Origin of the sequence: Halomonas borealis (genome assembly GCF_004798905.1) — a bacterium.
In the GTDB taxonomy this organism is placed as follows: domain Bacteria; phylum Pseudomonadota; class Gammaproteobacteria; order Pseudomonadales; family Halomonadaceae; genus Halomonas; species Halomonas borealis.
In genome coordinates this window covers 115344-171745 of record NZ_SDMO01000005.1, presented here as the reverse complement: position 1 = coordinate 171745, position 56402 = coordinate 115344, and the positions used below count along the sequence as shown (strand labels likewise).

At 66.7% G+C, this 56402-nt stretch carries 50 protein-coding genes (2 of these 50 cut by a window edge); 25 read left to right on the top strand and 25 right to left on the bottom strand.

The genetic code is table 11. From position 1 onward, the window contains the following. A protein-coding gene (locus ETC07_RS07305) for a PhoX family protein (RefSeq protein WP_136247842.1) crosses the window boundary here: on the top strand, positions 1–1722 show its 3' portion. The gene continues 408 nt to the left of window position 1, outside the view; only the last 1722 of its 2130 coding nucleotides appear in the window; its start codon lies off the left edge, out of view; its stop codon occupies positions 1720–1722. Between the two features lie 82 nt (positions 1723–1804). On the opposite strand, the gene ETC07_RS07300 is transcribed toward ETC07_RS07305, so the two are convergent. From ETC07_RS07300 to ETC07_RS07290, 3 genes are all read right to left on the bottom strand, one after another. Continuing rightward, positions 1805–2287, bottom strand: a complete 483-nt coding sequence (locus tag ETC07_RS07300; RefSeq protein WP_136247841.1) for a peroxiredoxin — start codon at positions 2285–2287, stop codon at positions 1805–1807. A gap of 32 nt (positions 2288–2319) precedes the next feature. Then, positions 2320–3009: an SDR family oxidoreductase gene (locus ETC07_RS07295; protein WP_136247840.1), complete on the bottom strand. Its 690-nt coding sequence runs from the start codon at positions 3007–3009 to the stop codon at positions 2320–2322. A gap of 89 nt (positions 3010–3098) precedes the next feature. Further along, entirely contained in the window at positions 3099–3797 is a 699-nt protein-coding gene (locus ETC07_RS07290) for a murein L,D-transpeptidase catalytic domain family protein (protein ID WP_136247839.1), read from the bottom strand. 184 nt (positions 3798–3981) lie between these two features. On the opposite strand from ETC07_RS07290, the gene ETC07_RS07285 reads away from it, so the two are divergent. Further along, on the top strand, positions 3982–5622 hold the full coding sequence (locus ETC07_RS07285; protein WP_136247838.1) for a L,D-transpeptidase family protein: 1641 nt from the start codon (positions 3982–3984) through the stop codon (positions 5620–5622). A gap of 83 nt (positions 5623–5705) precedes the next feature. On the opposite strand, the gene ETC07_RS07280 is transcribed toward ETC07_RS07285, so the two are convergent. After that, on the bottom strand, positions 5706–7382 hold the full coding sequence (locus ETC07_RS07280) for a peptidoglycan DD-metalloendopeptidase family protein (RefSeq protein WP_240724584.1): 1677 nt from the start codon (positions 7380–7382) through the stop codon (positions 5706–5708). A 359-nt stretch (positions 7383–7741) separates the two neighbouring features. Here ETC07_RS07280 and ETC07_RS07275 point away from each other — a divergent pair, with 359 nt between their 5' ends. Together ETC07_RS07275 and ETC07_RS07270 are read left to right on the top strand one after the other, a co-directional pair. Further along, positions 7742–8641, top strand: coding sequence for a LysR family transcriptional regulator (locus ETC07_RS07275; protein WP_136247837.1), 900 nt, complete (start codon positions 7742–7744; stop codon positions 8639–8641). A gap of 128 nt (positions 8642–8769) precedes the next feature. Continuing rightward, positions 8770–9774: a glutathione S-transferase family protein gene (locus ETC07_RS07270; protein WP_136247836.1), complete on the top strand. Its 1005-nt coding sequence runs from the start codon at positions 8770–8772 to the stop codon at positions 9772–9774. A 103-nt stretch (positions 9775–9877) separates the two neighbouring features. Here the strand turns inward: ETC07_RS07270 and ETC07_RS07265 are convergent, their stop codons facing one another. Further along, positions 9878–10327 carry a YaiI/YqxD family protein gene (locus ETC07_RS07265; RefSeq protein ID WP_136247835.1) on the bottom strand — a complete coding sequence of 150 codons (450 nt, stop codon included), beginning with the start codon at positions 10325–10327 and terminating at the stop codon, positions 9878–9880. Between the two features lie 446 nt (positions 10328–10773). Between ETC07_RS07265 and ETC07_RS07260 the strand changes: the two genes are divergently transcribed. From ETC07_RS07260 to ETC07_RS07250, 3 genes are all read left to right on the top strand, one after another. After that, complete coding sequence (locus ETC07_RS07260; protein ID WP_136247834.1) at positions 10774–12492, top strand: DEAD/DEAH box helicase; 1719 nt, start codon at positions 10774–10776, stop codon at positions 12490–12492. A gap of 163 nt (positions 12493–12655) precedes the next feature. Continuing rightward, positions 12656–13633, top strand: coding sequence for a DMT family transporter (locus tag ETC07_RS07255; protein WP_168709183.1), 978 nt, complete (start codon positions 12656–12658; stop codon positions 13631–13633). A gap of 136 nt (positions 13634–13769) precedes the next feature. Further along, the gene (locus ETC07_RS07250; protein ID WP_136247833.1) at positions 13770–14741 is read left to right on the top strand and encodes a Gfo/Idh/MocA family protein; all 972 of its coding nucleotides are present in this window, start codon (positions 13770–13772) and stop codon (positions 14739–14741) included. 393 nt (positions 14742–15134) lie between these two features. Here ETC07_RS07250 and ETC07_RS07240 read toward each other — a convergent pair whose 3' ends face one another. Next, entirely contained in the window at positions 15135–15869 is a 735-nt protein-coding gene (locus tag ETC07_RS07240) for a glutamine amidotransferase (RefSeq protein WP_136247832.1), read from the bottom strand. A 1-nt stretch (position 15870) separates the two neighbouring features. Next, positions 15871–17028: an acetylornithine deacetylase gene (gene argE / locus ETC07_RS07235; RefSeq protein ID WP_136247831.1), complete on the bottom strand. Its 1158-nt coding sequence runs from the start codon at positions 17026–17028 to the stop codon at positions 15871–15873. A 291-nt stretch (positions 17029–17319) separates the two neighbouring features. Here argE and gdhA point away from each other — a divergent pair, with 291 nt between their 5' ends. After that, complete coding sequence (gdhA, locus tag ETC07_RS07230; RefSeq protein WP_136247877.1) at positions 17320–18672, top strand: NADP-specific glutamate dehydrogenase; 1353 nt, start codon at positions 17320–17322, stop codon at positions 18670–18672. 153 nt (positions 18673–18825) lie between these two features. Then, positions 18826–19239 carry a nucleoside diphosphate kinase regulator gene (gene rnk / locus ETC07_RS07225; protein WP_136247830.1) on the top strand — a complete coding sequence of 138 codons (414 nt, stop codon included), beginning with the start codon at positions 18826–18828 and terminating at the stop codon, positions 19237–19239. A 24-nt stretch (positions 19240–19263) separates the two neighbouring features. Here rnk and ETC07_RS07220 read toward each other — a convergent pair whose 3' ends face one another. The 4 genes from ETC07_RS07220 to ETC07_RS07205 form a co-directional block, all read right to left on the bottom strand. Further along, positions 19264–19830, bottom strand: coding sequence for a putative antibiotic biosynthesis monooxygenase (locus tag ETC07_RS07220; RefSeq protein WP_136247829.1), 567 nt, complete (start codon positions 19828–19830; stop codon positions 19264–19266). A gap of 192 nt (positions 19831–20022) precedes the next feature. Continuing rightward, on the bottom strand, positions 20023–20883 hold the full coding sequence (locus ETC07_RS07215; RefSeq protein WP_136247828.1) for an SDR family oxidoreductase: 861 nt from the start codon (positions 20881–20883) through the stop codon (positions 20023–20025). A gap of 44 nt (positions 20884–20927) precedes the next feature. Further along, positions 20928–24236 carry an AAA family ATPase gene (locus tag ETC07_RS07210; RefSeq protein WP_136247827.1) on the bottom strand — a complete coding sequence of 1103 codons (3309 nt, stop codon included), beginning with the start codon at positions 24234–24236 and terminating at the stop codon, positions 20928–20930. Next, positions 24233–25504: an exonuclease SbcCD subunit D gene (locus ETC07_RS07205; protein ID WP_136247826.1), complete on the bottom strand. Its 1272-nt coding sequence runs from the start codon at positions 25502–25504 to the stop codon at positions 24233–24235. The genes ETC07_RS07210 and ETC07_RS07205 overlap by 4 nt, the downstream gene beginning before the upstream one ends. 256 nt (positions 25505–25760) lie before the next feature. On the opposite strand from ETC07_RS07205, the gene nfi reads away from it, so the two are divergent. Then, entirely contained in the window at positions 25761–26459 is a 699-nt protein-coding gene (nfi, locus tag ETC07_RS07200; RefSeq protein ID WP_136247825.1) for a deoxyribonuclease V, read from the top strand. Between the two features lie 68 nt (positions 26460–26527). Further along, positions 26528–27085 (top strand): DUF1415 domain-containing protein, encoded by a 558-nt coding sequence (locus ETC07_RS07195; protein ID WP_136247824.1) that lies wholly within the window; start codon positions 26528–26530, stop codon positions 27083–27085. A 43-nt stretch (positions 27086–27128) separates the two neighbouring features. Here ETC07_RS07195 and ETC07_RS07190 read toward each other — a convergent pair whose 3' ends face one another. Further along, positions 27129–28013, bottom strand: coding sequence for an aldo/keto reductase (locus ETC07_RS07190; protein WP_136247823.1), 885 nt, complete (start codon positions 28011–28013; stop codon positions 27129–27131). Between the two features lie 153 nt (positions 28014–28166). On the opposite strand from ETC07_RS07190, the gene ETC07_RS07185 reads away from it, so the two are divergent. Then, positions 28167–28598, top strand: coding sequence for an OsmC family protein (locus ETC07_RS07185; protein ID WP_136247822.1), 432 nt, complete (start codon positions 28167–28169; stop codon positions 28596–28598). Between the two features lie 80 nt (positions 28599–28678). On the opposite strand, the gene ETC07_RS07180 is transcribed toward ETC07_RS07185, so the two are convergent. Continuing rightward, the gene (locus ETC07_RS07180) at positions 28679–29356 is read right to left on the bottom strand and encodes a gamma-glutamyl-gamma-aminobutyrate hydrolase family protein (RefSeq protein WP_136247821.1); all 678 of its coding nucleotides are present in this window, start codon (positions 29354–29356) and stop codon (positions 28679–28681) included. Continuing rightward, positions 29353–30348, bottom strand: coding sequence for an amidoligase family protein (locus ETC07_RS07175; protein WP_136247820.1), 996 nt, complete (start codon positions 30346–30348; stop codon positions 29353–29355). The genes ETC07_RS07180 and ETC07_RS07175 overlap by 4 nt, the downstream gene beginning before the upstream one ends. 161 nt (positions 30349–30509) lie before the next feature. Between ETC07_RS07175 and ETC07_RS07170 the strand changes: the two genes are divergently transcribed. The 3 genes from ETC07_RS07170 (at position 30510) to ETC07_RS07160 (ending at position 34692) form a co-directional block, all read left to right on the top strand. Continuing rightward, entirely contained in the window at positions 30510–32744 is a 2235-nt protein-coding gene (locus ETC07_RS07170; protein ID WP_240724587.1) for a mechanosensitive ion channel family protein, read from the top strand. Between the two features lie 119 nt (positions 32745–32863). Beyond that, positions 32864–33232 (top strand): glutaredoxin family protein, encoded by a 369-nt coding sequence (locus ETC07_RS07165; protein WP_136247818.1) that lies wholly within the window; start codon positions 32864–32866, stop codon positions 33230–33232. A gap of 296 nt (positions 33233–33528) precedes the next feature. Further along, positions 33529–34692, top strand: coding sequence for a hypothetical protein (locus tag ETC07_RS07160; protein ID WP_136247817.1), 1164 nt, complete (start codon positions 33529–33531; stop codon positions 34690–34692). Between the two features lie 105 nt (positions 34693–34797). Here ETC07_RS07160 and ETC07_RS07155 read toward each other — a convergent pair whose 3' ends face one another. Continuing rightward, entirely contained in the window at positions 34798–35538 is a 741-nt protein-coding gene (locus ETC07_RS07155; RefSeq protein ID WP_136247816.1) for a dienelactone hydrolase family protein, read from the bottom strand. A gap of 176 nt (positions 35539–35714) precedes the next feature. Between ETC07_RS07155 and ETC07_RS07150 the strand changes: the two genes are divergently transcribed. Further along, a complete protein-coding gene (locus ETC07_RS07150; RefSeq protein WP_136247815.1) occupies positions 35715–36056 on the top strand; it encodes an antibiotic biosynthesis monooxygenase family protein in 342 nt (113 codons plus the stop codon). 27 nt (positions 36057–36083) lie between these two features. Here the strand turns inward: ETC07_RS07150 and ETC07_RS07145 are convergent, their stop codons facing one another. The 8 genes from ETC07_RS07145 to ETC07_RS07110 all read right to left on the bottom strand — a co-directional run bounded on the left by ETC07_RS07145 (position 36084) and on the right by ETC07_RS07110 (position 43415). Next, on the bottom strand, positions 36084–36404 hold the full coding sequence (locus ETC07_RS07145) for a hypothetical protein (RefSeq protein ID WP_136247814.1): 321 nt from the start codon (positions 36402–36404) through the stop codon (positions 36084–36086). A 71-nt stretch (positions 36405–36475) separates the two neighbouring features. Next, positions 36476–36916, bottom strand: coding sequence for a cytidine deaminase (cdd, locus tag ETC07_RS07140; RefSeq protein WP_136247813.1), 441 nt, complete (start codon positions 36914–36916; stop codon positions 36476–36478). After that, positions 36913–37647: a purine-nucleoside phosphorylase gene (deoD, locus tag ETC07_RS07135; RefSeq protein ID WP_136247812.1), complete on the bottom strand. Its 735-nt coding sequence runs from the start codon at positions 37645–37647 to the stop codon at positions 36913–36915. The genes cdd and deoD overlap by 4 nt, the downstream gene beginning before the upstream one ends. A 216-nt stretch (positions 37648–37863) precedes the next feature. Beyond that, entirely contained in the window at positions 37864–39075 is a 1212-nt protein-coding gene (locus tag ETC07_RS07130; RefSeq protein WP_136247811.1) for a phosphopentomutase, read from the bottom strand. Further along, positions 39072–40400: a thymidine phosphorylase gene (gene deoA / locus ETC07_RS07125; RefSeq protein ID WP_136247810.1), complete on the bottom strand. Its 1329-nt coding sequence runs from the start codon at positions 40398–40400 to the stop codon at positions 39072–39074. Before deoA ends, ETC07_RS07130 begins: the two co-directional genes overlap by 4 nt. Continuing rightward, entirely contained in the window at positions 40400–41176 is a 777-nt protein-coding gene (gene deoC / locus ETC07_RS07120; RefSeq protein WP_136247809.1) for a deoxyribose-phosphate aldolase, read from the bottom strand. Before deoC ends, deoA begins: the two co-directional genes overlap by 1 nt. Before the next feature lie 61 nt (positions 41177–41237). Continuing rightward, positions 41238–42506 (bottom strand): NupC/NupG family nucleoside CNT transporter, encoded by a 1269-nt coding sequence (locus tag ETC07_RS07115; RefSeq protein ID WP_136247808.1) that lies wholly within the window; start codon positions 42504–42506, stop codon positions 41238–41240. A gap of 78 nt (positions 42507–42584) precedes the next feature. Beyond that, positions 42585–43415: an outer membrane protein OmpK gene (locus ETC07_RS07110; protein ID WP_136247807.1), complete on the bottom strand. Its 831-nt coding sequence runs from the start codon at positions 43413–43415 to the stop codon at positions 42585–42587. Positions 43416–43663: 248 nt separating this feature from the next. Between ETC07_RS07110 and ETC07_RS07105 the strand changes: the two genes are divergently transcribed. From ETC07_RS07105 to ETC07_RS07075, 7 genes are all read left to right on the top strand, one after another. Further along, entirely contained in the window at positions 43664–44386 is a 723-nt protein-coding gene (locus tag ETC07_RS07105; RefSeq protein ID WP_240724583.1) for a DeoR family transcriptional regulator, read from the top strand. Between the two features lie 278 nt (positions 44387–44664). Beyond that, positions 44665–45672, top strand: coding sequence for a ubiquinol oxidase subunit II (gene cyoA, locus ETC07_RS07100; protein ID WP_136247806.1), 1008 nt, complete (start codon positions 44665–44667; stop codon positions 45670–45672). A 3-nt stretch (positions 45673–45675) separates the two neighbouring features. Continuing rightward, entirely contained in the window at positions 45676–47694 is a 2019-nt protein-coding gene (gene cyoB / locus ETC07_RS07095) for a cytochrome o ubiquinol oxidase subunit I (protein WP_136247805.1), read from the top strand. Further along, positions 47695–48309, top strand: coding sequence for a cytochrome o ubiquinol oxidase subunit III (cyoC, locus tag ETC07_RS07090; RefSeq protein ID WP_136247804.1), 615 nt, complete (start codon positions 47695–47697; stop codon positions 48307–48309). It abuts the gene before it with no gap. 1 nt (position 48310) lies between these two features. Beyond that, on the top strand, positions 48311–48640 hold the full coding sequence (gene cyoD, locus ETC07_RS07085; protein WP_136247803.1) for a cytochrome o ubiquinol oxidase subunit IV: 330 nt from the start codon (positions 48311–48313) through the stop codon (positions 48638–48640). Beyond that, entirely contained in the window at positions 48640–49542 is a 903-nt protein-coding gene (cyoE, locus tag ETC07_RS07080) for a heme o synthase (RefSeq protein ID WP_136247875.1), read from the top strand. The genes cyoD and cyoE overlap by 1 nt, the downstream gene beginning before the upstream one ends. Before the next feature lie 107 nt (positions 49543–49649). Beyond that, positions 49650–50258 carry a Yip1 family protein gene (locus ETC07_RS07075; protein WP_136247802.1) on the top strand — a complete coding sequence of 203 codons (609 nt, stop codon included), beginning with the start codon at positions 49650–49652 and terminating at the stop codon, positions 50256–50258. A 126-nt stretch (positions 50259–50384) separates the two neighbouring features. Here the strand turns inward: ETC07_RS07075 and ETC07_RS07070 are convergent, their stop codons facing one another. Beyond that, positions 50385–51521, bottom strand: a complete 1137-nt coding sequence (locus tag ETC07_RS07070) for an aminotransferase class V-fold PLP-dependent enzyme (RefSeq protein ID WP_136247801.1) — start codon at positions 51519–51521, stop codon at positions 50385–50387. 211 nt (positions 51522–51732) lie between these two features. Here ETC07_RS07070 and ETC07_RS07065 point away from each other — a divergent pair, with 211 nt between their 5' ends. Both ETC07_RS07065 and ETC07_RS07060 read left to right on the top strand, forming a co-directional pair. Continuing rightward, a complete protein-coding gene (locus tag ETC07_RS07065) occupies positions 51733–52236 on the top strand; it encodes a porin family protein (RefSeq protein ID WP_136247800.1) in 504 nt (167 codons plus the stop codon). A 165-nt stretch (positions 52237–52401) separates the two neighbouring features. Further along, positions 52402–54933 carry a heavy metal translocating P-type ATPase gene (locus ETC07_RS07060; protein WP_136247799.1) on the top strand — a complete coding sequence of 844 codons (2532 nt, stop codon included), beginning with the start codon at positions 52402–52404 and terminating at the stop codon, positions 54931–54933. A gap of 73 nt (positions 54934–55006) precedes the next feature. Here the strand turns inward: ETC07_RS07060 and thiC are convergent, their stop codons facing one another. Next, positions 55007–56402, bottom strand: the 3' portion of a protein-coding gene (gene thiC / locus ETC07_RS07055) for a phosphomethylpyrimidine synthase ThiC (protein ID WP_136247798.1). Its footprint extends 509 nt past the window's final position; the window shows 1396 of its 1905 coding nt (coding positions 510–1905); its start codon lies off the right edge, out of view; it ends in the stop codon at positions 55007–55009.

The following is a 56402-nucleotide window of genomic DNA, read 5'->3' as shown; positions in this document are numbered from 1 at the left end:
TCCTCCGCCTCGCGCCGTTTCCTGCTGGCGATGAACAACGAGTACATCGACCAGGCCGCCCTCTGGGCGCCGCAGGGCGGGGCCACCAATGCCGCAGACGGTCAGCGCCCGGCCGCTGAGGTGCGCACCGAGATCAATGCGCACGGGGTCACCGTGGTCGAACTCGAGAAACGCGACGACGGCCGCTGGCAGCACGTGGTGGACTCCGACTACAACCGCCGCTACACAAGCGCCACCGAGATGGCGTTGAGCGGCCCGGTGGCCGGCAGCGAATACGTCCAGACCCGTTACTCGCCGGATGGCACCCGCACACGCGGCACCAACAATAATTGCGCCAACGGCTACACTCCCTGGGGCACCTACCTGACCTGCGAGGAGAACTGGCCGGGATACTTCATCAAGCAGGCTGGCCGTGAGCGCGATGACGAGCGTCTCGGCATCGTCGAGAGACGTGGCCGCTATGGCTGGGAGACCGCTGCCGGTGCCGCCGATGAGCAGCACGACGAGTTCGCCCGCTTCGATGCTACCCCGGCGGGCGACTCGGCCCGTGATGACTATCGCAATGAGCCACGCACTTTCGGCTATATCGTCGAGATCGACCCCTATAGCGGGGCGCGTGCCGTCAAGCGTACCGCCCTGGGCCGTTTCCGCCACGAGGGCTGCTGGCCGGGCAAGCTGGTGGCTGGCGAGCCGGTGGTGTTTTATACCGGCCACGACTCGCGCAACGAGTACATCTACAAGTTCGTCTCCGCGGCCCTCTGGGATCCAGCCGACGCCCACCGACCGGGCGCCGATGTCGACCGCCTGTCCCTCGGCGCCAAGTACCTGGACGAAGGTACGCTCTACGTGGCCCGCTTCGATGCCGACGGTTCGGGCGAGTGGCTAGCGCTGACGCCGGAGGCCGAGACACGCGACGGCCGAACCCTGGCCGAGGCACTGGGGCTGGCCGCAGACGATTGGGCCGGCGTGATCATCCACACCTGCGACGCCGCCGATCTGATGGGCGCCACGCCCATGGATCGTCCGGAGTGGGGCGCCGTGGACCCGGCCTCCGGCGAGGTCTACATGACCCTGACCAACAATGCCGAGCGCACCGGCGAAGGTTCCGCCGCGACCTATACCCACGGCGGCGGAGATATCGAGGACCCGGGCGTGGGTTACGCCACGGCACCGACCAATGCCGCCAACCCGCGGGCCGGGAACGAGGGCGGGCAGGTGATTCGCTGGCGTGAGGGTGCCGAGAATCGTTTCGACTGGGAGGTGTTCGTGTTCGGGGCGGCGGCCGACGATGCGCAGAATGTCTCCGGGCTGACCGAGCTTAACCAGTTTGCCAGCCCCGATGGCCTGCACTATGACGACCGTGGCGATGGCCAGGGCATCCTGTGGATCGAGACCGACAACGGGTATGCCAAGGTGGCGGAGGAGACCAACGACCAGGTGCTGGCGGTCGTGCCCCAGAACGTCGGCCGGGCCGAGGGCGATGCGTCGGTGATCGGGGGAGGGGACCAGGCTCAGCTCAGGCGCTTCGCGGTCGGCCCCAACGGCTGCGAGGTGACCGGTATCTGCTTTACGCCGGACAAGACGGCGATGTTCATCAACATCCAGCACCCGGGCAACTGGCCATTCGGCGATGACGCCACCAGCGAGACTCAGGGGCGTGTGCGTCCACGGGCCTCCACGGTGGTGATCCAGCGCCAGGATGGCGGCACCATCGGCGCCTGAGCCTCGCGCCTTTTCTTCCCGGTAACGCCAAGGCCCCCGGTATGGCCGGGGGCCTTGGCATCTATGATGACGGGCTAGGCGGTCAGCCCTTGAGCTGGGCGAGGACCGTCTCGGCGCTGCTCTGTTCGACGCCCTTGGCATCGACGCCGAGGTATTCCACCACGCCGTCGTTGGCGATCAGCGCGAAACGCTTGCTGCGCGTGCCCATGCCACCGCCGCTGGCATCCATGTCGAGGCCCAGGGCTCGGGCGAATTCGGCGTTACCGTCGGCCAGCATGCTCATCGCCTGGGCGTTCTGATCCTGCTGCCAGGCGCCCATCACGAAGGCATCGTTGACCGCCATGCAGGCGATGGCATCGGCGCCGGCGGCGAGAATCTCATCGGCCTGGACCACGAAGCCAGGCATGTGGGTATTGGAGCAGCCCGGCGTGAAGGCGCCGGGAACGGCGAACAGCACCACCTTGCGGCCGGCGAAGAAGTCGCCGGTGGCGAGGTCCTGGGGGCCGTCGGGGCCGTTGGTCTTGAGCGTGACGTCGGGTAGGCGGTCACCGGTGGCGATCGTCATGGGTAACTCCTTGTCGGTCGGATGAAGGAAAATCAGTCCTCGGCGCGTGGCGGCGTGGGACGCACCAGCAGCTCGTTGATATCCACGTGTGCCGGTTGGTCGAGGGCATAGAGCACGGCCGAGGCGATATCGCGGGCCTCCAGGGCGTTCTCGGGAGGCGCGTCGAAGAAGGGGGTATCGACCATGCCCGGCTCGATCAGGGTCACGCGAATGCCGCTGCCACGCAACTCCTCGCGCAGATTGTGGCCAAGCCCGGTCACCGCCCATTTGGTGGCGCCGTACATCGAACCGGGAATGGTGGCGCGTCCCGCGGCCGACCCGGTGATCAGCACATGGCCTTGGGCCTTGCGCAGCGCCGGCAGGGTGGCCTGAACGGTGAGCCCCAGGCCATAGATGTTGGTCAGGATCATGTCGCGCCAGGCTTCGTGGTCGGCGCCGCTGAAACCGCCGGGCGAGCCGCCGCGGCCGGCGTTGGCGAACACCGCATCGAGGCGCCCGAAGCGCTCCAGGGTCTGTTCCACCATGGCCTGCTGCGCCGCCATGTCGGTCACGTCCATGGCGACGCTCAACACGTTCTCCGGGCCGAGCTCCTGGACCAGTGGCTCAAGGCGCTCCTGCGACCGGGCGGTGAGCACCAGCTTGTAGCCTTCCCGGGCGGCCGCCCGAGCCGTCGCCGCGCCGATACCGCTCGAGGCACCGGTGATCAGCATCACGCGTTCCATTTCGCTCTCCTTGCCAGGGTCACAGTGCCTTCCAGCATGGCCATAACCGGAGGCGCCTGCAAACGGTGGAGCTCTCGTGGCAGGGTGGTTCAGTGCTGCATGGCCAGCCGTCGCTCATCTCGGGGGCAGCGCAGGAAGGTCGAGTCGGCCAGCCACTCGGGGTCGGGATAGTAGGTGAACAGGTACTGGCTCTGCTTGAGGCTGTCGATCAGTGGCACGGCGATCTCTTCGCGAACCGCCGGGCAGCCATGGCTGCGCCCTAGGCGGCCGGTGCGCTCGATGAAGGATTCGCTGACGTAGTCGGCGCCGTGGATGACGATGGCGCGCTGGAAGGCCTGGTCGTTGATGCCAGGCTCGAGGCCCTCCAGGCGCAGCGAATAGCCGTTACTGCCCTCGTAGCTGTTGAGGGTGCGGAACAGGCCGATGCTGGACTGGTGGCTGTCCGGCACGTTGGAGAACTCACGGGCCAGGGCGTTCCCGGAGCCCTGGCCGTGGGAGACCAGCTCGCGGAACAGCAGGCGTTGGCGAGGCAGGTCGAACACCCACAGCCGCTGCTCGGTAGAAGGTAGCGAGAAGTCGATCACCGCCAGTCGCTCGGCATCGGGGTCGGCGCAGTTGAAGGCTTGGGCGGCCAGGCGTAGCACTCGCGGGTCGGCGCCTGGCGCGAGGTGCGTCAGGCGCGTCGCCAGTGGGGAGGGCGGAGCGGTCAGTGTCACCGCTTGCGTCAGGAAGTCACGCGCCGCGGCGGCGGGGGGCAGCAGCAACAGGGCGGCCAGCAGCGGGACCATGCTCCGGCCCCTTGAGCGCAATGGTGGCATGCGGTGTCTCATGGTGTGAGGTGAAGGCATCGGTCGATGGTGCTCGGGGGCGTGCGTCGTCCATCCCGGGCAAGCGGTCGACAGGTTCTCGTATTATGGTGAAGACAGTCAGGAAGACCAGTCTCATCAGCCGGATGCCAGGAGGTGTCACATCATGCGGGTTGCGAACGTCTTCTCACGATACGCGAGGCGCGGTGGCATGGGCCTGCTGATGGCGTGGTTGCCGATCACCGTGAGTGCGGCCACGCTGCCGGCAGTCGACGAGACGACCGCTTCCCCGCCGCTTCTGAGTGACCGGCTCGACGCGGCCTCGCCGCGGCTGGCGCGTTTCTACGCGCTGCACGGCGGCGCGCCAGTCTGGCAAGACCGCGAGGCGGTGGCCACCCTGGTCGAGCTGCTCAATGCCCTGGAGGCGGAGGGGCTCGATCCCGCCGACTATCGGCCGGCACGCCTGGAGCGCGAGGCCGAGGCCGCACTCGATCCGGCGGCCTCGGAGGCCGCCGGGATCCGTTTCGATCTGGACGCCAGCCGGACCCTGCTGGCGGCGCTGAGCCAACTGCGGCGCGGGCGCCTCGATCCACATGACGTCTATCCCGACTGGGAGATCCCGGTGGCGGCGCCGCGCCTGGACCTGGTCGGCATCGAGCGGGCGCTGGCGGCCGGCGACGTGGAAGCGGCGTTGGCCCTGGCGCGTCCCCAGGGGGAAAACTACGCCGAGCTGCGGCGAGCGCTGGCGAGTTATCGCCACATCGCCCGTCTGGGAGGGTGGCCGATGCTGCCGGTGCGTCAGGCGCCGCTGCGCCCGGGCGACGTCGACGCAGACATCGCCCTGCTGCGCCGGCGGCTGGCGATGATCGGCGAGCTGGAAGTGATGGCTGCCGATGTGCTGCATTATCCCGAAGTCGCCCTGGAAGCGCCGGCCCAGCACCGTTATGACGCCACGCTGGAGGCCGCGGTGAAGCGCTTCCAGCGTCGTCACATGCTCGCCGCGGATGGGGTGATCGGGCCGCGGACTCGAGCGGCGCTCAACGTACCGGCCCGGGCGCGCATCGAGACCCTGCGCGCCAACCTGGAACGGGCGCGCTGGCTATCCGGCGACCGGCCCGCCTGGCGGCTGGAAGTCGACCTGGCCGGTCAGCGCCTCGATTACCGGCGCCCGAATGGCGATCACTGGGGTGCGCGAGTCGTCGTCGGCCAGCCCGGTCGGGCCTCGCCGGTGCTGCGTTCCGAGATCACCTACCTGACCCTGAATCCTACCTGGACGGTGCCGCCGACCATCATGCGCGAGGATGTGCTGCCCCGGCTGCGGCGCGATCTCGGCTACCTGGCCGAGCATGACATGATCGCGCTCGATCATGAGGGGCGGCGCCTGGACCCTCGGGGTGTCGACTGGCAACGGCCCGGCGCGGTGATGCTGCGCCAGCGTGCCGGGCCGCGTAACCCACTGGGCAGGATGGTGCTGCGCTTCCCCAACGATCATCTGGTGTATCTCCACGATACCCCGGCCCGTGGGCTCTTCCGCCGGCCGCAACGGGCGCTGAGTTCCGGCTGCATCCGCGTGGAAAATGTCGCCGAGTTGACCCGGCTGCTGATCGCCGACAGCGGTTCGCGCATCGCACTGGCAAGCCGCATCGCCAGCGGCGAGACCACCAACGTCTCCTTGGCCCGGCCGGTGCCGCTGGCGCTGCACTACTGGACCGCGAAGGGTGAGTCGGGCGGCCTGGCGAGCTTCCGGCCGGATATCTATGATCGCGACCCGGCGTTGATCCGTGCGCTGGCGGCGCCGGCCTCCTGACGCGGTCGTTATGACACAACACGCCGACGCCCCGCATGGGCGGGGCGTCGGCGTCATGAGTTACCGAGTGTCGGGCGTCGCGATCAGATTTCGTCGTCGGAGGCGTCCGCGTCTCCGCTGTTGGCGCTGGCCACCGTGGTGTCGGTCTGGCCATTTTCCAGCGCCACCAGCATGGGTTCGGCCTCGGCCTTGAAGCTGGCCAGGGCGTCGCCGTTGAGCCCCTGGTGTTCCGGCAGGCTGACCTTCATGGCATCTACCTGACTGTCGTTGACCATGACCTCATAGTGCAGGTGGGCGCCGGTGCTGCGGCCGGTATTGCCGGAGAGTGCGATGCGCTCGCCGCGGGTCACCCGATCGCCACGGCTGACCAGCGGCTTCGAGAGGTGCAGGTAGCGGGTCTTGTAGCCGTTATCGTGGCGGACGACGATGTAGCGGCCGGCCAGCGGATGGTTGCCGACCAGTTCGACGCGGCCGTTGGCCGGGGCATCGACGGGGGTGCCGGACGGCATGGCGAAGTCGGTGCCCTTGTGGGGGCTGATGCGGCCGGTGACCGGGTGGTGGCGGCGCAGGTTGAAACTGGAGCTGATGCGATAGTGGCCGTTGAACGGGTAGCGATCGAAGGCCGGATCCAGGCTCTCGCCGTTCGGCGTATAGAAGCGGTTGTCCTCGGCGTTACGCACCAGGGTCAGATCCATGCGTGAACCTTCGTAGCTGACCGCCAATACGCGCGGGTCGAGGTTCTTGCCGTCGATCAGGTCGGATTCCACCAGTACGCTGAAGCGATCGCCGCGCCGGGTGTCGCGGCGAAAGTCGAGCTTCTTCTCCAATACATGGGAGAGTTCGGCAATCTCGGCGCTGTTCAGGCCGGTGGCTTGGGCCGAGCGCGCGAAGCTGCCGCTGACCGTGCCGGCATAGAGGCGCTGGGTGGCCTCGCCGGCACGCTCGATGGAGGCCACATCCAGCGCACCGTCGGCGTCACGCTCGACCAGGTAGCCGTCGCGGGCGTTCTTCATCATCCGCAGCGACAGCAGTTTGCCTTGCTCGTCGAGCTGATATTCGAAACGGTCGCCGGCACGCCAGTGCGTCAGCAGGCGCGGCTCGGGCATTTCCTCGAGCAGGGCGGAGACTTCGCTATAACCCAGCCCCAGGTTTTCCTGGGCCATGATCGTGAAGGTGTCGCCGGGAGCGACGTTATACGCCAGCCATTCGGGCACGTAAGGCTCATCGGCATCGATCTGTTCGTCGAGGACGATCGGGCCGTCGTCGAACAGCTCGAGCTCGTCCGCCGACACGTTCTCGTAAGACGTGGCATCGGCGACCATCGGCTGGTCGTCGGTCGACATGCCGTTGGCGGGTGTGCCGACCACGATGGCAAGGTGGCGAGCGGTGCTGTCCAGGCGTGGCGTGTCGACATCCTGACCCTCGGCCCCGGTGCCCGCATGGGCGGCGCTTGCGAAGGAGATGTCGACGACCTCGGAGGCGGTCAGCTGAGAGAGGGGGATGGCTTCCCGGGTGGCGTCCTGAGCGCGTGAGGCCAGCTCGATGGCCTCGGCGACAGGGGCGCGGTCGAGGGCCAGAGAGGGAACGCCGGGGCTGGCGTCTTCGCCGAGAGGGACCAGGACGGTATCCTGGCTTTGTTCGCCCTGACGGGCATCCTCGACAGACGTCAGAATCTTGTGTGCGCCCAGCACGGTGACCATGGTGGCAACGGGTAACAGCAGCAACTTGTGCGTGCGGGGCAGCGAACGAAGGATTCGCATGATGTATTTAGCCGTGGTGAATAGGTGTAGAACGTATAAAAAGGCATTAGAACCTTAACCCATGTCGATTAAGGTGCCTAGGCTGTACACCTATACAGCTCCATCCCGACGCGTCTCCTGTGTCGGGCGTGATGTGCCTGCGAACGCTGTTTCTAAATGAGACCATGCCATGCATCGACCTCGATCGACAACCCTGTGGCGAGAGCCATCGACGGCGGTCTCGTGTCGATACTCATGTATCACGGTGGTCGACGGGCCGAGGGTGTTGCCCCGCGTTGGATGGCGTGACTGGTATTTCGGGCCGATTTTTTCGAAGATTGAACGCGACCTGTCGTGCACTACATTCGAGGAAATCGAACATGTCTCGTGTCACCCTGTCTCAGTGGCAGATGTTGGCCGCCGTCGTGGATCATGGCGGCTTCTCGCGGGCCGCCGAGGCCGTTCACAAGAGCCCTTCGACGCTCAACCATGCGGTGCACAAGCTGGAGGAGCAGCTCGGCGTGGCGGTGCTGGAGCCGGTGGGACGCCAGGTGCGGCTGACCGAGGCCGGCGAGATGTTGCTGCGACGCGCCCGCCAGCTGCTCGACAATGCCGCATCGCTGGAAGACGTGGCGTCGCGGTTGGCCGAAGGCCTGGAGGCCGAGATCGTCTTGGCCATCGATCAGCTGTTCCCAGCGGATGCCCTGGCGCGGGCGCTGGATGCTTTTTCCACGGCCTTTCCCTATGTGCGAGTGCAGTTGCATGAAACGGTACTCAATGGCGGCGTCGAGATGCTTAAGGATGGCGAGGCCGACCTGCTGGTGTCGGGGCTCGGGGCGCATGGTTTCCTCGGCGAGCCACTGGTGACGGTACGCTTCATCGCCGTGGCGCACCCTGATCACGAGCTGCATCGGCTGGGGCGAGGGCTCGATCTGCGTGACCTGGAACAGCACCGCCAGCTGGTGGTGCGTGATTCGGCGCAGGGCCGCTCACAGGATTCCGGCTGGCTCAAGGCGGAACAGCGCTGGACGGTGAGCCACCTCGATACCTCGATCGGCATGCTGGAGCGCAACCTGGGCTTCGCCTGGTTGCCCGAGACACGCCTGGGCGACAGCCTGGCGGCGGGGCGGCTCAAGCCATTGCCGCTGTCGGCCGGCCGGGTGCGCGAGATCCCTCTTCAGCTCATCCATCGCGATCAGGATCGGTCGGGGCCGGCCACCCGGGCCATGGCTCGTCAGCTGCGCGACAGCGTACGGAGAGGCGTCGGCGGCGGGGCGTGAAGATGGCCGCTCGGCGTCATATCGTTTGATTATTCGAATAAAGCGAACGGTGAGGCCCAGAAACTGCGCTTGAGCTTCGATTCCCTCGGTTTACGCTGGTCGCAAACCTTGGATAAGAGGAGCTCGAGATGGGACTGTTGATCGATGGACAGTGGCACGACCAGTGGTATGACACCCAGGCCCACGGCGGCGAGTTCGTGCGTGAGTCCGCTCAGCTACGCGACTGGGTCACCCGCGACGGTAGCCCCGGCCCCGACGGCCGGGCGGCACGGCCCGCCGAGGCCGGGCGCTACCACCTCTACGTGTCGCTGGCCTGCCCTTGGGCACACCGCGTGTTGATCATGCGGCGCCTCAAGGGGCTGGAGGGGATGATCGACGTCTCTCATACCAGCCCGCTGATGCTCGATCAGGGGTGGAGCTATCGTCGTGACGAGGGTTCCAGTGGCGATCCGCTCAACGGCGTGGACTTCCATCATCAGCTCTATACCTTGACCGACCCCCATTACACGGGGCGGGTCACGGTGCCGGTGCTATGGGATGCGCAGGAGCGTCGCATCGTCAGCAACGAGTCGGCGGACCTGGTGCGCATCTTCAACGACGCCTTCGACGCGCTGACCGACAATCGCCTGGACCTGTATCCGGCGGACCTGCGCGAGACCATCGATGCCGTCAATGCCGACGTCTATGACCATGTCAACAACGGCGTCTACAAGGCTGGCTTCGCCACCGAGCAGGCTGTCTACGAGCGCCACGTCGAGGCGCTGTTCGCCGCCCTCGATCGCCTGGAGGCGCGGCTCTCCGAGTGGCGCTACCTGGCCGGAGAATGGCTCACCGAGGCCGATATTCGCCTGTTCACCACCCTGGTACGCTTCGACGCCGTCTACCACGGCCACTTCAAGTGCAACCTGCGCCGCCTGGAGGACTATCCGAACCTCTTGCACTATGTACGCGAGCTGTATCAGTGGCCGGGCGTGGCTGAGACGGTCGACATGTCGCATATTCAGCGCCACTACTACCTCAGTCAGACGACCATCAACCCCAACGGCATCGTGCCGGCCGGCCCGTTGCTCGGCCTCGATCGGCCTCACGATCGCGAACGCCTGCCGGGGCAGGGCATTCGCGAGAAAGCTTGAAATAACACGACTGCGCCGCCGGAACAGGGAAGGGCGGCGCTTCGTGCCTTGAAGGGGGAGGGCGTCCCGCTATGCAGGCCAGGCTTCCTTCTCCTTCCTTCCTTTATTTCTGCTTCGCCAGCCACCGGTCCAGGGCGTTGGCGAACTCCCGGCGGTCGATGTCCGAGTAGCCCTTGGGGCCGCCGGTGTGTTCGCCACTCGAGCGCATGGTTTCCATGAAATCGCGCATCTGCACGCGGGCGCGGATGTTGCTTTCGTCCAGCGCCTCACCGCGGCTGGTCATCACGCTGGCGCCGCGCTCGATGGCCGCCATGGCCAGCGGCAGGTCCGAGGTGATCACCAGGTCGCTCTTCGCCAGGCGCTCGACGATCTCGTCGTCGGCGGCGTCGAAGCCGTGACTCACCGCCAGGCCTTTCACCCACTTCGAGGGTGGCAGCGGCACCTGGTGATTGGCGACGAAGGTGGTCGGAGTGGCGGTGCGTTCGGCGGCGCGCACGATGATATCGCGGGCGATTCGCGGGCAGGCATCGGCATCGACCCAAAGGTTCGGCATGTAGGCTCCTGTGGAAAGGGGGAAATCACCGGCTGGCCAGGCTTCGCGGGAAGTGTTTCCGAGGCGTGCGGAAAAGATTGGCCAGTTCAACGAGACGATGGTAGCATGCGCGTTCCTCGCATGTGCTGACCCCACCATCATACTCAGCGCCGGTTCACGAACCGTGAATACGACGCTCGCGAAGACGCCGGACCGATGGTCCAAAGCGTTCGAACTGTGAAGATGGAGCGCCGCCGAGAGTTCGCCACCCGGGCGAATTCGGCGCAGACGGTCGCCACGACGGTTCACCCACCTGGGTGGGTCCGAACCGATGCTAGGTGCGACCGGCGTCCCCGACTCCGATGTTGACGACGACCTGCCCCGTTGCAGGATCCCTGAGCGTGTGACCGCGTCAGGGGCGCCACGATGTTTCTTGCCGGCGATGCCGGCCTACCAAGGTGTGATTCATGACCTCGACTTCCGTCGCCTCGCCGAGTTTCGGCGATCTGGCCCTGCTGCCTGCCGTTCTGTCTGCCACCGAGACCCTCGGTTACCAGACTCCGTCACCGATTCAGGCGCAGACCATTCCAGCCCTGCTGGACGGCCGCGACATGCTGGGCCAGGCCCAGACCGGTACCGGCAAGACCGCCGCCTTCGCCCTGCCGCTGCTCTCGCGTCTCGATCTCGAGCGTCGTGCGCCCCAGGTGCTGGTGATGGCGCCGACCCGCGAGCTGGCCCAGCAGGTGGCCGCCTCCTTCGCCAAGTACGGCCAGAACCTCAAGGGGCTGGAAGTGGCCACCCTGTGTGGCGGCATGGAATATCGTGAGCAGATGCAGGCCCTGCGTCGTGGCGCCCAGGTCGTGGTCGGCACCCCCGGTCGTATCATCGATCATCTGGATCGTGGCAGCCTGAAGCTCGATGGCCTCTCCGCGCTGGTCCTCGACGAAGCCGACGAGATGCTGCGCATGGGCTTCATCGACGACGTCAAGCGCGTGGTCGCCGATACTCCGCAGGACGCCCAGCGGGTGTTCTTCTCGGCGACCCTGCCGACCGAGATCGAGCGCATCGTCAATCGCTACCTGGTCAACCCGGTCAAGGTCGCCATCGAGTCGCGCACCACCATCGGCGAGAACATCGAGCAGCGCCGCGTGCGCGTCGAGGGCGGCGCCAAGCAGGAAGCCCTGGCCCGCATCATCGAGGTCGAGCCGGTGGATGCGGCGATCGTCTTCGTGCGTACCCGGGCCGCCTGCACCACCTTGATGGAGCAGCTCGCCGCCCGCGGCGTCAACGTCGCTAGCCTGTCCGGCGACCTGGACCAGAGCCTGCGTGAGCGCACCATCACCCGCCTCAAGCGCGGCAAGGTCGACGTGCTGATCGCCACCGACGTGGCCGCTCGTGGCCTCGACGTGCCGCGTATCACCCACGTCATCAACTATGACCTGCCCCAGGACGCCGAGGCCTACACCCACCGCATCGGCCGTACCGGCCGTGCCGGGCGCAACGGCGTGGCGATCACCTTCGCTGGTAACCGCGAAGGCCGCAAGGTCGGCTGGCTGGAGCAGGCCACCGGCCAGAAGATGAGCGAGATGACCCTGCCCGACGAGGCCGCCATCCGCGCCCATCGCGACCAGGTCTTCCATCAGCGTGCCGTCGCCGCCGTCACCAAGGGCGCCGAAGAGCAGCGCGCGCTGATCGAGCAGCTGATCGGCGAGGGCTACGACCCCGTCGAGCTGGCCTGTGCCTTCTCCGCCCTGGCGCGCGCCGACGAGGCGCCGATCGGCCGTCTGCAGGCACCGCGCAAGGATCGTAACGAGCGCAACGAGCGTAGCCGTGACGGCAAGCCGGCGCGCCGCGAGAATGCCCCCCGCGACCGTGCGCCGCGTGAAGGCATGACCCGTTATCGTGTCTCCGTCGGCCACAAGGATGGCGTCAAGCCCGGCCAGCTGGTCGGGGCCCTGGCCAACGAAGGTGGCATCGAGGGTAATCGCATCGGCCGGATCGACATCCGCAATGCATTTTCCGTCGTCGAGTTGCCGAACAACCTGCCGTCGAGCATCCTCGACAAGATGGGGCGTGCCCGTGTGGCCGGTCGTCCGCTGGAAATCAGCGAAGATCGTGCCCCCGACCGTGCGCCGCGCCGTCGCCGTGACGACGACGGCCCGGTGCCGCGTCGCGAGCGCGCCTGAGGCGATCTCGCTAGCGTGAGGCGCCGCCCTTAGCGGTGCCTCGCGTTGCATCAAGACCGAGCAGGTCGGGGGAAACCCCGGCCTGCTCGTCGTTTTAGCACCGGCGTTTCATGACCGGGCATCGATCACCGTATCGTCGGCGTGTGCCGAGGGGAGAGCGAAGATGTGGACGCGTTTGCCGTTTCGCCTACGGGGCTACCTGATTACCATGGCCGGCGTGTTGTTCCTGTCGCCGGATGCGCTGCTGGTCAAGGCCACCACGGTGGATGTGGCCACCTTCATGTTCTGGCGTGGGCTGTTGCTCGGCATCGTCCTGCTGGGCATCGCCTGGCTGCGTTACGGGCGCAGTCTGCCGGCGGCCGTGAAGGCCTGTGGCCCGGCGGCCTGGTGGTGCCCGTTGGCCTTCGCTGGCAGCGCCTGGGCCTTCGTGATCGGCAACCGCCTGACCACCGCCGGCAACGTGCTGGTGATGATGAACCTGGCGCCGCTGATCGCCGCCCTGATCGGCTGGTGGCTGTTCGGCGAGCGCCTGCGGCGCCAGACCTGGGTGGTGATCGCGGTCAGCGTCGCCGGGGCCTGTTTGATGGCCTCCGGGGAGCTTGGCAGCGGTAACCCGCTGGGGCTCGTCGTGGCGCTGGGCGTGCCGCTATGCATCGCCATCAACACCACCGTGGCCGGCGCCCAGAAGAGCCAGTCTCGGCGCGGTGTCGATACCACGGTGATCCTGCCGCTGGGGTGCCTGGCCATGCTGCTGCCGGCGGCGCTGTTGGGCGGCATCCAGCTGCCCTCGGCGGCGGACATGCAGTATCTGCTGGCGATGGGTGGGCTGCTGGCGGCCGCCTATTTCGGCATTCAGACCGGGCCACGCTACCTGCCGGGTGCCGAGGTCAGCCTGGTGATGCTGCTCGAGACGCTGGTGGGGACCCTGCTGGTATGGGCCTGGGTCGGCGAGATGCCGACCCAGGCGGCCTTCATCGGCGGGGGGATGATCGTGGCCGCGATGCTCGTCAGCACGCTGCGTGACCTGCGTCGTCAGCGTAACAAGGCCGCCGCCGGCGCCCCGGACAGGCGTGAGATGGTCGAGGCGCGCGTCGAGCAAGGCGCCGAGGCGGAGCGCGAGGGCAGCGCCGGGCCACGCTGAGTGGCCATTCCAGGGTAGGCGATGAGCAGCGGTCGACGAGGGCGTGACGGAAGAGCGTAGCGCCAGGGCGATCTATATGTGCGACATTTGCTCTGATAAGGTCTTTCCTTCGCTTCGCCACCCGTCAGGTACCGCCATGTCCTCCCTTTCCATCGGCCTCGTGGGCCTCGGCAAGATCGCCCGAGACCAACACCTGCCGGCCATTCGGGCCCAGCCGAACCTCCAGTTGTTGGCCGCGGCCGACCCCGTCGCGGGCCTCGACGGCCTGACGCACTATGCCTCGCTCGAGGCGATGCTCGAGGCCGAGCCGGGGCTCGATGCCGTGGCCATCTGCACGCCGACACGCCTGCGCTATGCCCAGGCGCGTCGGGCCCTGGAGGCGGGTAAACACGTATTGCTGGAGAAGCCGCCGGGGGCGACGCTCAGCGAGGTCGAGGCCCTGGTCGAGCTGGCCGAGCGAAGCCCGGGTACGCTGTTCGCCGCCTGGCATTCCCAGCAGGCCGGCGGCGTGGCCGCGGCGCGGGAATGGCTGGCCGCGCGCGAGATCCGTGGCGTCGAGATCGAATGGAAGGAGGACGTGCATGTCTGGCATCCCGGCCAGGACTGGCTGTGGGAGCCTGGTGGCATGGGCGTCTTCGATCCCGGCATCAACGCCTTCTCGGTGGCGACCCGGGTGCTGCCGCGGCCGTTCTTCCTGCGCCAGGCGACCCTCGAGGTGCCCGCCGACTGTCAGACACCGATCGCCGCCCGGCTGGCCTTCATGGATGCCGACGAGACACCGATCGCCGCCGACTTCGACTTCCGCCAGACCGGCGAGGTGACCTGGGAGATGCGGATCGAGTCCGATGCCGGCCGCCTGCGCCTGACCCACGGTGGCAATCGCCTGCTGATCGACGACGAGGTGGTGGTGGATGCGCCCACCGGCGACGGGGACGACGAGCCGTCGCGGCTGGCCGCCATGGTCGGTCAGGAATACGCCGGGCTCTACGCCCGCTTCGCCGAGCTGGTGGCCGCCGGGCGCTCCGAGGTGGACATCGCGCCGCTGCGCCAGGTGGCGGATGCCTTCCTCTACGGGCGCAGGGAAAGCGTCGAACCGTTCGAGGGATGAGCCACGGCGTCGGCCGCGCAGAGTGGTGTTGTTGCCCTGCACCGCGCTTTTCGCTGGCGGGCGGCTTCGCCGGCCCGCTCTTGATCATCCGTTCCGTCAGGCTGGCCGCGAAGGGTATTCTGCTAGTCCTGGTCGCTCACATGACGCCGGGCTCGATGCCTCCCACATCCACCAGCTGGCGCTGATCGCTGCATACCGCCGAGCGATTGATGGCGAACCGTTCGCAGAGGTCTATGTCCCGGGGCATTCCCGGGGCATGAAGTCGCCCGGCTGGTAACGGCGGGAGAAGATGGCTTCGGTGAGGAAGTCGGCCACGCTGGGCCGGGAAGCTGTCCTGCGCCGCCTGTCCGTCACGAATCCTGCACCCCGTAAAGATTCCGTATGTTGCGATCCTCAGCCGTGCTCGTGGATGCCGGCGAGGCCTCTGGCGAAGCGGCGTAGCAGCTCGCTGGCCTGTGGCGTCGGCGTCACCGCCGCCAGCAGCGCCTCGGGGTCGCGGCCGTGTTCGGCCAGCCCGGCGTACTGATGGGCGAGATAGGCGCGCATCACCGCCGGGGTGAACTCGGGGTGGAACTGCACGCTCCACTGGCGCGGCCCGTAGCGCAGGGCCTGGAAGGGATCGTGGTCGTTCTCTGCCAGCACCTCGGCGCTTGGGGGCGCGGTGAGTACCGATTGGGCATGGGTGAGCTGGGTCGGGAAGGCCGCGGGCAGCGTGCCCAACAGCGCGTCGTGGCGCCCGGCCTCGGTCAGTCGTACTCGCTGGGTGCCGGTCTCGCGGCCCGCCGGGTGATAGCCGCTCTCGCCGCCGAAGGCCGAGGCCATCAGCTGGTGGCCATAGCAGACGCCGAGCATGGCGACATCGTCGGCCAGCGCTTGGCGCAGCCAGGGCTTGAGGTCCTCGCTCCACGGTTCGGCGTCGCTGACCATGGCATGGGAGCCGGTGATCACCAGGCCATCGTCGGCGTTTAGCGCCGGCGGCGTACCGTCGTGTCGGGCATCGTAGACGTCGAGCGCGAGGTCATCGCATACCGGTGCCAGCTGGTCACGGAACAGCGCCTCGAAGTCGCCATGTTCGCGAACCACGTCGGCGAAGGCATCGCCGGTCTTGACGATCAGCAGTCGTGGCATCTCAGCGCTCCCGGCTCAGGCGCTGCCCCAGGGCCCGCATGAAGGCCGAGCCGGCCTCCAATTGTTCGATCTCCAGGTATTCATCGGGTTGATGAGCCTGACCGATGCTGCCCGGGCCGCAGATCACCGTGGGCAGGCCGGCGCGCTGGAACTGGCCGGCCTCGGTGGCGTAGGCCACGGCGCCGGCGGGCGCCTCGCCGACCAGCTCACGGCACAGCCCCAGCACCTCGGCGTTGTTGTCGTCGGCCAGCGCCGGCACCGTGACGTTGAGCCGCTCGGTGTGGATGCCGGCCTCGGGGGCGCGCTCGCGCATGTCGGCCTGAAGTTCCTCGGCATAGGCCTCGACCCGGCCGATCAGTTCCTCGAAACGGTCGGAGGGCAGATGGCGAATCTCCCATTCGAACGTGCATTCCCGCGCCATGATGTTGATGGCGGTGCCGCCCTGGATCTTGCCCACGTGCAGGCTCGAGTGCACCACGTTGAAGGCCTCGTCGACGCGCCCCTCGGCGCGCAACTCGGCCATCACATCCTCGATGAAGGTCACCAGCCTGGCGGCCACATGGATCGCCGACACGCCCTGGTTGACCTGGCTTGAGTGCGAGGCGCGGCCGGTCACCGTGGTGCGCAGGTTGGTGGCGCCCTTGTGGGCGACCACCGGAGCCATCAGCGTCGGCTCGCCGACCACCACCGCCGCCGGACGCGGGTGGTCGGCCATCAGCGTCTCGATCATGCGCGGCGCGCCGACGCAGCCGATCTCCTCGTCGTAGGAGAAGGCCAGGGTGATCGGTGTCTCCAGTTCGAGCTCGACCCAACGCGGTACCGCGGCCAGGGCGCAGGCGATGAAGGCCTTCATGTCACAGGTGCCGCGGCCGTAGAGGCGGCCGTCGCCCTTGTCCACCAGGGTGAAGGGGTCGGTCGACCAGGGCTGGCCCTCGACCGGCACCACATCGGTGTGGCCGGAGAGCACCACGCCGCCCTCGACCGCGGGGCCGATGCGCGCCAGCAGGTTGGCCTTGGTGCCGTCATCGCTGTCGACGCGCCAGTGCTCGACGCCATGCTCGTCGAGCCAGGCCTCGATGAAGGCGATCAGCTCTAGATTGGAAGCCCGCGACACGGTGGGGAAACCCACCAGACGCTCGAGGAACTGGGTGGCGGTCATGATCGGACTCCGGACGAAGAAAGACCGGTTGAGCTTATCATGCCGCCCGTGTCCTCGCGTGAGGAGCTGTCGGCCAAGGGCGGTCGTGGAGCAGTATCGTTTAAATACCGTTCATGAATGATACTTCGGTGCGCAAATTGGCGATGAAGCTCCTTAGACATTCGTCGCAATTCAGCGGCGTCCTGGGCCATGCAAAACATGCATGGGGTATGCAGGAATGAGTATTGGCCCTTAAATATCGGCGGGTCTGGTCAGCAGATATCCGCTATTTCCTGCAAACGGTACGCCTCTATGCCTTACGTTCACGATACGCTTACGCGGCTCAAGCAAAGCAGCCCCGCCCAGTCAGAGTTCTATCAGGCCACGGAAGAAGTGCTCGAGTGCCTGCGCCCGTTGTTCGAACAGTATCCCCATTACCATGAGCACGGCATCATCGAGCGGATCGTCGAGCCCGAACGTCAGATCATGTTCCGGGTCAGCTGGTTGGACGATGCGGGGCGCGTGTGCGTCAACAAGGGGTATCGCGTGCAGTTCAACTCGGCCCTGGGGCCCTATAAGGGGGGCTTGCGTTTCCACCCGAGCGTGACGTCCGGCACCATCAAGTTCCTGGGCTTCGAGCAGATTTTCAAGAATGCGCTCACCGGCCTGCCGATCGGTGGCGGGAAGGGGGGCGCCGATTTCGACCCCAAGGGGAAGTCGGACAACGAGATCATGCGCTTCTGCCAGTCCTACATGACCGAGCTGCATCGCCATATCGGCCCGACACGCGATGTGCCGGCGGGTGATATCGGCGTCGGCGCCCGCGAGATCGGTTACCTGTATGGACAGTACAAGCGACTCACGAGTCGCTACGAAGGCGTGCTGACCGGCAAGGGCCTCGACTGGGGCGGGTCGCTCGGCCGCAAGGAAGCCACCGGCTATGGGGCCGTCTACTTCGCGCAAAACATGCTGGCGGCACGCGGCGACGACCTGCACGGCAAGCGCTGCCTGGTGTCTGGCGCGGGCAATGTCGCTATCTACACCATCGAGAAGCTCTACGAGCTGGGCGCCCATCCCATCACTTGCAGCGATTCGGGGGGCACGATCCATGACCCCGACGGCATCGATCTGGCATGGCTCAAGCAGCTCAAGGAAGTGCGCCGGGCATCGCTGGAAGAGTATCCAAGCGAGCGTCCCAAGGCGCGTTATGTTCCGGTATGTGACTATCCGCACGGCGGGCATCACATCTGGCAGATCCCGGCGGATGCGGCCTTTCCCTGTGCGACCCAGAACGAGCTGATCGATATCGATGCCAAGGCAATGCTGGCCAATGGCGTCGCCTGTGTCAGCGAAGGGGCCAACATGCCCTCGACCAAGGAAGCCGTGGACCTGTTGCTCGACGCCGGGATCGCCTATGGCCCTGGCAAGGCGGCCAATGCCGGTGGTGTGGCCACCAGCCAATTGGAAATGGCCCAGAACAGCAGCATGGAGCAGTGGACGCTGGAGCAGGTCGACCAGAAGCTCCAGCAGATCATGGCCGATATTCATCGACAGTGTGCCGAGACCGCGGCCGAGTTCGGCGCCCAGACGAACCTGGTATTAGGCGCGAATATCGCAGGCTTCAGGAAGGTGGCCGATGCCATGATCGACCAGGGGCTGACCTGATCGCCTTTAGCGGGCCAATCCTTTATCCTGTCAGTTGCGTGCAGTCCTTCCCTTCCGGGGAGGGCTGTTTTTTGTTGGTTGCCATTAAAATCGTTGATTCATGATAGAGAGATTCTATCCTACTGATTTTATTGATTTCCATGGAGACTGGGTATGACGCCGCGTCCTTCTATCATCATCAATCGTCTCGATGCGGAGCGCCTGCAGCGCCTCATCGATGATGCCACCGACAAGGAACTGGCCGTCGCGCAGTTGCTGGAAGAGGAGCTGGAGCGGGGCGAGGTCCTCGACCCCGAGGACATGCCGGACGATGTGGTGAGCATGAACAGCCAGATCCGCTTCAGTGACCTGACCCGCGGGCGCCAGATGATTCGTACCCTGGTATACCCCCACTCGCTTGACCGCGTGGCGGATAGCATCTCGGTGATGGCGCCGATCGGGGCGGCCCTGATCGGGCTGCGGGTCGGCGATATCATCGAGTGGCCCCTACCCAACGAGACCGAAGCCCGCCTGCGGATCGATGCCATCTTCTGGCAGCCCGAGCGAGAGAAGCAATTCCATCGTTAGTGACGTGCGCTCTCGGTCGTCGCCTCAGATCGAGCGACGCCGCAGTCGAGGCGCGCGTAGTGGCTCGCCGCGCAGCCAGGGGCCCAGCAAGCGGGTCGACAGCGGGATGAACACGAACACCATCACCGGGGTGAGCATCAGGGTGCCGACCAGCACGCGGGGCACCAGCGGTAGGGCGGCCAGGGAGTCGCCGAACAGCGCCTGGAAGGCCAGCGAGACGGGAAAGAAGGCCAGCCAGATGGCGATGGCTTGTTTCCAGCGTGGCGGCGGCGGCGAGCCGGGCTGCTGGAACCAGCGGTCCAGGCCGGTGGCGCGATGTTCCTGAGGGGCCTCGAACAGCCCCTGGCCACGGGCCAGCCACGACCGGCGCGAGGCCGAGTGTTCCCATATCGCCAGGGTCTCGGCGTCGCGGAAGCGGAAGATGATCTGGTATTCGTCGTCGTCGGGCGGCGGCGCCAGCACGCCGGAGCCCAGGTAGCCGGCGAAGTCGGCGGCCAGCTCGCGGCCTTCCTCGAGCCAGTGCATGAAGTCGCGATAACGGCCGCGCGCCACGCGGCGCGCCACCATCAAGGTGACGGGATAAGAGGACATGGTGGTTCTCCTGAGGAATTCGTCGTCCCGGGTAGGGTCGTCGAAAAGACGGCGGATCGGGTACATCCGCCGTTATTCGCCGCATGATACGCCAGTGAAACGCTCATAAATAGCCACGCCGCCGAGATTCGCAAGGGCTTCAGTGGGTGTCAGGCCAGCCAACAAGACCCGACGAAGCCTGCCACTCGACCCTCATTCCCGCTCGCTTCTGGTCGCACGCAGTAGCAGCCGATCCATGCCGCGCGTGCTGAGCACCCGCTTGAGCGCGGCGAATAGATGGGTGGGGACGGTTACCGCGTAGCGCGGCCTGGGGCGCCGGTGCTCCAGGGCGTGAATGAGCTTCGCCACCACCGCCTCGGGGCCGAGGGTGAAGGTGCCCTTGCCGTCCTCGCTGGCAAGGCGAGCCTCGACCTTGCCGTAGGTGTCGACATGGGCGCCGTGGGTGGTGTCGATGTTGGCCTTGAAGGCGGCGTGGGCGTTCTCGCGGAAGCGGCTGGCGATGGGGCCGGGCTGGATCAGGCTGATGTGGATGCCGCTGCCCGTGAGTTCCTGGCGCAGGGTGTCGGTGAGGCCCTCCAGGGCGAACTTGGAGCACACGTAGGCGCCGCGGTAGGGCAGGGCGGCGAAGCCCAACACCGAGCTGTTGTGCACGATGCGTCCATGGCCCTGGGCGCGCATCATCGGCAGCACCCGGGTGGTGAGCTCATGGGTGCCGAGCAGGTTGGTCTCGAGCTGTTCGCGCAGCACGTCGCGGCTGAGATCTTCCACCGCGCCGGGCTGGCCGTAGGCGCCGTTGTTGAACAGCGCCGTCAGTCGACCGTCGGTGCGCTCGCGCACGTCTTCCAGCGCGGCCTCGATCGAGGCGCTGTCGGCGAGGTCCAGCCGCAGTGCCTCCAGGCCTTCCTCCTCGAGGCGCGCGACGTCTTGCTCGCGACGGGCCGTGGCGAAGACCCGCCAGCCACGCTTGGCCATGGCGTGGGCCGCGGCGTGGCCGATGCCGCTCGAGCAGCCGGTGATCAGCAGGTTGCGGGGCGTCTCGCGGTGTTCGGGCATTCTCGTCGCTCCTGTGTCTGTCATGTCTCTCTCTGCTTAGCCGTTCACCAGCCGTTCACCAGCCGTGCCTGGCTTGTGCCGTTGCCCAGAGGCTCGACCCGGATCTGTACCGGGATGCGTTCGTGCATCTCCTGAACATGGGAGATCACCCCGACGCGACGGCCCAGCGCCTGCAGGCCGTCGAGGGCTTCCATGGCCAGCGCCAGCGACTGCGGGTCGAGGCTGCCGAAGCCCTCGTCGATGAACAGCGACTCGATGATCAGCTCGCCGGAGGCCATCGAGGCCAGCCCCAGTGCCAGGGCCAGCGAGACCAGGAAGGTCTCGCCGCCGGACAGCGAATGCACCGAGCGCTGCTCGTCGCCCATGTCGTGGTCCACCACCAATAGACCGAGCTCGCTGCCACCGCGTACCAGACGGTAGCGGCGCGACAGCCCAGAGAGGTGGAGGTTGGCGTGCTCCAGCAGCTGCTCAAGATTGTAGGCCTGGGCGATGCGTCGGAAGGCCTTGCCGTCGGCGGAGCCGATCAGCTCACCGATGCGGCCCCAGCGCCGATGCTCGGCCCGCGCCGCCTCCCGCTCGGCCTGGCCTGCCTGCTGGCGCTGGCGGCGGCGCTCGTCGTCGCGCAGGGCGTGGTCGGCCGCGTCGCGGACCTGCTGAGCCGTCTCTAGCCGCGGGGTGAGCGCCTCGCGCTCCCCGGCGAGCGCCTCGTGGCGGCGAGTGATCTCGGCCTCGGCGCCGGCTTCCAGCAGCGCCGGCTCGCTGTCGTCGGCTGCGACCAGGCCCTGTTCACGGCGGTGATCGAGCAGTGCCAAGCGACGCTCGTCCAGGGTGGCGGCGGCCTGATGACGCGCCTGTTCGGCGCTTTCCAGCTGCTGGCGCTGACCCTCGGCCTCGTCGTCGGGCTGGGCCAGCAGGCGCGCGAGGGTGGCATCGTTCAGCTCGGGATGCGCCCGGCGCCACTCCGTCAGCTCGGCCTCGAGGGTGTCGCGCTCGCGGCTCATGGCCTCGAGCCGTTCGGCCTCGTGGGTCGCCTGCTGGGCGAGCCGTTGATGCGCGGCCTGTGCCTCGTGATGGCGAGCCAGGGCCGCGTCTCGTGCGCTGGCGGCGGCCTGCTGGCGCGCGTCGAGATGCTGCTGCCAGGCGTCCGGCGAGGCGTGCTCGCCGAGCCGTGTCGCGAGGTCGGTGGCCAGGGCATCGCGTGCCTGACGCAGCGGCGGCAGTCGTTCGGCCAGCCCGGCGAGTTCCTGTTCGAGCTCGGCCTGCTGGGAGCCGAGCCGGGCGAGCTCGATCTCGTCCTGATGCAGCGACCGGTTTAGCGGCGCGAGTTCGGCCTCGGCCCGAGCAAGCTCGTCGAGGAGGCGTCCGTGCTCGGCCTGTTGAGCCTCGCTGGCCTGCTGCCGATGGCCCAGCCAGGCCTCGCGCTCCTCGGCGGCGATGGCGGCCAGTTCCTGGCACAGCGGATGCGCGTCTAGCGCCTGCTGCGCCTCATTGCGCTGCCGCTCGGCGTTGCCGAGATCCTCGCGCTGCTGAGCCACCGAGGCCTTCAGGGCGCGGTATTCGCCCTCGATGTCGTAGCGCTGCTGGTAGGCCTGGTCGCGTTGATCCTGCGCCTGTGCCAGCTGGTGCTCCTCTTCCGCCTGCTGGGCGGCGAGTTGGGTGGCCTCCGGCGAGGCGGGTGGCCGCTGGCGCCAGGGATGCTCGAGCCCGCCGCACACCGGGCAGGGCTCGCCGTCGATGAGGCCCTCGCGCAGATGGATGACGCTCTCGCTGCGCACGGCGCGGTTGCGTTCGACGAACGCCTGAACGCTCGTGAGGTGACGTTCGGCGTCGTCGAGTCGTTGCCGGGCGGCCTGACCCTGCGTGAGCAGCGCCTCGAGGCGCTGTTGGTCGTCCGCCAGGCGCGTCTTCAGCGCGTGATGGGTCTGCTCGGTGCGGCAGGCTGTCTGCCAGCGGGCGTGCAGCTCGCCCAGGCCGAGCCGGCGCCGGGCGGCCTCGTCATGGGCCTGCTGGGCGGACTGCCGAGCGAGTTCCAGGTCGCCATGTTCGCCGATCAGGCGCTCGAGGGCGGCGTGCCAGCGGTCGCGCTGTTCGCGGCGCTGGTCGTGGGCGTCGTCCGCCTGACGCCGTTGCTCGGCGAGGGCTGCTGAGCGTCGATGGCGCTCCTCATGAGTGCGCTCTAGCTCTGCCAGCTGCTGGCCCTGGGTGGCGAGCCGCTGGGCTTGTTCACGTGCCTCGCGCAGCGCGGGTTCGGCCTCGCGGCGGGCATCGGAGGCCTCGCGCAGCGTACGCTCCGCGGCCTCGCTGGTCTGGTGGGCCTGCTCTCGCGCGCTGTCGGCGTCGGTGAGCGCTCGCTGCGTCGCCTCCTGGTGTGTCTCCAGGGCCTGGATGTCGCCGGGCAGCTCGGCCTGGCGGGCCAGCCGATGGCGCTGGGGCAGGATGACCCTGCGCCACGTCTGATCCTCCCGGGCGGGCGCCAGTGCCTGCCAGGCCTGTTCGGCCGTTTGCTGATCGGCTTGCCCTCGCTGGAAAGTATCTCGCAGACGGGCATCGTCGTCGTGCCAGCGCCGCTCGGCCTGCAGCGTCGCCTCCTGCCGTTGCAGGTCGGTGAGCGCTCGCTGGGTCGCCTCGGCGGTTCGTTCCAGCTCGGCGCGGGCCTCGGGCTCGGCGGGCGGGTCGTCGGCGAGCCGGGCCTCGATCTTCTCCACGGCCTTCCTGGCCTCGCTGGCGCGGCGATAGGCGGCCATCGAGATGGCGGAGTACTCGGTGGTGCCGGTCAGCCGCTCCAGCAGGTCGCTGCGCTCGTTGTCGTCGGCCTTGAGGAAGGCGGCGAACTCACTCTGGGCGAGCAGTACGGCGCGGGTGAACTGCTCGAAGGTCAGGCCCAGGCACTCGGGCAGCAGGCGGTCGAACTCGCGCTTCTGGTTGGTCAGCAGGCGGTCGTCGTCGAGGTCACGCAACGACTGGTCGACGGCCTGCAGGCGGCCGTCGGCCTTCTCGCGGGCCCGGCGCACCGCCCAGCGGGCGCGGTAGCGTCGACCGTCGCGGCCCAGGAAGTCGACCTCGGCATGGCCGCTGGCCGTGCCGCGGCGCAGCAGGGTGCGCGGGTCGGCGGTGTTGAGCGTGGCGTCGCCGACGTCCGGCAGCGGCGCCTCGCGACCGGGGGCCTGGCGCAGGCGCGGCGTGCCGCCATAGAGCGCCAGGCACAGGGCGTCGAGCAGGGTGCTCTTGCCGGCGCCGGTGGGGCCGGTGATGGCGAACAGCCCGGCATCGCTGAGCGGCGGGGCGGTGAAGTCGAGCTCCAGCGGGCCGGGGATCGAGGCCAGGTTGGCCAGGCGCAGGGCGAGGATCTTCATGCGGGTTCCCCTTCGTCGTCCAGCACGTCCTGGCGCAGGCGGTCGAAGTCGGCGAGCACGTCCTCGCCCGGCGGCTCGCCCCAGCGGCCTTGCCAGGTGCGCTCGAACAGCCGGCGCGGGCCGAGGCTCTCCAGGTCGATGCGTTCGCGGGCGTCCTCGGCCGCGACCCTCGGCAGGCGGCGTTCGAGGCGCAGCAGGCGTAGCGGCTTGCCTTCGAGGGCGGCGTCGACCCGGGCGCGCAGGTCGGGCATCGGCGCCTCGAGCTCGACGCGCAGCTCCAGCCAGGGCCAGCGTTCGCGGGGCCGGTCGGCGTCGATCTCCAGGGCCTCGAGCTCGGCCAGCACGTCGGCCAGCGGGGCGGGTCCCAGGCGGTGCATGGCCACCGGGCGCGGCACGGAGATGGCCTGTATCTCGGCCAGGCGCTCGCCATCGAGCACCGCCTCGACCACCTGATGGGCGTAGTTCAGCTCGCTGAAGTCCAGCGGCAGGGGGCTACCGCTATAGCGGATGCGCGCCTCGCCGACCTGCTGAGCGCGGTGCAGATGGCCTAGCGCGACATAGGCGAGGTCGTCGGGAAACAGCGCGGCGGAGATCGATTCTTCGCCGCCGATCACGATCGGCCGCTCGCTGGCCTCGGAGACGGCGGCGCCATGCAGGTGGGCATGGCTCATGGCGACCAGCGCCTGACCGGGCTGGCGGCGCGTGCAGGCGGCGTCGATAAGCTCGCGGTGCACGCGGTTGATGCCGCTGATGTAGTCGTTCGCGGGCGGGGCGTCGCCCCCGTCCGCCTCATGCGCGGGGCGTGCGATGGCGCCGGTGACCTCGGCGGGGCGCAGGAAGGGCAGCGCCAGGCACCAGGCGCGGGTCTCGCCGGCCGCGTCGGTCAGCGGCACCAGTAGGCGCTCGGCGTCGAGGTGGCCGTCGTCGAGCCAGCCGACCCGGCCCCGGGCGTGGGTGCGCAGGCGCTGCATCAGCGGGGCCGGTAGCTCGATGCGGTTGCCGCTGTCGTGGTTGCCGGCGATCAGCACGATGTCGAGGCGGGGCAGCCGCCGGTGGGCGTCGACGATGAAGTCATAGAGCAACGCCTGTGCCTGTAGGGAAGGGTTGACCACATCGAAGATGTCGCCGGCCACCAGCAGGGCGTCGGCGTCGCGTTCGACCAGGGTGTCGAGCAACCAGGTAAGGAAGGCGCGGTGCTCTGCATGGCGCTCCTGGCCGTGGAAACTCTGGCCGAGGTGCCAGTCGGCGGTATGGATCAGTCTCAGCATTGCGTCCCCGGTGTTCCGTCACGCGGTCGAAAAGGCCTAGTCTAACCCGAGCGATGCCGACACTTCAGGGAGCGCCTTGAGCGATCGGTGGCTTCTCAATATCCACCTGGTGCGGGGCTGATCCGGCGACAGGCCTGCGAGGTGTGCCATGAACCCATCCTTGGGCGCTACTTTGGCCACCCTTGGCCACAAACCCCTTTTGCGACCTGTCCCCGGCGCCCCGCATGATGTCCACTTTGATATTCCGGGTATTTCGATGATCGAACTCCACGACTGGAACCTTCTCCCTACTGAGGCCATCGCCCTGCAGAAGCGCCTGGCCGGGCGGGTCGAACGCGGGGATCGCCTGGACCCGGTGAGCCGTATCGCCGGCGTGGACATCGGCTTCGAGCAGCAGGGTTCGATCACTCGCGCCGCGGTGGTGGTGCTGGCCTGGCCGCCGGCGGGCGAGGGCGGCTTCGAGGTGGTGGAGCAGGCGGTGCATCGCGAGCCGACGCGCATGCCCTACGTGCCGGGGCTGTTGTCGTTTCGCGAGGTGCCGGCGGCACTGGCGGCCTTCGACAAGCTCTCGGCCCTGCCGCAGCTGGTGATGGTCGACGGCCAGGGCATCGCTCATCCGCGCCGGTTGGGGGTGGCCAGCCATCTGGGGCTGTGGCTCGACCTGCCGACCCTCGGCGTGGCCAAGTCGCGGCTGTGCGGCCGCCACGGCGAGCCGGGCCCCGCGCGGGGCGAGTGGACGCCGCTGGTCGACAAGGGGCCGGATGGCGAGGAGACGATCGGCGCGGTGCTGCGCTCGCGGCGCGGCGTGAAGCCGGTGTTCGTGTCGCCGGGGCACCGACTGTCGCTCCCCACGGCGAGGGAATGGGTGGTGGCTTGCCTGGGGCGCACCAAGCTACCGGAGCCGACGCGGCTCGCCGATCGGCTGGCGTCGAGGCGGGGTCAGCCGCGGCGCTGAGCCGCCACGCTTGCCATCCGCGTGCGGGCGGCGGACCATGGCGCCCCTTCTTCGCCCGGATGTCCGACATGAGCGCTGCTTCCCTTAGTTCCCTCGAGGCCACTCGCGCCTGGGTCGAGACCTTCGTGGTCGGCCTCGAGGTGTGCCCCTTCGCCGGTCGTGAGGTTAACCGCGACGCGGTCCGCTACGTGGCGGTAGATGCCACCGATCCCGCGGCCGCGCTGATGCGGCTGATGGAGGAGTGCTGGCACCTCGACGAGCATCCGCAGGCCGAGACCACGCTGATGGTGCTCGACTCGGGCCTCGAGGATTTCGACGATTACCTGGATGCCCTGGGCATGGCCGAGGCGCTGTTGGCGGAGCAGGGCTACGAGGGCGTCTATCAGCTGGCGAGCTTCCATCCGCACTATGCCTTCGAGGGCGAGGCCGAGGACTCGCCGCGCAACTTCACCAATCGCTCGCCCTGGCCGATGTGGCACTTGATCCGCGAGGCCGGCCTGGAGCGAGCGCTGGCTCACTACCCCGATCCCGAGGCGATCCCCGAGCGCAATGCGGCGCTGATGGAGACCAAGGGCCACGAGGCCTTGGCGGCCTCGCTGGCGGCGTTGCGCGGGGGCGGCCGCTAGGCCAGGAACGCGTCGCGGTTGGCCCAGCGGGGCATCGGCACGCCTAGACCACGTCCAGCGGTTCCTTGCCGAAGGGAGCCGGGAACTCGGCCTCGAGGCGGTCGAGGGCCGAGTCGTCGAGCGTGGCGTGGAGCACGGCGGCGTTGTCGCGAACGTGGTCGGGCTGTACCGCCTTGGGGGTGGCGATCAGGTCGCGCCGGCCGTCGGTGGGACGGATGGCCCAGGCCAGCAGCAGCTGGGAAGGCGTCAGCCCTTGCTCGGCGGCCAGCGTGTTGATCACCGGGTTGGCGAGCAGGTCGCGCCGCAGCCGGCCGGCCCGGGCCAGCGGGCAGTAGCCCATCAGCGGCATGTCATGCTGGCGCTGCCAGGGGCGCAGCGAGTGCTCGATGCCTCGCGACCCGAGGTGGTAGAGCACCTGGTTGACCGCGCAGTCGCCGCCGCCGGGCCGCCCATGCAGGCGCTCCATGTCGTCGGTGTCGAAGTTGGAGACGCCGAAGCGGCGGATCTTGCCGTCCTCGCGCAGCCGTTCGAAGGCTTCCAGGGTCTCGTCGAGGGGAATGCCGCCTGGCCAGTGCAGCAGATAGAGGTCCAGATGATCGGTGCCCAGGCGCTTCAGGCTCGCCTCGCAGGCGGCGATGGCGGTGTTGCGGCCGGCGTTCCAGGGGTAGACCTTGGAGACCAGGAAGGCCTGGTCGCGGCGCCCGACGAGGGCCTCGCCGACGATCCTCTCGGCCCCGCCATCGGCATACATCTCGGCGGTGTCGATCAGTGTCATGCCCAGGTCCAGGCCCTGTTGCAGGGCGCGCACTTCATCGGCCTGGGAGGCGAGCCCTTCGCCCATGAACCAGGTGCCCTGGCCGATGGCGGGCAGGGCCACGGCCGGCTCATGAGGGGTGGCCGGCAGGGTGACGCGAGCGGGCTGTGTCATGGCGTTTCCTTATCGGTGGGAGGGCGTTGGGTCGATCCTCAGTCTGGTGATCGCGCCGCGCTGGCGCAAACTCCCCTTGTGCCACGGGGCGTTCATCCCCATGGTCTATCGTGTAGAGGCGAGACTTCGACCATCACATCGCAAGGAGCCGATATGAGCATCGAGAAGCACGGTAGCGCCGTCTGGCAAGGCGGCCTCAAGGATGGCAAGGGCACGGTATCCACCCAGAGCGGCACGCTGAACGAGGCGCCCTACGGCTTCACCCAGCGCTTCGAAGGCGAGGCCGGGGCCAATCCCGAGGAGTTGATCGGGGCCGCCCATGCGAGCTGTTACTCCATGGCGCTGTCGATGATCCTCGGCGAGGCCGGCTACACGCCGGAGCGCATCGCCTCGCAGGCGACGGTCACCCTGGACTCCGATGATGACGGTTTCAGCATCACGGCCGTTCACCTGGAGACCCGTGCCAGCGTGCCCGGCGCCGACGATGCAGCCTTCCAGGATGCCGCCGCGAAGGCCAAGGCCGGCTGCCCGGTATCGAAGCTGTTCAATGCCGAGATCACCCTGGACGCCCGGCTGGAGGGCTAGGGCTCGGCGGCGTTACGGTAGCGCTGCCCACTGATGCACGAGGCCACCCGCGGGTGGCCTCGTGGCGTTTCGGGCGGCCGTCAGCGCGCCGTTCGGGCGGCCTTGATCAAGGCACGGATCAGGCGTTGCTGGGGGCGGTTGAAGATCAGCCATTCGGGGTGCCACTGAACGCCGATCAGGAAATCGTGCTCGCGGGACTCGATGGCCTGCACCAGGCCATCACGGTCGCGGGCGACGATCTCGATGCCGCGGCCGGCCTCCTGCACCGCCTGGTGATGCAGGCTATTGATGCGACACCAGGTCACGCGCAGCAGGTGGTAGAGCCGGCTGTCGCCGACGATGTCCACCGTCTTGCGTGGCAGCACGGTGCGCTGCCGCTTGATCCCCTCGTAGGTGGTCTCGATATCCGGGTCCAGGGTGCCACCGAGGTGGACGTTGATCAGCTGGGCGCCTCGGCAGATGCCCAGTACCGGCGTGCCACGTGGGATGAAGCGTTCGAGCAGCGCCAGTTCTAGCTCGTCGCGTTCGGGGTCGACGCGCACGTCGAGCTGGATCTCGCCGCCGTAGTGGTGAGCCTCGATGTCGTCGCCGCCGCCGATGATCAGGCCATCGAGCGCCGTTGGGCGTGGGCGTGAGGGCGACAGCCGCAACGGGCGGCCGCCGTGGCGCCACACCGCGAACCAGTCGAACCACCAGGCGATGCGGCTCTTGCGGTCGGAGGTGGTGATGCCGATCAGTGGGCGGGCATCCTGCCTCATGAAAACGTCAACCTCCTGCGCAGGGCCTGCCAGGCGCGAATCGGCCAGGCCGGCCGGTGGCGGGCCAGGTACTGGGCACCGCGTTCGGCCAATGTCTCGGGCGAGGCGGCCAGGGTTTCGACCTCGAGCCAGCGGTTCCACTCCCGGGTGGCGCCCCACTCGGCCTCGGAAAGCTGGGCATTGGGCAGCCGGTAATGATAGGTCGGCCGCGGCTTGACCAAGGCGCCGTTCAATAGCTCGTGGGGGTGCTCGGGGCACAGGTGGGCGAACAGCGGCAGCAGGTCGAGCTCGCGGTTGCGCGTCGGGTTGTCCGCGAGGTAGTCGTCGATCAGCGTCTCGAGGTCCGGCGCGTAGTCGGGGTCGAGCACCTTGAGTGCGTAGGCGCGCGGGAAAGGGTTGGCGTGAGGCAGCACTTCCCGGGTGATGTCGACCCGGATCTGCTCGCGCAGCCAGCGGGCATTGAGCAGGTAGGCACGGAGATGGGCGAGCAGATCGGCGGGTGTTGAGCTCGCCACCTCGGGATTGAGGTGTAGCCCGAAGCCGTAGAGCAGGCTGGCATCGGTGCCTTTGGCGCCCCGTTCGCGCAGCGCCTCGAACAGCGTGTCCAGTTCGCCGAGTTCCTGCCAGGGCACCGGTGGGCAGACGATCTCGGTGGGTACCAGGCCGGTGACCACATCGCCGATCAGTTCCCGAGTGCGCTGGTGGAATTCCTGGCGCATGCGTTCCCACTCGCTGTCCTGGTAGGCCTCGGGGGCGACCCGGTGCGCTTCCGGGTGAGCGTACTGGGTGTCCAGCTCGATGCCGAAGTCTCCCCAGCGGGTCTGGCTCACCTTGAGGCGGTGGGGGCTCAGCACCTCGACCTCGCCGCCGAATAGTGACTGCACCAGGCAGGCGGTGTCGCGGGGTGGCAGGCCGGCGAACTCGATCTCGACGCCTACGCGGCGAGGCTTTCCTTGCGTATTGTCGGGCACGGGTGGCGGTTGAGGCGTCATGGGGGCATCCTGTGTGACGGTATCGGCAGCCTAACACCGCTGCCCAGGATTCTGATATTGCGGTAATCCACGTACGGAGACTCACGTTGTCACGCGCGCCTCGCTACTTCTCATCCGCCCTGCGGGGCCTGCTGTTGTTCACGCTGCTACTGCTGTCGCCGATGGCGGCCGCCCAGTCGTTGCCGATTTCCGCCCTGGGCGGCGGGCAGGGGCAGGGGGACGAGCAGGCCCCCGATCCCGAGGCCCTGCAGCAGGCACTGGATCGCATCATCACGACGCTCGAAGACGGCCAGCGACGTGATCAGCTGCTGGCCGACCTGGAGGCGCTGCGCACGGCCAACAGCGGGGCCGCCGAAGAAGAGGGGATTACCGGGCAGCAAGGGCTGCTGGGCGCGCTGGCCGACACCTTCAACGAACTGGGGGAACAGGCCGAGTCTGACCGCTCGCCCTTCAACGACTGGCAGCGCCAGTTCCGCGAGGGCTGGACGGATATCCGGCAGCTGGTGGAGCGCACCGGCGATGGCGCCTTGCTGAATTTCAGCGTCGAGATGACGGTGTTGGTCGGCATCTGGGGGGGGCTGCTGGTGATCCTGATCGCGTTGGGGCGCCGGCTGGCGCAGCGGCGCGGCTGGCCGCTGGACCTGCCTCGCGAGCCCAAGGGCCTGTTGCTGGCGATCCACTTCCTGCGCCGTTCGCTGCCGTGGATACTGGCCTTCGTGCTGGTGCTGGGCGTCGCCCAGCTGGTGCCGGAGAGCGCCGGGCGCACCGGGGCGCTGGTGGTTGCCTATATCGCGCTGTGCGGGCGGACCCTGTCGGTGGTGGTGGAGACGGTGATCTCGGTGTTCACCCGCGGCCATCGCTTCGTCGCCGTGCAGATCCTCCAGCACCGGGCGTTAAGGCCACTGTTCGTGATCGGCGCCTTGATCGCCCTGGGCGATGCCTTGAACTCCACGCGGCTGGCCGACGCGATCGGCATCGACCTGGCCAGCCTGGTCTCGGTGATCGCCAACGTGCTGGCGGCATTTCTGAGTGGGCGTTTCGTGGTGCGCTTCAAGCGGCCGATCACCCACCTGATTCGCAACCGCTCCTATCAGCATCGCCGCGCCAGCAGCACGGCCGCCGACATGGCGCGTGCGGTTGGCGGGCTGTGGCACATCCCGGCGCTGCTGCTGGTGAACGGCTCGCTGGTGGCGATCTTCGTGACCGGCGGCGACGTGGCCACCGCGCTGGCGCGCTCCATCGTCTCGGCGGCGCTGCTGGTGCTGACCCTGGTGGTGGCCGGGCTGATCCGCCGCCATGCCGAGCGCCGCACCAAACGGCGCTTCCGCCGCGAGTATCGCCGCCGGTTGGAGCGCTTCGGCTACACCCTGGCGCACGTCGTGGCCTGGATCGCCTTCGCCGAGCTGTTCCTGCAGGTGTGGGGCGGCTCGTTGATCGGCATCGGCCGCGAGGGCGTGGCCAGCGTGCGCATCGGCCAGGCGCTACTCGGCATCGGCTTCACCGTGCTGCTGGCCTGGCTGGTCTGGATCTTCGCCGATACCGCCATCCAGCGGGCGCTGACCTCCTCGGCACGCACCCGCGGGCGGCGCGTCAATCAGGCCCGCGCCCAGACCATCACGCCGATGATCCGTAACATCATCTTCGCCACCATCGTGATCATCGCCTCCATCGTCGGGCTGGCCAACCTGGGCGTGAACGTTACGCCACTGCTGGCCGGTGCCGGTGTGATCGGCCTGGCGATCGGCTTCGGCGCCCAGACCCTGGTGCAGGACCTGATCACCGGCATCTTCATCCTGATCGAGGATTCGCTGGCGGTGGAAGACTTCGTGCAGATCAACGGCCACATGGGCACCGTCGAGGGGCTGACCCTGCGCACCGTGAAGCTGCGCGACCTGGACGGCATCGTGCACATCATCACCTTCAGCCGCATCGACTCGATCCACAACATGTCGCGCCAGTTCGGCATCGCGCTGATGAAGATCCGCATTCCCTACAACATGAAGATCGACGACGCCATCTCCTTGATGCAGGACACCGCCCAGTCGCTGCGCCAGGACCCGATGATGCGCCACTACATCTGGTCGCCGCTGGAGATGCAGGGCATCCACGCCTTCGAGGACGGCTGCCCCCTGCTGCGCATGCGCTTTCGTACCGCGCCGGAAATGCAGTGGGACGTGGCCCGCGCCTTCAACCTGCTGCTCAAGCGACGCATGGAAGAATATAACGTCGATCTCGGCGTGCCGCGGCTCAGCGTCAGCATGGAAGGCCACGGCGGCGGCCGGCTGGATGGCAGCACCGAGCGGGGCGATGCCACCGGGCTCAAGCGTGGCGAAGCCGGCATGGCCGATCCCCTGCACCAGACCAGCGCCAGCGGTGGTTCGCCGGACCCGGGTTAACCCCGGCACACTGCGCCACGGCATACAGGAACGTGTGCTCGGTTAGCGGCGCCTGCTTGCGGTGAGGGGCCTGGGGTGGCCATGCTCGACGACCAGACACCAACGACAGGAGGGTGACGATGCGCGCGCTGATCCAGACACTGCTGGCACCGCTGGTATGGGTGGCCGACAAGCTCGGCACGCGTCGCGAGGTGACGCGTGACGCCGACCAGCAAGCCCAGGTGGACAAGGCCTGCGAAGAGCTGGCGCTCTACCAGTTCTGGAGCGAGCCCGAGTGCATTCGCGTGCGGCGCGAGATCACCCGCCTGGGGCTTTCGATCGAGACCCGCGATGCCCGGCTCGAGCCGCAACACAGCAAGGCGCTGAAGGCGCAGGGCGGCAAGCTCGAGGTGCCGTGCCTGCATATCCACGAGGCCGCGGGCGAGGAACGCTGGCTCTATGGCACGCAGCGCATCATCAATTACCTGCGTGGGCGGTTCGGCGAATAGGGCGGCGTTTTTTGCGGCCCCCCGTCGGCTTCTCTCCGTGCTGATTCCAGTCAGACCAATGACGCTCATATCGCGTCTGGTCCCTCAGCTAATTTAGTGGCAGGCTGAGGAAAATCCCGTGTTATGTGGCCGGCACGATGATCGCTGTTATGGCGCCTTATTGTGATGAAGGCTTATAAGAATCAATGGGTTGGAGCGTCATGGCGTGCAGGATGATACGGATAAACAAGCCGGCGCGTTCAAGTCAATAAACGAGCCGGCTACCTAATACCTGTTAGCTCTATTAGGGGAGATTAATGAAGCATTCGACTTTGAACACCTTAATGGTTGCGAAAGCTATTTATGGTGAAACCAAGTCGCTAGTAAATATTGGTGATAAGCACTCATCGACTGCTGGAATTATTCTTCTTCAAGATTTTGTGGAACTAGTTGTATTGGCTGCTTTGGACGAGTTAGACGTTGATGAGGCGAGAAGCCTAGAGTCGAAGTCTTTTGATGAGCTCCTGGGTGAACTGAAAAAGCTGAAAGCCCCGATAGTGAAGTCAGGAACGATAAAAGCATTAAACAAGCAGAGAGTAATTGCGAAACACTACGGGCAGCTGACCGAGCCGACGTCGGTTATTAATTATTTTAATGCAGCAAGGCGGTTTGTCGATGAGCTACTTTTACACGTGGTAGGTTGTAGTCTTCAAGAGATTTTTCTGACCGATCTATTGAAAGATGGGAAGGCCAAGGAGCTTATTAAAGCTTCGATACAGTTCGCTGACTCAAATAAATATCTTGAATCGTTGGTGAATCTTAGAAAGGCATTCTATTTGGAGTATGAGTTCCAGTATTGCATTTATCGTTTTCGAGATATAAATACTGACCAGAAGAATTTATTAGGACTGATGGGGCTGGATCTCAGCGGTATAAAGGCACACTATTGGACAAAGAATAGTTTATGGATCTCGGAAAATGTTAGATCTCCATCAAATTATCTTCAGATAAACCACGAGCAACTGAAAGCTGACTGTATCGAGTGGGGAGTAAATACGGTAGACATCGAGAATTTCAGACGACTCACGCCTACTGTGGTAGAAACTGAAAAAGAAAGCTGGCATCTCGAATATCAACCTAACTTCGTCGCAAATGAATTAAATCAAGAGAATTTTAGCTACTGTTTGGATGTTCTTTTGAGCTTTCTTCTCAAAAAGCAGGAGGTCGAGTCGAGCAGAAAATGGCCCAAGAGCGATCGGCACATTGCGCCGCCTCCAATTTTTATAGGAAACCCTATTTACAAAAAACCTTCTCAAGGATCAGACATAGTTGGGCATGTTGAGGAGTACTACTACTACTCAGTAGAGAGAATCGTAACCGGGTTCAATTCGAATGAGCGTTATCTTTATGTGCACCTCACACCACAAGACAGCGGTGATATGTTTGAGGGGCATATCTGGGGTTATCTGCTGAATGAATAGAGCTAACCAATGCGGTCAAGGGACGCTCCTGACGTCGCGCCCCTGCCGCTGGCGTTAGCCGCCATTCCACCCCGGAATCGCCAATGGAAGGTGGCGAATGAGGCGCTACATCGTCTCTTCCAGCAGCGTCAGCAGCCGCTTGTAGTGCCGTTCGCAGGCGTCTTCGTCGTAGGAGGGGGCGTCCTTGGCGGTGAAGCCGTGGGCCGCGCCTTGGTACAGCTCGGTGGTGAAGTGCACGCCGGCCTTGGCCAGGGCTTCGTCCATGCGGGCGATCTGTTCGGCGGGCAGTAGTTCGTCCTGGTCGGCGTGGCCGAAGTAGACGCGTGCCGCGATACGCTCGGCCAGTTCCACGGGGCTCGTCGGGTCGCCGGTCTGTGCCAGCTTGGCCGAGTGGAAGCCGGCCACGGCGGCGATGCGGGTGGGGTGCTCGGCGGCCATGCGCAGGGCGAAGGCGCCGGTCATGCAGTAGCCGACCACGGCGACACTGCCGCCTACGAATTCGGGAGTGGCGTCGATGCCCGCGAGCCAGGCGACGAAATCGCGGGACTGGGCTTCCGGCGTCAGACGGCTGGCGTATTCGAACAGGGTGGGACGCACCTCCGGGTCGCGGAATGACTGGCCCCTCGGCACGATCTCGCCGGCCGCGTCGCGGTAGTAGACGTTGGGCATCAACACGGCGTAGCCGGCATCGGCGATTCGCTGGGCTTTCTCGTGATAGCAGGGGCGCAGCCCGCCGATGTCGGTGAGCAGTATCACGGCCGGCAGCGGGCCCTCGGCGCCGTTGGGGGTGACGATATGGGCATCGATGGTGCCGTCGGCGGTGGGGAGTTCGAGGGCGCGTGACATGATGAGCTCCGAAGGGTCGGTGGCATCGGCAGGCCGGCTGGCGTCTGCGCGGTGGTCGGTTAGCAGGCGTGGGTGTGGGTGACAATCTCTACCATACCGGATGCCTGGCGCTAAAGAGGTGTCATCGACGTTCGAGGGGCCGGCGCTCGAGGCGTAATCGGAGACGAGGGATCGTGATGACAGACAGTGAAGCCTTCTACGTGCTGTATCGCTTCAGGGTGGCACCCGGCATGGAGTCGACCTTCGAGGCGGGCTGGCGACGCATGACGCAGGCCATTCGCGAGACGCGAGGAGGCCTGGGCTCACGGCTTCATCGTGCGGACGATGGCTGGTGGGTGGCCTATGCGAAGTGGCCGAGCCGACAGGCCTGGGAGGCGTCTCGCCAGGCGCCGTCGCCGCCTGATCGCGAGGCGGCCAAGCTCATGGCGCAGGCCATCGTGGAGCGCCTGCCGGCACTTCCGCTGACGCCATGGATCGATCTCATGGAGGAAGATCGGGCGGCGCGGCACACGCTCTGAAGGCCCCGCTGAGGAGGCCTCATGGGATTACTGCTCGGCCCCGATGCTCAACCGCAGGGCCTGCAGGCCGCCGAGTTCGAGCCGAGTTTGTTCCGAGAACAGCGGATGGCCACGCAGCGTCAGGTCGATGGTGGCCGAGGCACCCTGGTAGCGCACATCGGCGGAGAGCCGGGCCTCGGTGCGCAGCGGCGCCAGCGGGCCGTAATCGATGCCGTCGACGGCCATGGCGCCGAGCCCCATGTCGGCCAGCGACTGCGCCACGTCGTCTTTCACGGCGGCGCCATAGGTGAGGTAGAGGCCGCCATAGGCCAGGCCGGCGATGATGATCAGGGACAGCAGACGGCCCATGGTGGGAATCCTCGTCTTGGCAGTGGGGTAGGGCCGTGCCTGACGGTATGCAGGCACGGCCCCGGGCGGGCTCAGTCGGCCATGGCCGAATCGCGGCCCAGGTTCTCGGGGCCGAATGAGTCGGGCAGCAGGTCGTCCATGTGATAGCGGCGCAGCAGCTTGCCGTCGGCGTCGACCACGCGGATCAGCGTCTCGGGGCTTGCGAACTCGCGAATGCGCTGGCGGCAGTCGCCGCAGGGCGTGCACAGGTGCTCGCCGGGACCGATCACGTAGACCTCACGCAGCCGGCGCTCGCCGGCGCTGGCCATGGCGGCGAGCGCCGAGGCTTCGGCACACAGGCCCTTGTAGTGTGCCACCTCGACGTTGGCGCCGGTGTAGCGGGTGCCGCTCTCGCTGATGACCATCGCGCCCACCGGATGCTGGGAGTAGGGCGTGTAGGCGCGGTCACGCACGGCGATCAGCGCCTGGATGATCTCGGGCTGGATGGCCGCTTGCTGCTCGGGCTCGCTCATGCCATGGCCTCCCGGGCCGCGTCGTCGCGCAGCACGCCTTCCAGGGCGATGGTCATCATCTCGTCGAAGGTGGTGGCGCGCTCGTCGCTCGAAAGCGAGTCGCCGCGCACGATGTGGTCGGAGACCGTGCAGACGGTGGCGGCCCGGGCGCCGAACTCGGCGGCCACGCCATACAGGCCGGCGGCTTCCATCTCCACGCCGACGATGCCATAGCGGCGCATCAGGTCGATCATGTCGGGGCGCGGGTCGTAGAACAGGTCCGCCGAGAAGAGGTTGCCGACCTTGACGTTCACGCCGTGGGCCGCGGCGGCGTCTACCGTGTGGCGGGTCAGCGCGAAGTCGGCGATGGCGGCGAAGTCGTTGCCCAAGAAGCGGGTGCGGTTGACGCCGGAGTCGGTGCAGGCGCCCTGGCCGATCACCACATCGCGCACCGCCACGTCGTCGCGTACCGCGCCGCAGGAGCCGACGCGGATCACGCTGCTGACGCCGAACTCGGTGATCAGCTCCTTGGCGTAGATCGACACCGAGGGAATGCCCATGCCATGGCCCATCACCGAGATCTCGCGACCCTTGTAGGTGCCGGTGTAGCCGTACATGTTGCGCACGTCGTTGACGCAGCGTGCGTCCTCGAGGAAGGTCTCGGCGATGTACTTGGCGCGCAGCGGGTCGCCGGGCATCAGCACGGTGTCGGCGAAGTCGCCGTACTCGGCCTTGATATGCGGGGTAGCCATGTTGGGTCTCCTTGATCGAGTGAGCCGGTCATCGGGCGTTGTCTGAAACGTTGGCGCGCGAAGGTGGGGGCGAGGCCCGCTCCCAGCGGGTCAATGGGTTGCCCGCTCCCTTGTGGGTCACCAGGCAAACATCGGTGAAGACGCGACGCGTCAATGAGCCTGTTGAGCCGATGATTAGCGCCGAATCACCGAACGCCGATGCTTGTCTGACAGTGCCTAGCGGGCCGGCAGGAAGCTGGTGCCGTCATCCATGGGTGCCAGGCCGAAGTGCTCGGCCAGGCTCTGCCCGATGTCGGCGAAGCTCTCGCGGGCGCCCAGCGAGCCGGGCGCAAGGCCCGCACCGCTGGCTAGCACCGGGATGTGCTCGCGGGTGTGGTCGCTGCCCGGCCAGGTCGGGTCGCAGCCGTGGTCGGCGGTGAGGATCAGCAGGTCGTCGTCCGCGAGCCGCGCCAGCAGCTCCGGCAGGCGGGCATCGAAGGCCTCGAGGGCGGCGGCGTAGCCGGCCACGTCGCGGCGGTGGCCGTAGACCATGTCGAAGTCGACGAAGTTGGTCATGATCAGCGAGCGCTCGCCGGCCTCGTTCATCGCCTCCAGCGTGGCGTCGAACAGGGCGTCGTGGCCGCTGGCCTTGATCGTCTGCGAGATGCCGCAGTGGGCGTAGATGTCGGCGATCTTGCCGATCGCCACCACGTTGCCGCCGTCGTCATGGAGCCTCTGCAGCACCGTAGGCGCGGGCGGCTCGACGCTGTAGTCGCGGCGATTGGCGGTGCGCGCGAAGTCGTCGGCGCTCTCACCCGTGAAGGGGCGCGCGATCACGCGTCCGATGTTGTAGGGCTCGAGCAGGCGGCGGGCGATCTCGCAGACCTCATAGAGGCGTTCGAGGCCGAAGTGCTCCTCGTGGGCGGCGATCTGGAACACTGAGTCCGCCGAGGTGTAGACGATCGGCTTGCCGCTCGTGACCTGCGTCTCGCCGAGCCGGGCGATGACCTCGGTGCCGGAGGCATGGCAGTCGCCGATCACGCCGGGGAGCTTGGCCTCGCGCACCAGCGCCTCGAGCAGCTCGGGCGGGAAGCTGTTTTCGCGCTCATGGAAGTACCCCCACTCGAAGCGCACCGGCACGCCGGCGATCTCCCAGTGGCCGGAAGGCGTGTCCTTGCCGGAAGACACCTCCCGGGCGACGCCGTAGGCGCCGTCGACGGACTCGGGCGGGGTGACTCCCGCGGCCCAGGTGCCGGTGCTCTCGCGGTGGGCGTGGAACAGCCCCAGGCGCCCCAGGTGAGGCAGCCGCAAGGGGCCGCGCTGATCCGAGTCGGCACAGGCCTGGGCGATATGGCCCAGGGTGTCGGCACCGACGTCGCCGAAGGCCTCGGCGTCGGGGGTGGCGCCGAGGCCGAAGGAATCGAGTACGAGTACGATGGCGCGTGTCATGGAACCTCCCGACGGATGGTGTCCTGAATCAGTGATGGCGCGGGGCGGGGCGTGTCTTCGAGCGACAGGGCGGCGAGCAGGTGGCGTTCGGCGTGCTCGGCGTCTGCCGCGCTGGCGGCGTGGATGCGCGCCAGCGGCTGGCCGTGGCTCACGGCCTCGCCCAGCGCGGCGATGTCGCTCAGGCCGACGGCCGGGTCGATGATGTCATCGGGCGCGCGGCGCCCGCCGCCGAGCTCGACCACCGCCATGCCCAACGCGCGGGTGTCGATGGCGTTGAGGTGGCCGGCGCGCGGGGCATGGACCTCGCGCATCACCGCGGCGGTGGGCAGGTGGCGGCCGCTGTTTTCGAGCAGGTCGCTCGGCCCGCCGAGCCCGGCCACCATGCGCGCGAAGCGTTCGGCGGCCGCGCCGGAGGCCAGTCGCTCATCGAGCGTGGCGAGGGCGGCGGCGCGGTCGCTGGCCAGTCCGCCGGCCAGCAGCATTTCCGCGGCCAGGCCGCGGGTGGCCTCGAGCAGGCGGCCACCCTTCCGCTCGCCGGTGAGCACGGCCAGCGCCTCGCGAACCTCCACGGCGTTACCGGCGCAGGGGGCGAGCGGTTGGCTCATGTCGGTGAGCAGGGCGGTGGTCGGCGTGCCCGCACGGCTGGCGACGTCGGCGATGGTTTCGGCCAGTTGCCGGGATGCCTCCGGCGTGGGCATGAAGGCGCCGCCGCCGACCTTGACGTCCATGACCAGGGCATCGAGGCCGCAGGCCAGTTTCTTGCCGAGGATCGAGGCGACGATCAGCGGCAACGATTCGACGGTGGCGGTGACGTCACGCACCGCGTAGAGGCGCTTGTCCGCCGGGGCCAGGCTGCCGGTCTGGCCGATGATCGCCACGCCGACGTCCTTGACCAGGCGACGGAAGGTGGCGGTGTCGGGCGTGACCGAGTAGCCGGGAATGGCCTCGAGCTTGTCCAGGGTGCCGCCGGTGTGGCCGAGGCCGCGCCCGGAGATCATCGGCACGTGGCCACCGCAGGCGGCGATCCAGGGGCCGAGCACCAGCGAGACCAGGTCGCCGACCCCGCCGGTGGAATGCTTGTCGAGCACCGGGCCCGGCAGGTCGAGCCCGCGCCAGTCGAGGACCTCGCCGGAGTCGCGGGTGGCCTCGGTGAAGGCCACCGTCTCGGCGTCGCTCATGCCCTGCAGGGTGATGGCCATGGCCAAGGCGCCGAGTTGGGCATCGGCGAGGCGGCCGTCGGCGATGCCGGAGACCAGCTCGCGGATCGCATCGGGTGGGAGCTCCTGGCCGTCACGCTTGGCGCGGATGGCCTCCTGGGGAAGCATCAGTAGTCGTCCTCGGGGGCGGCATTGCCCTCGAAGGCGCCCAGGGTGAGCAGCAGGTCATCGAGCAGGCCGGAGGCACCGAAGCGGAAGTGCGTCGGGTTGACCCAGTTGGCGCCCATGATGCGCTCGGCGAGTTGCAGGTAGGCCTGGGCGTCTTCGGTGGTGCGCACGCCGCCGGCGGCCTTGAAGCCGACGTCCTGGCCACTGTCGCGGATCACCTCGAGGAGGATCTCGGCGGCTTCCAGGGTGGCGTTGACGGCGACCTTGCCGGTGGAGGTCTTGAGGAAGTCGGCGCCACCGGCCACGGCCAGTTCGGCGGCGCGGCGGATAAGGGCCGGGTCGGCAAGCTCACCGGTCTCGAGGATCACCTTGAGGGTGGCATCGCCGCAGGCGGCCTTGTTCATCTCGACGAATTCCTGGCACAGGGCCTCGTCGCCGGCCTGCAAGGCCCGGTAGGGGAACACCACGTCGACCTCGTCGGCGCCGGAGCCTACTGCCTCGCGGGTCGCCCGGGCGGCGCGCATGATGTCGTCGCCGCCATCGGGGAAGTTGGTGACGGTGGCGATCTTGATGCTGTCGTTGAGGCGATGCGCGGTCAGCGCGCGGCGGGCCGGGACGATGAACTGCGGATACACGCAGACCGCCGCCGGGGTGCCCATGGAGGTGCGGGCGCGCTGGCACAGCGCCTCGATGGTGGAATCGGTGTCGTCGTCGTTGAGGCTGGTGAGGTCCATCAGCGACAGGGCCTGGCGGGCGACGCGTTGCGAGTTGGTCATGGGAGTGTCGTCCTGTAGAGAAGGATGAGGCCGCGGCCGGCAGGGCCGCGGCGTCGCTGGCTTATGCCCCGAGGGCGATGAAGAACCCGGCCAGGGTAGCGGACATCAGGTTGGAAAGCGTCCCCGCGAGCACGGCCTTTAGGCCCAGGCGGGCGATGTCATGGCGCCGGCTGGGGGCGATGCTGCCCAGGCCCCCGAGCAGGATGGCGATCGAGGAGAGGTTGGCGAAGCCGCACAGCGCGAACGACAGGATCGCCGCAGAATGGTCGGACAGGACCTTGCCGGTGGCGGCGACCACCTGTTCGCCGTCGAGATAGGGCGCCAGGTTGATATAGGCGACGAACTCGTTGACCACCAGCTTCTGGCCGATGAAGGAGCCGGCCAGCGTGGCCTCGCTCCACGGTACGCCGAGCAGGAAGGCCAGCGGCGAGAACAACCAGCCGAGCAGCATCTCCAGGCTCAGCGATTCCATGCCGAACCAGCCGCCGACGCCGCCGAGGATGCCGTTGATCAGGGCGATCAGGCCGATGAAGGCGAGCAGCATGGCGCCGACGTTGGCGGCCAGCATCAGGCCGGAGCTGGCCCCGGAGGCGGCGGCGTCCAGCACGTTGCTGGGGCGGTCCTCGTCTTCCTCGAGGCGCTCCTCGGCGGCGGAGACGCTGTCTTCGGGCGTGTCGGTCTCGGGCAGCAGCAGCTTGGCGAACAAAAGCCCGCCGGGGGCGGCCATGAAGGAGGCGGCCACCAGGTACTCCATGGGAATGCCCAGCGCGGCGTAGCCGGCCATCACCGAGCCGGCCACCGAGGCCAGGCCGCCGCACATCACCGCGAACAGTTGTGACTCGGTCATCTTCGCGATGAAGGGGCGCACCACCAGCGGCGCCTCGGTCTGGCCGACGAAGATGTTGGCGGTGGCCGACAGCGATTCGGTGCGCGAGGTGCCCAGCGCCTTCTGCAGGACGCCGCCGAGCAGCCGGATCACCCACTGCATGATGCCCATGTGGTAGAGCACCGCGGTCAGCGAGGAGAAGAAGATGATCACCGGCAGCACCTTCACGGCGAAGACGAAGCCTACCGCCTCGGGGTCGGCCAGGCCGCCGAACACGAAGCTGATGCCGTCGTTGGCGTACTGCACGACCTGGCTGACGGTCTCGGAGATGGAGGCGAGGACCACCTGACCGGCCGGCACGTAGAGTACGAAGGCGCCGATGCCGGCCTGGATGGCGAAGGCGCCACCCACGGTGCGCAGGCGAATGGCCCGGCGGTTGCGGGAGAAGAGCAGGGCGATGGCGATCAACGTCGCCATGCCGATCACGCTCATGAGCAAGGTCATGGGGATGTCCTTGTGGTTTGGGTCAGAGGCGCACGCGGCGTGCCTCGAGGCCGGCGATGGGTCACGAGGCGCGGCAGGTTACAGGAAGTTGACCTTCAGTGTGTAGATCATCGCGTTCTGGTATTCGCCGGCGGTCCCCAGCTTGTTGTTCGAGTAGCGGTATTGAAGGCCGGTGGTGATCACATCGGCCGGGTGCCACCATAGTCCCACCGCGCCGTTGGTGCCCGTTTCGCCGGCCGGGCCGTTGACGTAGTTGTCGTCGAGGTAGTCGTCGTCGCGGGCGAAGGTCTGCTCGTGCCAGTTGCTCAGGCTGAAGTCCTCGCCGAAGGCTTGGAAGTCGTAGCCCAGCACCCAGCCGGCCATGTAGCCATTCTCGCCGCTGTAGCCGCCACCACCGCTTTCGACCCAGGCCTTGCCGATGAACGGCTTGACCCACAGGCCATTGGCGAAGGTATGGCGATAACCGAGGCCGGCGACGCGGTCCTGCTCCTCGCTGTCGTAACCGTAGTCGCGAAAATCGTAGACATGCAGGTACAGCGAGAAGGGCGTGTCGCCGAGATAGAGGTGCGAGGTGAGCTTGGCGGCGCTGCGCCGGTTGTCGCGGCCGTCTTCCTCGGCGGTGTCGTTCTGTGGGTTCTCGAAGTCGTAGAAGCCGTAGAACTCGCCCCAGTCGAAGCCGACGCCGCCCTCGAGCTCGAGGTAGAAGAAATCGCCCTTGGCGGCGTTGGTGGCGGTGCGCTGTTCGGTGCCGTCGGACCAGTCGAGGTAGTTGATCGAGGCGTTGGCGAAGGACCATTGGGGCGTGAAGGCGGAGGTGCTGGCGTCGTCAGCGGCGGCGGGCAGGGCAACGGCGCCCAGCAGCAGGCCGGCGAGAGAGGCGGCGCGTGGGGGAGCGAGAGACATTGGCATGGGTCGGCTTCTCTAGGTGTTGTTGTCGAGTGAGGTGCCGGGCACGCGGAAGGCCGTTGCTCGCGTCGACGCAAGATCATGGCTGGGTGGCGACGGGCGAGCAAAAGGGCGAACGGCGTACCTGTTCTTGAAATAACATAGCAATGTTATTTTAATAACATTTACTGTCGCAACCCCGCAATGGGGTGGGATTGCGCGTTAGTGGTAAAGGTGCGGCTCGCGCCGCTTCCCGCCATGCAAGAGGAGCCATGTTGAACGAGCGAAGCGAAGGGCGCCTGATGCGTCTGCAACACGCCTTGGGGCAGGGCGGCAGCCTGCGCCTGTCGGAGGCGGCGGGGTTGTGCGAGGTATCGGCGATGACCATCCGCCGGGACCTGGCGGCCAGCGATGGCACCCTGATGCTGATCGGCGGCTATCTGATGCTCGCCGATGATCCGCGGCATGCGACGACCTACGACCTGGCGGTGCAGCGCGACCGCAATGCCGATGCCAAGTGGCGGCTCTGCGAACGGGCGCTGGCGACTCTGGAGGAGGGTGATACGCTGTTCATCGACTGCGGCACGACCCTGACGCCGCTGGCCTTGAGCCTGCCCGACGATATGTCGTTGACGGTGGTGACCTATGCGCTCAATATCGCCGAGGCGGTCAGTCGGCGGTCGGGGGTGCGGCTATGGCTGCTGGGCGGCATCTATCACGCCTCGTCGTGCTCCTTCTCCAGCGACGACATGGCCGAGACGATCCGCGGCTTCGGGATCAACAAGGCGTTCTTGACCGCGGCCGGCGTGGATCAGCGCCAGGGGCTGAGCTGTTTCCACTTCCATGAGGTGGCGCCCAAGCAGGCGGCCATCGCCACCGCCCAGCGTCGGTTGCTGGTGGTGGATGCCAGCAAACAGGGGCTGCTGCGTCCGGCGCGCTTCGCGGGGCTCGATGAGGTCGACGAGGTGATCGCCGAACAGCGCGCCGACGACTGACATGGGGCGGCCACTGCGACACCCTGCGGCAAATCGTCCCTTTCCTCCTTTCCTCGTTTACTACACAATACGTTCCCCGCGGCCGGACCCTTTCTCGCACGCCTTATCATGGCGTTCGCGAGGGGATTGGTCATGAGTGAGCCGAGTCCTTTCCACGATGGTGAGCCTTTGCTGCGGTCATGGGTCAACCGGCGCAGGACAGGTCTCGGTCTTTGTGTAGCGTGCTTGCTACAATTCAGCAGGATTTATCCTGTCGCCAAGCCTGACGAGGTCGAAACATGTATCGAACTCCCCCCCTGCGCAAGCTCGGAGTCTTGCTGCTGGCGGTGTTGCCCCTGGTCCTGGCGGGGTGCAGCTCGGCGCTGCTGGACCCCAAGGGCCAGATCGGGGAAGAGCAGCGCACGCTGATCTTCACGTCCTTCGGTCTGATGCAGATCGTGGTCATCCCCGTGATCGTGATGACGCTGCTCTTCGCCTGGCGTTATCGCAGCAGCAACCGCGAAGCCTCCTATCGCCCTGATTGGCACCATTCGACCCTGGTCGAGGCGGTCGTGTGGTTCATCCCCTGTGTGATCATCGTCTTCCTGGCGGCGTTGACCTGGTACACCTCGCACAGCCTGGATCCGCACAAGCCTATCGCGCCGAACGAGGAGCAGCAGGAGCCCATCGAGATTCAGGCGGTGTCGCTGGACTGGAAATGGCTGTTCATCTATCCCGAGCAGGGCATTGCCACCGTCAATGAGCTGGCCTTCCCCGAGGATACTCCGGTGCGCTTCCGAGTCTCTTCCGGCTCGGTCATGAACGCCTTCTTCATCCCGCGCCTGGGCAGTCAGATCTATGCCATGGCCGGCATGGACAATGACGTGCACCTGGTCGCCGATGAGCCGGGCGTGTATGCCGGTCGCTCGACCAACTACAGCGGTGCGGGCTTCGCCGACATGACCTTCGACGCTCATGTAGGCACCGAAGAAGACTTCGAGTCTTGGGTGGCCGAGGTTCGCGAGTCATCCCAGGCCCTGACCTACCCGGCAAGGTACGACGAACTCGCCGCGCCCAGCGTGGACAACGAGGTCGAGTACTTCTCCGAGGTATCCCCTTCTCTCTACGAGAGCATCATCAAGAGCTTCCAGGCCGGCGGCGACCATGAACAGCGCATGGCCGAATACGCCGACAGCTATGCCGAAGGTTTCGGTCACGGTGGCCATGGTCCTGCCCACAGTGACGACGGTCACGATGAATCGGCCGAGTCTCACGGCGAGTCCATGAGCGCGGAGGCAGCGGAGTAAATCATGTTCGGAAAACTCACGTTAGAGGCGATCCCGACCGATCCCATCATCATGACGACCATCGCTGGTATCGTCGTCGGTGGGCTCGCGTTGATGGCCGCCATCACCTACTTCAAGAAGTGGGGCTATCTGTGGACGGAATGGATCACCTCCATCGACCACAAGAAGCTCGGCATCATGTACTTCCTCGTGGCGCTGGTGATGCTGCTACGTGGCTTCGCCGATGCCATCATGATGCGCAGTCAGCAGATGATGGCGTCCGGCGGTGCCGAGGGCTTTTTACCTCCCTCGCACTATGACCAGATCTTTACCGCCCACGGCGTGATCATGATCTTCTTCGTCGCCATGCCCATGGTCATCGGCCTGATGAACCTGGTGGTGCCGCTGCAGATCGGTGCGCGCGACGTGGCCTTCCCGTTCCTGAATAACCTGAGCTTCTGGCTGTTCGCGGCGGGCGTGATCCTGGTCAACGTGTCGCTGTTCGCCGGCGAGTTCGCCAAGACCGGCTGGTTGGCCTACGCCCCATTATCGGGTAAGGAGTACAGTCCCGGGGTCGGGGTGGATTACTGGATATGGGCGTTGCAGATATCGGGGATCGGCACGACCCTGACCGGTATCAACTTCTTCGTCACCATCATCAAGATGCGCACCAAGGGCATGAGCATGTTCCGCATGCCCATCTTCACCTGGACCTCGCTGTGCGCGAACGTCCTGATCATCGCCTCGTTCCCGATCCTGACCGCGACCATCGCGTTGCTGACCCTGGATCGCTACCTGGGCATGAACTTCTTTACCACCGATCTCGGTGGCAACATGATGATGTACGTCAACCTCATCTGGGCCTGGGGCCATCCTGAGGTGTACATTCTCATCCTGCCGGCCTTCGGTGTGTTCTCCGAGGTCATCTCGACCTTCGCACGCAAGCGCCTGTTCGGTTACGGCACCATGGTATGGGCGACCATCGCCATCACCATCCTGTCGTTCATCGTCTGGCTGCACCACTTCTTCACCATGGGCGCGGGCGCCAACGTCAATGCCTTCTTCGGCATCATGACGATGATCATCGCCATCCCCACCGGGGTGAAGATCTTCAACTGGCTGTTCACCATGTACCGCGGTCGCCTCGAGTTCACCTCGCCGGTGCTGTGGACCCTGGGCTTCATCATCACCTTCTCCCTGGGTGGTATGACGGGTGTGATGCTGTCGATCCCGGCGGCCAACTTCGTGCTGCACAACAGCCTGTTCGTGATCGCCCACTTCCACAACGTCATCATCGGCGGCGTGGTGTTCGGCATGCTGGCGGGCCTGACCTTCTGGTTCCCGAAGGCCTTCGGCTTCACCCTCAATGAGAAGTGGGGCAAGCGTTCCTTCTGGTGCTGGCTGATCGGTTTCTACGTGGCCTTCACGCCGCTGTACGTGCTGAGCTTCTTCGGTGCCGTGCGTCGCATGCAGTCCTATGAGAATGGTGACTGGCAGCCGCTGATGATCGTCGCCTGGGTGGGCGCCGTAATCATCGCCGCCGGCATCGCCTGCACCCTGATCCAGTTCTACGTCAGCATCCGTGACCGCAAGCAGAACCAGGACGTTACCGGCGATCCCTGGGGCGCGCGCACCCTGGAGTGGGCCACGTCTTCTCCGGCGCCGTTCTACAACTTCGCGCACCTGCCCGAGGTGGAAGGCGTCGATGACTTCTGGCGCATGAAGGAGCGCAATGGTGGCGTAGCGCCGCTGTCCGAGGCGCCGTACCAGGACATCCACATGCCCAAGAACACTTGGGAAGGCCCGGTCCTGGGTGGTCTCTCCACCGTGTTCGGCTTCGCCCTGGTCTGGCACATCTGGTGGCTCGCCATCGTCGGTGGCATCGGCATGTTCGCCGTCTTCATGGCGCGGATCTTCCGCGAGGACGTCGACTATTACGTGCCCGCCGCCGAGGTCGAACGCATCGAGAGCGAGCATCGCCGGCGCGTCGAAGCTGACGCCTCGTCTTCAACCCATGCAACCCAGGCAGGGGGGCAGGCATAAATGTCTACGGATACCCTGAGCAACCAGGATGATCATGCCCACGAGCATGATCACCACGATACCTCCGGCACCAAGCTGTTCGGTTTCTGGGTCTACCTGATGAGCGACCTGGTGATCTTCGGGTCACTGTTCGCCACCTACGCCGTGCTCCTCCGGGGCACGGCCGATGGGCCGACCGGGGCGGAGATCTTCGAGCTGCCGTTGATCCTGATCAGCACCTTCCTGCTGCTGGTGAGTAGTTTCACCTACGGCATGGCGGTGTTGGCGATGAATGCCGACCGGGTGGCCCAGGTGAAGACCTGGCTGGGTGTGACCTTCCTGCTCGGTGCCGGCTTCATCGGCCTGGAAGCCTACGAGTTCAACCACCTGATCCACCTCGGTTACGGTCCGGATCGCAGTGCCTTCCTGTCGGCCTTCTTCACGCTGGTCGGTACCCACGGCCTGCACGTGATCTTCGGCCTGATCTGGATCCTGGTGATGCTGATCCAGGTGCAGACGAAGGGCCTGACCGACATGACGCGTCCGCGGATCATGTGCCTGAGCCTGTTCTGGCACTTCCTGGATATCGTCTGGATCTGCGTCTTCTCCTTCGTCTACCTGATGGGAGTCCTGTGATATGAGCGGACATGCCTCTCATGCCGAGCACAGCCACGGCAGCGTCAAGTCCTATGTGATCGGCCTGATCCTGTCCATCGTGCTGACCATCATCCCGTTCGGGGTGGTGATGACCGGCTCGTTCTCGACCGCGGTGACACTGTTGATCATCGTGGCCACCGCCGTGGCCCAGGTGCTCGTGCAGCTGATCCTGTTCATGCACATGAGCACCAAGACGGACGAGGGCTGGAACGTCACCTCCTTCGTCTTCACCGTGGCGATCCTGGTCCTGGTCATTGGAGGTTCACTATGGATCATGCACAACCTCCACCTGAACATGATGATCGGGTGATGGTGACCTCCTCGCGGCGCCGGGACTACCTGGCGCTGACCAAGCCAGGGATCATCGGTGGCAATGCCATCTCGGTGCTGGGCGGCTTCTTCCTGGCCGCCCAGGGCCAGGTCGATCCCTGGCTGCTGCTGGCCACGCTGGTCGGATTGTCGCTGGTGATCGCCTCCGGGTGCGCCTACAACAACGTCATCGATCGTGATATCGATGCGGTGATGGAGCGTACTCGCAGCCGGCCCCTGGTGCAGGGGCGGCTGTCGGTGGCGGCGACGCTGCGCTTCGCGACCCTGCTCGGGGTCGCCGGCTTCGCCCTGCTGGTGGCGTTCACCAACGCCGTGACCGTGGGCCTGGCGGCCTTCGGTTTCGCCATCTATGTCGGCGCCTACAGCCTGTGGCTGAAGCGTCGCTCCGAGTACGGCACCCTGGTGGGCAGCCTCTCCGGGGCGATGCCGCCGGTGGTGGGCTACTGCGCGGTGACCGGCCAGTTCGATGTCGGTGCGTTGACGCTGCTGGTGATCTTCTGCCTGTGGCAGATGCCGCATTCCTATGCCATCGCCATCTTCCGCTTCAAGGACTACGAGGCGGCGCGGATTCCCGTGCTCCCCGTGGTGCGCGGTATCACCACGGCCAAACACTATATCCTCGGCTATGTCGTGGCCTTCCTCTTCGCCTCCCTGGCGCTGAGTGTGGCAGGCTATGCAGGGCCAGGTTACTTCGCCGTGGCGCTGGTGATGGGCGTCTACTGGCTGTACCTGGCCATGCAGGGCTACTGGACCGACAACGCGGAGCGTTGGGCGAAGCGAGTGTTCGGTTTCTCGATCCTCACCATCACCGCGCTGAGCGTGATGATGTCGGTGGAGTCGAGCCTGCTGCCGAGCACACCGTTGATCGCTGCCGTGGGCTGAACGCGTTACCGTTGGCGGAAGATCTCCCCGATCTCTGTCTATACTTGTCGGTGCAGAGACACTTTGTGGCGGGCCAGCCTGGTCCGTCCCCGGCAGGAGGGAATGCCATGTTGACACATGCCTGGGGCATCCTCGCCCATCCGAAGCGCGAGTGGCAGCAGATCAAGGAAGAGCGCGAGACGCTCACCCACCTCTACGAACACCACGTGCTGCTGTTGGCAGCCATCCCCGTGATCTGTTCCTACATCGGCACCACCCAAGTGGGGTGGAGCCTCGGTGGAGGAACGACGATCCAGCTCGGTTACCTGGACGCCCTCGGCGCCGGGGTCGTCTTCTATCTGGTGATCCTGGCGGCGGTCTATGCGGTGGGCAAGGTCATTCGCTACATGGCCAAGCGCTACACCCGGCCGCCGAGCCAGAGCCAGTGCATCGTGTTTGCGGGCTATGTGGCGACGCCGATGTTCCTCAGTGGCGTCGTGGCGGTCTATCCGTTGATCTGGCTGTGCCTGCTCGCCGGTGTCATCGGGCTCTGCTATACGGCCTACCTGCTCTATCTCGGCATCCCGTCCTTCCTGGGGATCGACAACGAAGAGGGCTTCATCGTCTCAAGCGTGACCCTGGCCGTCGGTGTGCTGTTGCTGGAAGTGCTGCTGGGCATCACCGTGCTGCTGTGGGGCTATGGCGAGCGGATCATCCTGTCGCTGATCGGTGGCTGATCTCGCGAGCGTCCATATCGACGCACTCGCCTCCGATACACTCAACACCGATGCACTCAAACCAACAGGGCGGCCCGCGAAGGGCCGCCCTGTTGGTTTGTCGTGGCGCCATAGTTCGATCAGCCGTTATTCATCGGCGCTCTCGATGCGGGTCAGCGCCTGATCGAGGCTCGTCAGGGTGCGCTCGATGTCATGCAGCTTGTCGAAGCCGAACAGGCCGATGCGGAAGGTGCGGAACTCCTCGCCCTCGTTGCACATCAGCGGCACACCGGTGGCCACCTGTAGACCGTGGGCGGCGAACTTGGCGCCGAGCTCGGCATCCCGGGTATAGCTGACCACCACGCCGGGGGCCTCGAAGCCCGGGGCGGCGACGCTTCGATAGCCGCGTTCGGCGAGCCGCTCGCGTACCCGACGGCCGAGCTCGAGCTGCTCGGTCTGCAGCGTGTCGAGGCCGTATTGTTCGGCCTCGAGGATGACATCACGCAGGGTGCGCAGGCCGTCGGTGGGCAGGGTGGCGTGGTAGGCGTGGCCACCGCCCTCGTAGGTCTCCATGATCGACAGCCACTTCTTGAGGTCGCAGGCGAAGCTGGAGCTCTCGGTCTCCTCGATGATCTCCCGGGCCAGCCGCGACATCATCACCATGGCGCAGCAGGGCGAGCCGCTCCAGCCCTTCTGCGGCGCGCTGATCAGGATATCGACGCCGGTATCCTGCATGTCCACCCAGTCGCTGCCGGAGGCGATGCAGTCGAGCACCAGCAGGCCGTTCTGGTCGTGGATGGCCGCGGAGAGGCGTCGAATGTAGTCGTCGGGCAGCTTGATGCCGGAGGCGGTTTCCACGTGGGGCATGAAAATCAGGTCGGGCTGCTGGTCCTGGATCGTCTCCAGCACTTCCTCGATGGGCGGCGGCGAGAAGGGCGACGACGGATCATCGCCATCGAGGCGCTGGGCCTTGCGGATATAGAGATCCGAGGGGATCTGGCCGCGCTCCAGGATCTGGCTCCAGCGATAGCTGAACCAGCCGTTGCGGATCACCAGGCAGCGTCGGTCGGTGGCGAACTGGCGAGCCACTGCCTCCATGCCGAAGGTACCGCTGCCGGGGACGATGATCGCCGAATGGGCGCGATAGACGCGCTTCAGCGAGGCGGAGATATCGCGCATCACCTGCTGGAAGCACTGCGACATGTGATTGAGGGAGCGATCCGTGTAGACCACCGAATACTCGAGCAGTCCGTCGGGGTCGACGTCGGGCAGTAAACCGGCCATTGCTGTCTCCATGTTAGGGGGTGCAGGGTGCCCGGGAGGCGGCACAGCCTGCACGTGAAGAAGAGGATATTCCCTATCACGCCTCCAGACCAGTGGCAGGGCATCGCTCGAACTCATGGCATGGCGCCGTGTGAAACATGGCGCAGGAGCGCGCCTTGTTCCACACTAGAGAGGCTGCAGGGAAACATTGTTTCTTAATGGGAGACGCCTCATGAAGACCTTGTTCGTTCCCGTCGTCGCGGCCTGCCTGGCGGCCGTTCCTCAGGCTCATGCCCAGAGCCCCACGACCGGTCAACCAAGCCCCTATGTCGGTGCCGATGCCTTGTTCTGGGAGCTCGATCCGAAGGGGCGAGCCGACGAACGGGACAGCACCGGGCTGCGCCTGCGTGCCGGTGTCGCCTTTAACGACTACTTCGCCCTGGAGGGGCATCTGGGCACCGGTGGCTCCGACGGGCCCCTGGACCTGGACTACCTGGCCGGTGGCTATGCCAAGGGCATGCTGCCACTCACTCCACGCCTCAAGCTCTACGCGTTGCTAGGCGCCACCGAGGTCGAATTCGACGGGGCGGACGCCGAGAGCGATGTGTCCTACGGTGGCGGGGCCAGCTATGGGTTGATGCCGAACCTCTCGCTAGACGCCGATTACATGCGCTATCTCGACGAGTCCCGCTACGACTTCGATGCCATCAGCCTGGGGGCGACCTACCACTTCTAGGCGCCTTGGCACCTATGTCGGGCATCTATCCCGCGACGCCCTCGCCATCCCGCGGGGGCGTCGCGGTTCATCGGCGACCGCGTGATCCTTCCTTGAGTCTATAGTGCCTATAGGCATTAACCTGCGATCAGATGACACGCTTTCGGGACTTCGCAGGAGACCAGCATGGCGCATGACGTCGCGGCAACGCAGCCGCAGTGGCATTACTGGCGGGTGGAGGGCATGGATTGCCCGAGCTGCGTCGGCAAGATTCGCGGTGCCTTGGAGCGCCTCGATGGCGTGGACGACGTCCAGGTGTCGGTCGTACAGGGCTCGCTGGCGTTGACGCTGGATGACCGCCGAAGTGCTCCCGAGGCCGTCGAGTCGTTGGTCGAGCGCCTGGGCTACGGGATACAGCGCCGCCCATCGCAGGAGGCACCCGAGGGGAGCGAAGAGAGCGCGGACAGTTGCTGTGCCGGGTCGTGTGACGCCGCCGATGACGCGGCGACGCAACATGACCCCCAGGCGGCCGGGGCGTCATTGACATGGAGCGTGGGTGGCATGGACTGCCCGAGCTGTGCCGCGACCATCCGCGCTGCTTTGGAGAAGCTCCCCGGCGTCGATGACATTCGTGTCTCGGTGATGAACGAGACGCTGACCCTCACGCTGGACGAGGCCAAGACAACGCCGCAGACGGTGACCGCCACGGTATGCGGGCTGGGCTATGAGGCCGCACCGCGCGAGGCTGGCTCGGGCGGTGTCTCTGCACCCGGTAGCGAGGGCCAGCGCCGGCGCTGGTATGCCACCGGCAAGGGGCGCCTGGTGCTGGCGACCGGTGCGGCGCTTGCCGTCGCCATGCTGCTGCGTTTCACGCTCGGGGAAGCGGTGGCCCACTGGGCCTTCTTCGCGGCCTGCCTGGTCGGGTTGGTCCCGATCGCGCGGCGGGCGATGACCGCGGCACGGGTCGGCATGCCGTTCACCATCGAGATGCTGATGACCCTCGCCGCCGGAGGCGCGCTGATCATCGGCGCCGCCGAGGAGGCGGCGATGGTGGTACTGCTGTTCTCGATCGGCGAGATCCTCGAGGGCGTGGCCGCCGACAGGGCGCGCTCGGGCATTCGTGCCCTGGCCGACCTGGTGCCTCGCGAGGCGCGACTCGAGGTGGCCCCGGGGGAGACACGCACGGTGGATGCGGCCGAGCTGGTGGTCGGTCAGCGGGTGGTGGTACGCCCCGGTGACCGGATCCCCGCCGACGGTACGATCCTCGAGGGGCGCTCGGCGGTCGACGAGTCGCCGGTGACCGGCGAGTCGATACCCCGAGCCAGGGGCGAGCAGGACGAGGTCTTCGCCGGCTCGATCAACCAGGATGGGGTGCTGCGTCTGCGCGTGACGCGGCCGCCCGAAGACAACACCATCGCCCGCATCATCCGTCTGGTGGAAGAGGCCCAGGAGGCGAGGGCGCCCACCGAACGTTTCATCGATCGCTTCAGCCGCGTCTACATGCCGGTGGTGGTCGGCCTGGCGGTACTGGTGGCGGTGGTGCCGCCGCTGCTCCTGGGTGGTGCCTGGGGCGAATGGGTCTACCGTGCCCTGGCGTTGCTGCTGATCGGCTGCCCCTGTGCGTTGGTGATCTCGGTGCCGGCGTCGATCGCCTCGTCGCTGTCCACCGGCGCCCGGCACGGGCTGCTGCTCAAGGGCGGCGCGGTGATGGAAGCCGCCGCCCGCACCGAAGTGGTTGGCTTCGACAAGACCGGTACGTTGACCGAAGGTCGGCCGCGGGTGACCGATGTGGTGCCGACGGACGAGGCGCAGTCGGCCGAGGGTGTGCTGACGCTGGCGGCGAGCCTCGAACAGGATGCCAGTCATCCGTTGGCCATGGCGGTGCTCGAGCATGCTCGCGCGCTTGGGCTGACGCCCTCGGCGGTCGTCGAGGGTCGGGCGGTACCGGGGCGAGGCGTCGAGGCCCGGCGCGATGGTCATCCGGCCTTCGTCGGCGCGCCGCGTTACGCGGCCGAGCGATGGTCGCTCCCCGAGACGCTGTCCACGCGCATCGAGGCGCTCGAGGCCGAAGGCAAGACGGTGATCGTGGCGGTCGAGGCCGGTGTCGTGCTGGGGGCGATCGCCATGCGTGACGAGCCGCGCGGTGACGCGGCCGACGGCGTGCAGGCACTGTCGTCGCTGGGCGTGCGCGCGGTGATGCTCACCGGCGACAACGAGCGCACGGCCACGGCCATCGCCTCGCGTATCGGGCTCGAACGACGCGCCGAACTGCTGCCTGAGGACAAGGTCGCGGCGATCCGCGAGCTGGCCGCCGGTGAACGGGTGATGATGATCGGCGACGGCATCAACGATGCCCCGGCCCTCGCCAGTGCCCAGGTGGGAGTGGCCATGGGGTCGGGCACCGACGTGGCGCTGGAGACCGCCGACGGCGCCCTGCTGCGCAATAGGGTCGCCGATGTCGCGTCGATGATCCGCCTGGCCCGCGCGACCATGACCAATATCCACCAGAACATCGCCATCGCCCTGGGGCTGAAGGGGATATTCCTGGTGACCACCGTGCTGGGCATCACCGGTCTGTGGCTGGCCATCCTGGCCGACACCGGTGCGACCGTGCTGGTCACGCTCAATGCCTTGCGGCTGCTCGGCTTCAAGCCCGGCGGCGAGACGCCGGCGAAGGAAAACGAGACGTTCGACGCCGCCTCGTCCGCCGGCGGCTGAGCACGTCGCGACGAGATAAAAACGCCGCGTCGGCGATGGGCCGGCGCGGCGTTTTAGCGTCACGGGCGCAAGGTCAGACCTCCTTGTACAGCTCGGCGCCCTGCTCGCGGAACTTCTCGGCCTGCTCGGCCATGCCCCGCTCCACCGCCGCACGCTCGCCGTCGAGGCCGTTGTCCCTGGCGTAGTCACGCACTTCCTGGCTGATCTTCATCGAACAGAACTTGGGCCCGCACATCGAGCAGAAGTGGGCGACCTTGGCCGAGTCCTTGGGCAGGGTCTCGTCGTGGAACTCCCGGGCGGTGTCCGGGTCGAGGCCGAGGTTGAACTGGTCTTCCCAGCGGAACTCGAAGCGCGCCTTGGACAGGGCGTTGTCGCGGCGCTGGGCGGCGGGGTGCCCCTTGGCCAGGTCGGCGGCATGGGCGGCGATCTTGTAGGTGATGATGCCGGTCTTGACGTCGTCCTTGTTGGGCAGCCCCAAGTGCTCCTTGGGGGTCACGTAGCAGAGCATGGCGCAGCCGTACCAGCCGATCATGGCAGCACCGATGCCCGAGGTGATGTGATCGTAGCCCGGCGCGATATCGGTGGTCAGCGGCCCCAGGGTATAGAACGGCGCCTCGTCGCACTCTTCGAGCTGCTTGTCCATGTTCTCCTTGATCAGGTGCATGGGCACGTGGCCGGGGCCCTCGATCATCACCTGGACGTCGTGCTTCCAGGCGATCTTGGTCAGCTCGCCGAGGGTCTCGAGCTCGGCGAACTGGGCCTCGTCGTTGGCATCGGCCACCGAGCCGGGGCGCAGGCCGTCACCCAGGGAGAAGGCGACATCGTAGCGCTTGCAGATCTCGCAGATATCCTCGAAGTGGGTGTAGAGGAAGCTTTCCTGGTGATGGAAGAGGCACCACTTGGCCATGATCGAGCCGCCCCGGGAGACGATGCCGGTGGTGCGACGGGCGGTCAGGGGGACGTAGCGAAGCAGCACGCCGGCGTGGATGGTGAAGTAGTCCACGCCCTGCTCGGCCTGCTCGATCAGGGTGTCGCGGAATACCTCCCAGGTCAGGTCCTCGGCTACCCCCTTGACCTTCTCCAGTGCCTGGTAGATCGGCACCGTGCCGATCGGCACCGGGGCGTTGCGGATGATCCATTCCCGGGTCTCGTGGATGTTCTGGCCGGTGGAGAGATCCATGACGGTGTCCGAGCCCCAGCGGATGCCCCAGGTCATCTTGTCGACCTCGTCCTCGATGGAGGAGGTCACCGCCGAGTTGCCCAGGTTGCCGTTGATCTTCACCAGGAAGTTGCGTCCGATGATCATCGGCTCGGATTCCGGGTGGTTGATGTTGTTGGGAATGATGGCCCGGCCGGCGGCCACCTCGTCGCGTACGAACTCGGGCGTGATCTCCTCCGGCAGTCGCGCGCCGAAGCCCTGGCCCGGGTGCTGGTGGCCGAGGATGCGCTCGACCTCCTCGCTGCCCGAA

Bases quoted from the DNA above. Each gene is read 5' to 3' on its own strand.
- ETC07_RS07300 (WP_136247841.1), bottom strand. From the start codon at position 2,287: ATGACGATCGCCACCGGTGACCGCCTACCCGACGTCACGCTCAAGACC.
- ETC07_RS07295 (WP_136247840.1), bottom strand. From the start codon at position 3,009: ATGGAACGCGTGATGCTGATCACCGGTGCCTCGAGCGGTATCGGCGCG.
- ETC07_RS07290 (WP_136247839.1), bottom strand. From the start codon at position 3,797: ATGGTCCCGCTGCTGGCCGCCCTGTTGCTGCTGCCCCCCGCCGCCGCG.
- ETC07_RS07285 (WP_136247838.1), top strand. From the start codon at position 3,982: ATGCGGGTTGCGAACGTCTTCTCACGATACGCGAGGCGCGGTGGCATG.
- ETC07_RS07280 (WP_240724584.1), bottom strand. From the start codon at position 7,382: ATGCGAATCCTTCGTTCGCTGCCCCGCACGCACAAGTTGCTGCTGTTA.
- ETC07_RS07275 (WP_136247837.1), top strand. From the start codon at position 7,742: ATGTCTCGTGTCACCCTGTCTCAGTGGCAGATGTTGGCCGCCGTCGTG.
- ETC07_RS07270 (WP_136247836.1), top strand. From the start codon at position 8,770: ATGGGACTGTTGATCGATGGACAGTGGCACGACCAGTGGTATGACACC.
- ETC07_RS07265 (WP_136247835.1), bottom strand. From the start codon at position 10,327: ATGCCGAACCTTTGGGTCGATGCCGATGCCTGCCCGCGAATCGCCCGC.
- ETC07_RS07260 (WP_136247834.1), top strand. From the start codon at position 10,774: ATGACCTCGACTTCCGTCGCCTCGCCGAGTTTCGGCGATCTGGCCCTG.
- ETC07_RS07255 (WP_168709183.1), top strand. From the start codon at position 12,656: ATGTGGACGCGTTTGCCGTTTCGCCTACGGGGCTACCTGATTACCATG.
- ETC07_RS07250 (WP_136247833.1), top strand. From the start codon at position 13,770: ATGTCCTCCCTTTCCATCGGCCTCGTGGGCCTCGGCAAGATCGCCCGA.
- ETC07_RS07240 (WP_136247832.1), bottom strand. From the start codon at position 15,869: ATGCCACGACTGCTGATCGTCAAGACCGGCGATGCCTTCGCCGACGTG.
- argE (WP_136247831.1), bottom strand. From the start codon at position 17,028: ATGACCGCCACCCAGTTCCTCGAGCGTCTGGTGGGTTTCCCCACCGTG.
- gdhA (WP_136247877.1), top strand. From the start codon at position 17,320: ATGCCTTACGTTCACGATACGCTTACGCGGCTCAAGCAAAGCAGCCCC.
- rnk (WP_136247830.1), top strand. From the start codon at position 18,826: ATGACGCCGCGTCCTTCTATCATCATCAATCGTCTCGATGCGGAGCGC.
- ETC07_RS07220 (WP_136247829.1), bottom strand. From the start codon at position 19,830: ATGTCCTCTTATCCCGTCACCTTGATGGTGGCGCGCCGCGTGGCGCGC.
- ETC07_RS07215 (WP_136247828.1), bottom strand. From the start codon at position 20,883: ATGCCCGAACACCGCGAGACGCCCCGCAACCTGCTGATCACCGGCTGC.
- ETC07_RS07210 (WP_136247827.1), bottom strand. From the start codon at position 24,236: ATGAAGATCCTCGCCCTGCGCCTGGCCAACCTGGCCTCGATCCCCGGC.
- ETC07_RS07205 (WP_136247826.1), bottom strand. From the start codon at position 25,504: ATGCTGAGACTGATCCATACCGCCGACTGGCACCTCGGCCAGAGTTTC.
- nfi (WP_136247825.1), top strand. From the start codon at position 25,761: ATGATCGAACTCCACGACTGGAACCTTCTCCCTACTGAGGCCATCGCC.
- ETC07_RS07195 (WP_136247824.1), top strand. From the start codon at position 26,528: ATGAGCGCTGCTTCCCTTAGTTCCCTCGAGGCCACTCGCGCCTGGGTC.
- ETC07_RS07190 (WP_136247823.1), bottom strand. From the start codon at position 28,013: ATGACACAGCCCGCTCGCGTCACCCTGCCGGCCACCCCTCATGAGCCG.
- ETC07_RS07185 (WP_136247822.1), top strand. From the start codon at position 28,167: ATGAGCATCGAGAAGCACGGTAGCGCCGTCTGGCAAGGCGGCCTCAAG.
- ETC07_RS07180 (WP_136247821.1), bottom strand. From the start codon at position 29,356: ATGAGGCAGGATGCCCGCCCACTGATCGGCATCACCACCTCCGACCGC.
- ETC07_RS07175 (WP_136247820.1), bottom strand. From the start codon at position 30,348: ATGACGCCTCAACCGCCACCCGTGCCCGACAATACGCAAGGAAAGCCT.
- ETC07_RS07170 (WP_240724587.1), top strand. From the start codon at position 30,510: ATGGCGGCCGCCCAGTCGTTGCCGATTTCCGCCCTGGGCGGCGGGCAG.
- ETC07_RS07165 (WP_136247818.1), top strand. From the start codon at position 32,864: ATGCGCGCGCTGATCCAGACACTGCTGGCACCGCTGGTATGGGTGGCC.
- ETC07_RS07160 (WP_136247817.1), top strand. From the start codon at position 33,529: ATGAAGCATTCGACTTTGAACACCTTAATGGTTGCGAAAGCTATTTAT.
- ETC07_RS07155 (WP_136247816.1), bottom strand. From the start codon at position 35,538: ATGTCACGCGCCCTCGAACTCCCCACCGCCGACGGCACCATCGATGCC.
- ETC07_RS07150 (WP_136247815.1), top strand. From the start codon at position 35,715: ATGACAGACAGTGAAGCCTTCTACGTGCTGTATCGCTTCAGGGTGGCA.
- ETC07_RS07145 (WP_136247814.1), bottom strand. From the start codon at position 36,404: ATGGGCCGTCTGCTGTCCCTGATCATCATCGCCGGCCTGGCCTATGGC.
- cdd (WP_136247813.1), bottom strand. From the start codon at position 36,916: ATGAGCGAGCCCGAGCAGCAAGCGGCCATCCAGCCCGAGATCATCCAG.
- deoD (WP_136247812.1), bottom strand. From the start codon at position 37,647: ATGGCTACCCCGCATATCAAGGCCGAGTACGGCGACTTCGCCGACACC.
- ETC07_RS07130 (WP_136247811.1), bottom strand. From the start codon at position 39,075: ATGACACGCGCCATCGTACTCGTACTCGATTCCTTCGGCCTCGGCGCC.
- deoA (WP_136247810.1), bottom strand. From the start codon at position 40,400: ATGCTTCCCCAGGAGGCCATCCGCGCCAAGCGTGACGGCCAGGAGCTC.
- deoC (WP_136247809.1), bottom strand. From the start codon at position 41,176: ATGACCAACTCGCAACGCGTCGCCCGCCAGGCCCTGTCGCTGATGGAC.
- ETC07_RS07115 (WP_136247808.1), bottom strand. From the start codon at position 42,506: ATGACCTTGCTCATGAGCGTGATCGGCATGGCGACGTTGATCGCCATC.
- ETC07_RS07110 (WP_136247807.1), bottom strand. From the start codon at position 43,415: ATGCCAATGTCTCTCGCTCCCCCACGCGCCGCCTCTCTCGCCGGCCTG.
- ETC07_RS07105 (WP_240724583.1), top strand. From the start codon at position 43,664: ATGTTGAACGAGCGAAGCGAAGGGCGCCTGATGCGTCTGCAACACGCC.
- cyoA (WP_136247806.1), top strand. From the start codon at position 44,665: ATGTATCGAACTCCCCCCCTGCGCAAGCTCGGAGTCTTGCTGCTGGCG.
- cyoB (WP_136247805.1), top strand. From the start codon at position 45,676: ATGTTCGGAAAACTCACGTTAGAGGCGATCCCGACCGATCCCATCATC.
- cyoC (WP_136247804.1), top strand. From the start codon at position 47,695: ATGTCTACGGATACCCTGAGCAACCAGGATGATCATGCCCACGAGCAT.
- cyoD (WP_136247803.1), top strand. From the start codon at position 48,311: ATGAGCGGACATGCCTCTCATGCCGAGCACAGCCACGGCAGCGTCAAG.
- cyoE (WP_136247875.1), top strand. From the start codon at position 48,640: ATGGTGACCTCCTCGCGGCGCCGGGACTACCTGGCGCTGACCAAGCCA.
- ETC07_RS07075 (WP_136247802.1), top strand. From the start codon at position 49,650: ATGTTGACACATGCCTGGGGCATCCTCGCCCATCCGAAGCGCGAGTGG.
- ETC07_RS07070 (WP_136247801.1), bottom strand. From the start codon at position 51,521: ATGGCCGGTTTACTGCCCGACGTCGACCCCGACGGACTGCTCGAGTAT.
- ETC07_RS07065 (WP_136247800.1), top strand. From the start codon at position 51,733: ATGAAGACCTTGTTCGTTCCCGTCGTCGCGGCCTGCCTGGCGGCCGTT.
- ETC07_RS07060 (WP_136247799.1), top strand. From the start codon at position 52,402: ATGGCGCATGACGTCGCGGCAACGCAGCCGCAGTGGCATTACTGGCGG.